We start from the raw sequence: 54,665 nt of genomic DNA, 5'->3' as shown, positions 1-54,665 counted from the left end.
GCCGCTCGAACCTGCACGGCTCCTGGTGCGACGAGCACCTGCCCCTCGTCTGGGGCGAGGGCTCCATCGGCGAGCGCAACGCGGATCGCCTGACCCGCCGCGTCAGAGAGGCCTGAGCCCATGAGCCGGACCCGAGGGAAGCGCCAGCACATCCGCTTCGGCGAACGCCGCATCATCGACCCGGATCGCGCCTGGTTCGTCGTGGCGACCTGGGACATCGCCGCCCCGACCTACGAGGCGCTGGGCGAGGCAGACCGCCATGCCGAGAAGGCGCTTCGCGAGGACGGGCTCGATGTCTGGATGCCTGTCTACGAGTCGACCATCATTCGGCGCGGCCGCAAGGTCGACTGCGTGCTTCACCTGTTCCCGGGCTACCTGTTCGTTGGGACTTCGACCGAAGCCGGAAACCCCGATTCGATTTCCGGCCAGCCCGCACCGAAGCCCGACGAGGCCGACCTGCGCCTCATGCGTCGGTGCCAGCACGTCGCCGCCATCCTCGGCATCGACGGGCCGCTGCGCATCCCGCATGGTGTCATGCAGGCCATCGCCGATGCGTTCTCGGGCAACGTCAAGTCCGAGCGGATGCAGGCGGCCTCGCTCTACCGGGTCGGGGAGACGATGCGTGTCGCCGACGGCCCCTTCGCCTCGTTCTACGCGATGGTCACAGAGCTTCTGAAGACCGGCCACATCCAGGCTGACGTCGATATCTTCGGTCGGCCAACGCCTGTGCGCTTTGAGCCGCATCAGTTGGAGCGCGCTTGATGTCAAGACTGGGACGCATTCCGTGCATCGTGCCCTATTGTAAGTGCACCGCACGAGCCGATCGGTTTCCGCCCTGCACGGAGATCATCTGTGCGAAACACTGACGCTCGGTCTCAGCTTCAACGAAGGCTCGTTACCGACAGGTCAAACGTCGTCAGAAAGTTATCTGGCGGATCCTCTTCGGCCCAGCCATACCTCCACCGGGACGGGGACAAGTATACATCACGGCTGTGCAGCAAGTCGCGGATACGTGGGATCGTTGCAAGTCCGAGGCGATTGAGATCGCTATGGGCATCACCGCTTGACTCTGCTGATCCGTTCTGAATCTATGGCACCCAGGACGACCGGATGTGTGTGCTGCGCTCCTTCGAGGGTGCGCCCTGCCGATCCTGGCGACGGGGAGAACCGATCGCCTCTTTGATCGGATTCCGTCCAGACCTGACGACCCTCAGATTTTCGAGATCGATGCGGCGGCGTGGAAGGACACGCAGCAATCGCCAGCGGGATATTCACGGGGCTAGGTAGTGCTTCCCGCAATCCTAGGTGCGCCCGAAAAGGCCTGAGCCAGTACATGCCCCTAGCCGGTATCAAGCCCGGCCCGCATCGACGATCCCCTGCGAGGCGCCATGACCTCCGACAACCCAGACCTCGCGACGTACGATCTCGTTTACAAGGCTTGGCGAGCACGTGAGGCCGATCTGCATGGCCGAGCTTGGGACCGCTACGAAGCTCAGAGCGCTCGTATCGCTGAGATCGGCGAAGAGGCGTATCTGGCGGAGGCGCGTGCGAAAGCGGGTAGCGAAGGCTTTGTTGGGATCTTTGGTCATCCGGGACATCGGGGCGTGCCAGATGATCTTGAGTACCGGCTGCGTCAGACAGCCGAATTGTTACCCTATCTGCTGAAAGAGCTTGGCGTGCAGGACCCTCGATAGGCGGGGCGCCATGCTCGCCCTCGACAGGATCGCTCCATGAAACTCGGGAAGAAGCCGGCTCGCCCCGGCGCGATCCAGCTCGCCTTCGCCAAGTACGCCAAGGCGAAGAAGCTCCCGATGCCGGCCGACCCGGACAATTTCGGGCACGAGGCTCTCGAAACCGCGCCCTGGGGCATGCTCGGCAACGCGGACTACGGCGATTGTGTCTGGGCAGGCGCGGCCCACGAGACCATGCTTGCCAACGTCATGGGCGGTCGGGTTGTCTCCTTCACCGACCAGTGCGTGCTCTCGGACTACTCCGCGGTCACGGGCTTCGATCCGTCCCGGCCCGACGCCGACCAGGGCACCGACATGCAGGTCGCGGCCTCCTACCGCCGCAAGACCGGCGTGGTCGACGCCAACGGCGTCCGCCACCAGGTCATCGCCTACCTCGCCCTCGACCCGAAGAAGCCGCAGCAGATCGTCCAGGCGCTCTACCTGTTCGGCTTCGTCGGCCTCGGCCTCCGCTTCCCCACGAGCGCCATGCGCCAGTTCGACGAGGGCAAGGCCTGGGATGTCGTCCGTGGCGCCCGCATCTATGGCGGGCACTACGTGCCCCTGATGGCCGTGCGCGAGGGCAATCCGGTCTGCGTGACCTGGGGCAAGCTTCAGGCGATGACCCCGGCCTTCCTGCGCAAGTACGCAGACGAGGCCGTGGCCTACGTCACCGCCGAGTCCCTGACGAACGGCCGCAGCCTCGAAGGCTTCGACCTCAACACCCTAGTCTCGGACCTGAAGCAGGTCACGAAGGCGGCGTGAGCGTCATGACCGCTTCCGGCGTCTGGCACAGCACCGTTTACGAGCTTCGACGGCTCATCGTCGTTCTGGCCTTGCGCGTCATCATCGCAGTGGTTCCGCGGGAAGACCGCCGGACGATCCAGGCGGTCGGCGTGATGCTCGAGGCCTTCAAGGCCGACCACCGCTCGTGATGCCCTACGACAGTGAAGACCAGCCAGATCTAGTGCTGGAGCGAGCATCGCTAAATGAAATGCGCTGTCTCGCTCGCGAACTCTCAGAGCGCGGGTTACACGACCAAGTCTATGAATTGGTGACCGAAATTTTCATGATTGCATTCGAGCGCGGCGAATACGACTGGACGAAAAGATGACCCAAGCCCTGCACACGACCTTCGACAGCCTTCTCGCCGGCCTCGACCGCTCGCGCGATGACGTGCTGGCGAAGCTCGACGCCCTCGTGTCGGCGCACGACCATCGCGGTAAGGCCGCGTTCGATGGTCGAGAGGCGGAGCTTCGCGCGTCCGTCTCCAACCTGCTCGCGAGCCTCGATCCGCTGAAGCACGTGGCCGTCGCCATCGCGGGGCTGCCGGCTGTTCCCGTTCAGACCGAGGTGCCCGTCGCTCCGAAGTCGGTGAAGGCCCGCACGGGCGAGTAGCGTGGCGAAGTCGACATACACCCAAGAGATCGCCGACACGATCTGCGAGCGCATTGCCGGGGGAGAGACCTTGCGCGGGATCTGCCGCGACGAGGGCATGCCGGACAAGGTCACAGTCTTACGCTGGCTCCGCCTGCACGAAGATTTTCGCACCCACTACACGCGCGCGCGCGAGGATCAAGCAGACAGCTGGGCGGATGAAATCGTCGAAATCGCCGACGAAAGACATCCCGAAGATGCCGCGCGCGCTCGGCTGATGATCGATGCCAGGAAATGGCTGATGGGCAAGTCGGATCCGAAAAAGTACAGCGACAAGATTGCCCATCAACATACAGGCCCCAACGGGGGGCCGATCCAGGTCGTTGACCTGAGCAAGTTGTCCGATGATCAACTCGCCGCTCTCGAACCTGTCCTCGCTGCAATTGCCGGATCCGACGGGGCTTCTGGCCCAGGTGAGGGCGGAGAGGCGGAAGAGAGCGAGTGACGCCGAGGCCCGTCGCGTCGCGCACGATGCCGAGCGAATTCGAGCCCGGTGTCAGCGCCTTTCGGGGTTTGTTCGGGAAGCGTGGCACGTCCTGGAGCCCAACGCGGTGCTCGTATGGAACTGGCATCTCGATGCCGTCTGCGAGCACCTCGAGGCCATCACCGATGGGCGCCTGAACCGCGTCCTCATCAACGTTCCGCCGGGCTCATCGAAGTCGCTGATCGTCAGCGTGTTGTGGCAGGCTTGGGAATGGGGTCCGCTCGGCCTCCACTCGCTCCGCTATCTCACGACCGCCTTCAACGACGGCCCAGTCAAGCGCGACACTCGGAAGTGCCGCGATCTCATGCTGTCGGACTGGTATCGGGCGCTTTGGCCGGAGGTCGCCTTGACCCGCGCCGGCGAAACGTCCTTTGCGAACAGTGGCACGGGCACCCGTGAGGGCGTGGCCTTCGGCTCCCTGACATCTCAGCGCGGCGATCGCCTGATCATCGACGATCCGCACTCGACGGAAACTGCGGAGAGCCCTGCCGAGCGAGCGACGACGACGCGCCGATTTCGAGAGGGCGCGACGAACCGGCTGAATGATCAGGAGCGATCCGCGATCGTCGTCGTGATGCAGCGGCTGCACGAGGAAGACGTGTCGGGCACCATCCTGAAGCTCGGGATGGAGTATGTGCATCTTTGCTTGCCGATGGAGTTCGAGGCCGAGCGACGGTGCCGGACCCGCATCGGCTTCTCGGACCCCCGCAGCCAGGACGGAGAGCTTCTGGACCCCGTGCGCTTTCCGCGCGAGACGGTCGAGAAGCTGAAACGCGACATGGGCTCCTACGCCTATGCGGGGCAGTATCAACAGCGGCCGGCTCCGAGAGAGGGCGGCCTGTTCAAGCCTCACTGGTTCAGCAAGGTTCGAGCGGCCCCGGCCGGGTGCATCTGGGTTCGCGCCTGGGACCTGGCGGCTTCCGAGCAGCGGCCCGGCACGGAGCCTGCCTACACGGCCGGCCTGAAGATGGGCCGCGCTACGGACGGAACGCTCTACATCGCGGACGTGCGCCGCGACCGGCTCTCGCCCGGCGGCGTCGAGCGCCTGATCCTCAACACAGCCCAGCAGGATGGCCGAGCCTGCCGGGTTTCGCTCCCCCAGGATCCCGGACAGGCCGGCAAGAGCCAAGCCCAGTACCTCGTGCGCCAGCTCGCCGGGTTCACGGCTCGTGCGACGCCCGAGAGTGGCGACAAGGTCACCCGGGCGGAGCCGGTATCGGCGCAGGCCGAGGCGGGCAACATCTTCCTCGTCGGCGACGGGGCTTGGCAGGACGCCTTCCTCGAAGAGGTGTCGAACTTCCCGAACGGCACGTTCAAGGATCAGGTCGACGCCATGTCACGAGCCTTCGACGAGCTGGCGAACGCGCGACGCCCTCTTGCCATCAACGACGCCGTTCTCCAGCGCGCGGCGATGGGCGGTCGGCGGCGGTGAGGCTCTTCGACTGGTTTCGCGGCGGTCGCAGGCCATCCCCTGCGGCCGAGCCCGTCGGCAAGACCGCGTCGCTGCCGGGCCTCAAGGTGCCGCTGGCCGCGGTCGCCCGCTCGCGGGTTCCCAAGGCGGCGCCGGTCAATCCATTCCTGCCGGCCAGGCATCCTGCAGGCGTCGCCCCGGCCGGCGCATCCCTGGCCATGGACGAGCAGGTCGTGGATAGCCTGGGCTGGACGAACGGAGCCTATCCCAACGGGCAGGTCGGCGAGGGCCTGTACTTCCTCGGCTACCCCTATCTCGCGGAGCTCGCCCAGCGTCCCGAGTACCGCAAGATCTCCGAGATCATCGCCACCGAGATGGTGCGGAAGTGGATTCGGGTCACGGCCTCGGGCGAGGAGGACAAGTCGGAACGCATCTCGGCGATCAACGCTGCCCTCGACCGCTTCGGCGTGCGGGATGCGTTTCGTGAGATCGCGGAACAGGACGGGTTCTTCGGGCGTGCTCACCTCTACGTCGACCTCGAAGGCGGCGATGAGCCGATCGAGGCGCAGACGTCCATCGGTGCCGGCCGCGACAGTGCGAGCGCGGCGAAGGTCGGAAAGGGCAAGCTGAAGGGCTTCAAGACCGTTGAGGCGGTCTGGTGCTACCCCTCGGGCTACAACACGACGAACCCTCTCGCGGCGGACTGGTACAAGCCCGCGCTCTGGTACGTGCAGGGAAGGCCGGTCCATGCGACCCGGCTGCTGACCTTCGTCGGTCGCGAGGTGCCGGACCTGTTGAAGCCGGCCTACTCCTTCGGCGGCCTCTCGATGTCGCAGATGGCCAAGCCCTACGTCGACAACTGGTTGCGAACCCGGGCGAGCGTCGCGGACCTGATCTCGTCCTTCTCGACCTCCGGTGTGAAGATCGACATGGCGGCGATGCTGACGGGCGGCGGTGACGATAGCGGCGACGCCTTCTTCCGTCGGATCGACCTGTTCACGAACCTCCGGGACAACCGGAACACGATGGTGCTGAACAAGGCCGTCGGCACGGAGGCGGCGGAGGAGTTCTTCAACGTCTCGACGCCGCTCGGCACGCTCGACACGCTTCAGGCTCAGACGCAGGAGCACATGGCGGCCGTCTCTGGCGTGCCGCTTATCAAGCTTCTCGGCATCTCGCCGGCCGGGCTGAACGCGTCCTCCGAGGGCGAGATCAGGACGTTCTACGACTCGATCCACTCGTTCCAGGAGCGGTTCTACGGGCCGCACCTCCGCACCGTGATCGACATCGTCCAGCTGAACGAGTTCGGCGACGTCGACCCCGACATCGGCTACGAGTTCGAGCCGCTCTGGTCGATGGACGCGAAGGAGGCCGCCGAGGTGCGCGACCTCGAGGCGCGCACGGCCCAGACCTACATCGACAGCGGCGTGCTGCTGCCGGAAGACGAGCGCAAGCGCATCGCGACGGCCAAGGACACGCCCTATCAGGGGCTCGACCTCAGCATCGATGTCGGGCCGCCGGGCCTCTCGACGGAAATGCCCGAGCCGCCGGAGCCCGGAGAGCGGCCGAGTCTCGAGGCGGCGGAGTGAACTATCACGCCCGCCTCGACGCCGCATTCGACGAGGCCAGCACGTTTACGGGCGGCGGCCGGCGCAAAGGCCCTTCCCCCCGATCGATCTTCCGGCGCGCCAAGCGCCTTGAGCAGCAGTACGCACGGCGGCTGCGGAAGATCGCCCGACACGTCGGGGACATCGTCCGCGAGTTCGACCTGACCGATGTGCTCGGTGCGTTGGGACCGATACAGACGGCGCTGCGACGCTACGCCGAGATCCTCGACCCATGGGCCCGCGCGGTCGGCGCCCGCATGGTCGCGGAGGTCGCAGCGCACGACACGACGTCCTGGCGGAAGCTCTCCGCCGAGATGGGCCGCAACCTGAGGCAGGAGATTGAGACCGCGCCGACCGGGGATGCGCTGCGCGCCTCCCTCGAGCGGCAGGTCACGCTGATCAAGTCGCTCCCCCTGGAGGCCGCCGAGCGCGTTCAACGCCTCGTGACCGAGGGCATCTCCGAGGGGCGCCGGGCGGCCGAGATCGCGACCGACATCATGGAGACCGGCAACGTCTCGCGTAGCCGGGCCATGCTGATCGCGCGCACCGAGGTCAGCCGGACGGCGACCGAACTGACCAAGGCTCGGGCCGAGCACGTCGGCTCGACGCACTTCATCTGGCGCACGGCCGGCGACACCGATGTCCGCGCCACCCACCGAAAGCTCAACGGCAAGACCTTCCGCTGGGACGATCCGCCCGAATGCGACCCCGGCCACCGGGCGCTGCCTGGCGGGATCTGGAACTGTCGGTGCTACCCCGAGGTGGTGGTGCCGGACTGAGGCGCCATGCCCGAGACGAACGCCACTGCGACCATCGCCTTCGACTACGCCTCGGCGCGGGCCTTCGATGCCGACGGGCACCTCCACGTCCGCCAGACCCGCATCTCCAAGGCGATGGTCTGCCCCTACGTGGGCCGCGAGATTCCCGACGCCGATCGCCTCGGCCTTGACGCCGACGAGATCTACTACCTGCTCCGCGATCCCGAGGAGCTTGCGAAGGCCGCCGCCAGCTTCAACGGCAAGCCCCTCCTGTTCAATCACAAGCCGGTCAGCGCCGAGGACCACGACCACGCGGGCACGGTCGGCGCGCTGTCGAACGCGACATGGAACGCCCCCTACCTCGAAGCCGACCTGTCGTGCTGGTCCGGGCCGGCCATCCGCACGATCGAGGACGGCTCCCAGAAGCAACTGTCGAGCGCCTACCGCTACCGCGCCGACATGACGCCCGGCACCTACGAGGGTGTCCGGTTCGACGGCGTGATGCGGGACATCGTGGGCAACCACGTCGCCCTCGTCCGCGAAGGCCGCGCCGGACCCGATGTCGTGGTCGGCGACTCACTGGAGAACTTCATCATGGCCAAGTCTGCCCTGACGCGGGCCGGTGCGACCACGCAGGGCGCGCTCGCCATCTACCTTCGTCCCAAGCTCGCCGAGGACGCCAAGATCGATCTCACCGGCGTCGTCGCCGGCCTCACCGCGCAGAACTTCAAGGCGCGCCAGGGCAAGCTGCTCCACGACCTCAAGAAGGTCACGACCGGCAAGCTCGCGCAGGATGCCAGCCTCGAGGATGTCGGCGAGGTGGTCGAGGCGCTGGCGGCCATCCTGCCGGAGGAGGTGCCGGAGGTCGTTGAGGAGCTGGGCGGCACCGACGAGCCCGACGAGCCCGAGGGCGCCCGTGACGCCACCGAGGAGGAGGTGATGGCCTTCCTTTCCGGCAAGCTCAGCGAGGAGGATATGGCGAAGATCAAGGCGATGCTCGCCGGTGAGACGCCGCCGCCGCCTGCGATGGATACGAGCAAGTTCGTCACCCGTCAGGCCATGGACTCCGCCATTCGTGTGGCGGCCAAGGAGGCGACCGAGGCCGCCAATCGCGCCCAGCAGCAGATCCGCGACGCCGAGCGCGCGGTCCGCCCCTACGTCGGCGATCTCGCCATGGCGCACGACAGCGCCGATGCCGTCTACCGCACCGCGCTGACGTCCCTCGGCGTCGACGTCGCGGACGTTCACCCGTCCGCCTTCCCGACCATCCTCTCGATGCAGCCGAAGGTCGGCGACGCCCCGCGTCGTCCGGCCACCCCGATCGCGCAGGATGCCAAGCAGGCCGAGGACTACGCGGCCCGCTTCCCCCACGCCAACCGGCTGAAGTGAGAGAGGGCGAGCCATGCCTTTCCAGACCCAGGTCTACACCACGCAGGCGCCCGCCGTTGCCGGCGACTTCGCCTCCGCCAATCCGCGCCACTCGGCGCTCTCCGTCCCGGGCGGCTTCGTCGCTGCGGCCGCCGGCCTCACGGTCGGTCTCTTCGCCTGGGCGGATTCGTCCACGGGCACGATCCTCGCCAACACGGGCACCGGCGCGCCGACCTGCTTCGTGCACCGCGAGCTCAACGCCGACTTCTACGTGCAGAGCGCCGAGTACGGGATGACCATTCCCGGCGGGAAGTACGTCGGCGAGATGTTCAGCGGCGGCGACTTCTTCGCCAAGAACGCCGGAGCGGGCGCCGTGACGAAGGGCATGAAGGCCTTCGCCAACAACACCAACGGCTCGGTCTCGTTCGCCGCGGCCGGCGCCACCGTCTCCGGCAGCACAGAGACCAAGTGGTACGCCCATACGGCCGGCGCCGCGGGCGAGCTCATCAAGATCTCCAACACCGTTCCGTAACCCGGGCAGCAGGAGCCTATCATGACTTTCCAGGCCGACCGCGCCCGGCTCGAGACCGAGTGGGGCATCCACATGATGGCGCAGGACTGGCTCCCCAGCCAGTTCCGCCACAACTTCGAGCTCGCGATGGATGCCCAGCCGACGCTGGTCACGGCGCCCAACGCCGGCATCCCCTCGTTCCTGACGCAGTACGTCGACCCCGAGGTCGTGCGCATCCTGCAGTCGCCGAACGAGGGCGCCAACATCCTCGGCGAGCGCAAGCAGGGCGACTGGACGACCCAGACCACGTTCTTCTCGGTGATCGAGAACACGGGCGAGGTGTCGTCCTACGGCGATTGGAACGCGAACGGCGTCTCCAACGTCAACGCCGCCTGGCCGCAGCGCCAGTCGTACCTCTTCCAGACCATCATCGAGTACGGCGACCTGCAGATCGAGCGGGCCGGCCTCGCGCGCCTCAACTGGGTCGCGGAGCTTCAGACCTCGGCGGCGTCGACGCTCGACAAGTTCCAGGACTACACCTACCACTTCGGCGTGGCGGGCCTGCAGAACTACGGCCTGCTCAACGATCCGTCGCTCTCGGCCGCGCTCACCCCGAGCACCAAGGCCGCCGGCGGCGTGAAGTGGGTCAACAACGGCGCCGTCGTCGCGACCGCGAACGAGGTCTACGCCGACTTCCAGGCGCTGTTCTCCAAGATCGTCGCGCAGACGGCCGGCCGCGTGAAGATGAGCGACCCGCTCATCCTGGCTCTCTCTCCGAGTGCGCAGATGGGCCTCACCGCCGTCAACTCGTTCGGCGTCGGCGTCGCGGACCTCATCAAGAAGAACTTCCCGAACCTCGAGGTCGAGACCTCCTACCGCTACTCCACGGTGGCGGGCGAGGTCGTGCAGCTCTGGGCGAGGTCGTTCGACGGCAAGGACGTGGGGTACTGCGCCTTCAACGAGAAGCTGCGCGACCATGGCATCGTGCGCAACCTCTCCGCCTACGCGCAGAAGAAGACGGCGGGCAGCTGGGGAGCGATCATCCGCTACCCGCTCGCCTGCGCCCAGATGGTGGGGGTCTGAGCGATGCCCGGCACCGTCACCGTCGCATGCAAGCTCCCGCACGGCCTCGTCCTGCAGGAGCAGACCATGGTGAAGCGGTCCGAGCCCGTCATGGGCGGCGGCTACCGCGAGTACGAGATCGCCGTGCGCACCGGCAGGGCGATCACCGTTGCCGGCAGCGCGCGGCCGGTGAACCCGTCCGAGGAGGTCGAGTTCGCCCCGCACGCCGGCGGCTACGGCCTGACGCCCGGCGTCGACCGCGACTTCTTTGATCGATGGCTCGCGCAGAACCGCGAGCTCGATGCGGTCAAGAAGGGCTTCATCTTCGCCGCGTCGAGCGACGACCGGGCCCGGGGCATGGCCCGTGAGGGCAAGGCAGGCCTCTGCGGGATGGAGCCGGTCAATCCGCGCGACCTTCCCACCGAGTTCCGATCCATCAAGACGGCGGAGAAGTAGCCATGGCCGAGCGCAAGATGATCAAGATCGCGAGCCGCCTGCCGATGGCCGTCTCGCTCATCGGGCCGCCGGCCGATCCGGAGCGCCCCGGCGTCGGCCCCGCGCCGGTCGCCTTCACCGTGCCGGGCGCGGGCCATCCAGGTCAGGATACCGTGGCCAGCGTCGACGCGGAAGCCTTCGCGGCCTGGAAGAAAGGCAACCCGGACCACGACTGGCTCGCCAATGGCCTCGTCCGCGAGGTCGACGACGATTACGAGCCCGGGGAGATCGAGTTCGGCCACGAGCCGGCGCTGGAGCGCCTGACGAAGGACCGCGCCAACAACAAGCTCGCGGGCGAGGGCAGCGGCGAGACCGAGGAGGCGCCGCTCAGCTCCGACGCCATGGCCGCCAACAGCGACGAGCCGAATGACGACAGCCCGCGCTCGCAGGTCGGCGACAACCCTTCCGCGCCGCGTCGCCCTGGCCGTCCCGCACGGGTCTGAGGAGTTAAGGGCCGTGGCGATCACCAGAGCGGATCTCGTCGCGGCCTTTCCGGAGTTCGGCAACGAGACGGTCTATCCGCAGACCCAGATCGACTTCTGGCTTCAGCAGGCGACGAAGCTCTACAGTGAGACGCGTCTCGGCGCGTCTTACACTCTCGCTGTCCTGCTCTTCGTCGCGCACAACATCGTCCTGTCGGCGCGCGCGGCCAATGCCGGCGTCGGCGGGGCGGCCGGGCTATCCCTGGCGCCGGTAACGTCGAAATCGGTCGGGGGCGTCTCCAAGAGCATGGACGTCTCGCTGACGGCCTATGCCGGCGCCGGGCCCTACAATGCGACGCCATACGGACAGCGCCTCTACGGCTTGCTCCGGTCCATGGCGACGGGGCCGCGCTACAGCGTCCATCCGGCGGTGCTCGCCGTGCGCTTCGGACGACGGTTCGTCTGATGCCCCTCGTCGTCAAGAAGGATCGCACCGAGGCCGTCCTGTCCGCAGTCGCCGATCTCGTGAAGACCAAGCTCCTTGTCGGCATCCCTGCAGAGACCGCCGACCGTGCGGCCGAGGCCGGCGAGCCGCAGCCACCGAACAACGCGACCATCGGATACGCGATGGAGTTCGGCCTGCCCGAGCGCAACATCCCGGCGCGGCCGCACCTTCTGCCGGGGGTGCAGGCGGTCCTGCCTCAGGCCGTTTCGCGGCTCAGGACCGCGGGCACGGCGGCGATCGACGGGGACAGCGGCGCGGTCACCAAGGCCTATCACACGGTCGGCCTCCTCGCGCAGAACGCGATCCGCGCCAAGATCACCGAAGGTCCCTTCGTACCGCTCTCGCCCCGCACCCTGGCGCGGCGCAGGGCTCGCGGCCGCAAGGGCGAGAAGCCGCTGACCGACACTGGGGCGCTGCGGGCCGCCTACACCTACGTGATCCGCGGGAAGGGGCGCTAGGATGGATCCTTTGCTCGTCGGCATACTCGGCTTTGCGGTTCTGTTTTTGGTGGCCTCCTTCTTGGCGGTGCACTGACTTGCTGCCCGGCCTCGACGTCACCGACGTCCTCGACGACCCGGACTTCCAGGACACGAGCCTGCGGGTGTTCTGTACGGCTCTGGACCCTCGTGCCGACGGGACCGTCACCGCGGTCGGCGGCTGGCAGGACTTCACCGGCGTCGTGAGCCCGGACGGTGGCCGAGACCTCGTGCAACTCGGCGAGGGCGACGCGCTCGACGGCGCGATCACGATCTACACCCGCTTTCCGCTCAGCACCGGCGGCCTCGAACGGGCCGCCGACCGCATCCAGTGGGGCAACGGCGGGCCCGGCACCTACACGGTCGTGAACGCCCAGCCCTGGCAGTTCGGGGACGGGTACGTGAAGGCGCTCTGCAAGCTCGCCGATAACAACCCCTCGGAGACCGAGCCTCCGGATGGCTACCTCGGCTAACACCTCTGCGACCGGCGGTTACCTCGCGCCCACATCGCCGGCGCCGGCCACCGACCTCGACCTCGATCAGGTGCTACAGGCTCTCGTCGTGGGCCTGACGGGCCTGCCCGGCGATTGGGTCCGGGCGCGCTGGCAGCCGAACGACGATCTCGGCGAGGAGCGGCCGCGCATCCCGTCGATCGGCACCACCTGGTGCGCCGTCGGCGTCACCGACACGATGCGGGACGATCAGCCCGCACAGATCCACCGCAGCGCCGGCGACGGCAGCACAATCCTCATCGCCCATGAGACCGTCACTGCCCTGGCGAGCTTCTACGGCCCGAAGGGCGACGGCTACGCGAGCCTGATGCGCGACGGCCTCTCCATCGCCCAGAACCGCGAGGATCTGACCCGGATGGGCATGGCCCTCTACGACGTCGATCCAGTCCGGCGCGTGCCTTCCATCATGAACACCCGCACGCGCCGCCGCGCCGATCTCATCTTCCGTCTGCGCCGTCGGGTCGAGCGCATCTACCCGATCCTGAACGTCCTCAAGGGTGTCGGCACCGTCCACGCGGACAGCGGGACGATCATCGAGACGCCGGTCGAGGCTCCGGAGACCTGAACATGGCAACTGGGCTCAACGTCTCCGACTTCGTCCGGGTCGACGTCTCCATCAATCCGACCGCCGCGCCGACCCGCAACTTCGGCGCTAGCCTCGTCGTCGGCCCCTCGAACGTCATCGACGTCGGCGAGCGCCTGCGCCCCTTCACGGGCCTCGATCAGGTCGCGCAGACCTTCGGGACGAGCGCGCCTGAGTACCAGTCCGCCAACCTCTACTTCGCGCAGGAGCCGCAGCCAGCGCTGCTCTACATCGGCCGCTGGGCTCAGACCGCGGCGCCCGGCGTCCTGCACGGCGCCTCCCTCAGCACGAGCCAACAGCTTCTCTCGAACTTCACCGGCGTCACGGCCGGGGCGCTCCGCCTCACCATCGACGGCACCCAGCGCGACATCACCGGCATCAACCTGTCGACGGCGCTCAACCTCAACGCCGTCGCCAACCTCGTGCAGACGGCCATCGCCGCCGTCGCCTCGGGCGTCACCGTGACCTGGGATGCGGTGCTCAAGCGCTTCAACGTGCAGAGCGGGATGACCGGCGCCGGCTCGTCCGTCAGCTACGCGGGCACGCCGCCGTCGGGCACGAACCTCGGGCCGATCATGCATCTGACCTCGGTCGACGCTTCGACGCCGGTCGTCGGCGTGGCGGCCGAGTCGCTCGTGTCCTGTATCGCCACCTTCGCGGACATCTCGAACGACTGGTACTCGATCCAGGTCGCCACCGGCACGCCGCCGGCCGACGCCGACGTCATCGCGGCAGCCGTCCTCGTCGAGGGCCTGAACAAGAGCCACACGTTCGGCATCACGACCACGAACGCCAACGTCCTCGACATCACGAACACGACCGAGCTCGCGAGCCAGCTGAAGGCGCTCGGCCTGTCGAAGACCTTCGTCCAGTTCTCCCGGAACTCGCCCTACGCGGCGACCTCGCTGTTCGGCCGGGCCGCGACCGTGGACTTCCAGGGGTCGAACACCACGATCACGCTTGCCTACAAGCAGGAGCCCGGCGTCGTCGCGGAAAGCCTGAGCGAGTCGCAGTTCCAGGCCCTGCTCGCCAAGAACGTCAACGTGTTCACGCAGGTCGAGAACGGCACCGCGGTGCTCTTCCCGGGCAAGATGATCAACGGCGACTATTTCGACGAGCGCCACGGCCTCGACTGGTTCCAGAACGAGCTTCAGACGGCTTGGTACAATCTGCTTTACCAGACCCCGACGAAGGTGCCGCAGACCGACGCCGGCATGGACCTGCTCAAGGCGGTCGCCAAGAAGGTCTGCGCCCGAGCCGTCGACAACGGCCTCATCGCGCCCGGTCTCTGGACCGGCCCCGGCTTCGGCTCGCTGAAGACGGGCGATACCCTCAGCGCCGGCTACTACATCTACGCGCCGCTCGTGCAGTCGCAGAGCGACGCCGACCGCGCCGCGCGCAAGTCCGTCTCCTTCCAGATCGCGCTGAAGATGGCGGGTGCGGTGCACTTCGTCGCCTCGGCCGTGCTCGCCAACCGCTGAACGGAGTAACGCGCCGTGGGCACTACCTACAGCTTTCTCGACGTCACGTGCTCGATCACGGGCCCGGGCGGAAGCCTGATCCTCTCCGAGGGCGGCGTCGCCGACGAGGGCATCACCGTCGAGATGACGGACGACAAGACCAGCATGGTCACCGGCGCCACCCGCGGCGGGATGCACTCGCTGCACGCCGCGAACGCCGGGCGTGTCGTCATCCGGCTCCTCAAGAACTCCCCACTCAACGCCGCGCTGATGGCGATGTACCGCTTCCAGTCGACGTCGAGCGCCTACACCGGCCAGAACACCATCTCGGTGTCGAATCCGGCCTGGGGCGACGAGCACTCGGCGCAGGATTGCGCCTTCGTCCGGCTCCCACCGAACACCAACGCCAAGGACGGCGGCACGATGGAGTGGGCCTTCAACGCTCTCGACATCGACAGCGTCCTCGGCGACGGCTCCCTGAACCTCTGAGGCGGCCATGGCTGAGTTCGAGGTCGATGGGCAGACCTATCGTTCGGGGCGCATGAACGCCCGCACCCAGTTCCACGTCCTGCGCCGGATGGCGCCGATCCTCGGACCGCTCCAAAGCCTCGCCGCGAATCAGGGCGGGGCTAATGCGCTGCCGGTCTTCGCCGATGCGATCGGCGGCCTTTCAGACGAGGCGACCGACTACATCCTCGACCATTGCCTTGCGGTCGTCGAGCGGAAGCAGGGTGAGGCCTGGGCCAGGATCAAGCCGCCGAATGTCGGCGCGCTGATGTTCCAGGACATCGACCTGATGGCGATGCTCCAGATTGCGGCCCACGTGCTGCGGGACAATTATAGCGAGCTTTTTCAAAGGGGCCTCGCCGGCTTGAGCGGCGGGGCCACAGCCTCGACGTAGAGCTTGCGCTGATGCCGGACGGGGACGAGTTCATCCTCGGGCCGATCCCCCTCGGCTACTACCGGTACACCGATCTTCTGGAAGGCCCGCTGTCGATCGAGCATGTCGCCGAGATCAATGACGCGATGGCCTACGAGACCGAGAACCGGCACCGCATCCATGAGGCGCTGAAGACGAAATGAGCGCCGACGTCCTCAAGGAGTTCGTGGTCTCGCTCGGCTGGAAGGTCGACGAGCAGGGTGGCCGCAAGGTCCGAGAGACGGTCGCCGGCATCACGCGCTCGGCCACCGTGCTGACCCTGGCGCTCGAGGCGGCCGCGCTCGCCGCCGCGGCTGCCGTCGCTAAGATCGCCGCGAACTTCGACACCCTCTACTTCACGAGCCAGCGCGTCGGCTCGACGGCCAGGAACATCCAGGGGCTGAGCTACGCCTTCGGACAGGTCGGCAGCTCGACGGCCAACGCACAGTCCGCGGTCGAGTCCTTCGCCCGGGCCATGCGGACGAACCCCGGCGTCGGGCAGTTCATCCGCGACTTGGGCGTGGCCACCACGCAGGGTGGCAAGGCGCGCGACAGCATCGACGTCCTGTCCGATGCGATCGACGCGATCCAGAAGAAGCACCCGTACTACGCGGGTGCGCAGATGGCCTCGCTCCTGGGCATCGACGAGGGCACCTATCAAACCCTCACCAAGTACCGCGCCGAGATCAAGCGCTACCGCGAGGAGTATGATCAGACCGCCAGGATGGTCGGTCTCGACAACGAGAAGGCGGCCGAAGCCGGGCACAGCTTCACGCGGTCCCTGACGACGCTCGGCGCCCTGATCGGCGCGGTCGGCCAGCGGATGTTGATCCAGTTCGCCCCAGCGCTGGAGCGCGTCGTTAAGGCGCTCCTGACATGGGTCGAAGAGCACCGCGAGGATATCGAGGGCTTTTTCAAGCGAGTCGGTGACGCCGTCGAGAAGTTCACGCAGAGCTTGGAGAGCGGCAACCTGACGAAGGAGCTCGGGTTCATCCGTGACCGCTTCGTCGAGATCGGCAAGGTCATTGAGAGGGTCATCTCCCTTCTCGGCAAGCTCGGCCTCTTCGACACCGCCCGTGGAGGCGACCCGATCGGACGCGTTGTGTCGTCATGGCTCGGGAAGGGCAGCGAGGTGGCTGACGGCGAGGCTCGCCTCAACAGCCATCAGGAGGCACAGAAGCCCGGCCTCTTCACGCGCGGTCTCAATTGGCTGAAGCGAAAGACGGGGATCGGGACGCCGACGGATGCCGGGGGTGGCTCGACCGCTCCCATCGGGGGTCAGACATTTCGGGAGAAGTCTCCAGGGGTCATGCAGCGCCTTATGGACGACTTTGGGCTCACGAAGGAAAAGGCCTCAATCGTACTCGGCAACCTAGGCCATGAGAGCGCAGGCTTCAGAGCTTTCGAGGAGGGCGGCGGCGGCCCGGGGCGCGGCTGGGCACAATGGACCGATCCGGGACGCAAACGCCGCTTCTTCGAGTATGCAAAGCAGCGTGGACTTGATCCACGAAGCGATGAGGCGAACTACGGCTTCCTGAAGTGGGAGCTTCAGAACACACACAAGCACGCGATTTCTAATCTCAAGAATGCAACCGGATCTGAAGATGAGATGCGTGTGTTTGAGCGCGACTTCGAAGGTGCGGGGGTTAAGGCTTATGGAAGTCGCTTCAGATATGCGCGAGAAGCACTGAAAGCTTACGAGGACGCTCAGAAATCTAAGCCGACAGGGCTTCCGCCGCTCAACTTCCCGCAGGGCGGCTTCAGTCCAGGCGGCTTCGATGTCAGCAAGGCGACCGCCGGCGCTCCACTGGGCGCTTCGACGACGAACAACAGCACGTCCAATCAGGTGACGATGCAGAACTCGATGTCGATCAAGATCGATGGCTCGGGCGACCCGGCAACCACCGGCGCCTTCGTCGAACGCGCGATGAACCGATCCAACGAGTTGAGCCTGCGGAACGCCCAGACCGCGATCCGCTAACGCCAAGCACACACCGATGCGCGCGCATTCTCCCAGCACGCGCCGTTTCGCTTTAGGCGACCAAGAGGGGTTTGAGCGTGTGTTGCTCCAATGCGTTCGTTCCAAAAACCCAGCATAGTTCCGTCGCCTTGCCTATTGACGATTGCGAAGTACGTTAAGCCTTCGCGATGCTCAGCTGTTCCTATTGTGAAACTTCCATCCTGACTGATAGAAACGTTACAGACATCATCCAAATATGTCGTACCTTCGACCCGAAGCAGGCAACGGCCTGGATTTCCTGTTGGAGCTGGCGTGGGAGGTGTTCGCACCGCAGAGGCGGGCCCTGTCCAAGTAGTGCCGCCGTTCTGCGGCCGAGATCCTGAAGGCATTTCCCGAGCTTCAGAACCGCTCTTAGGATCTGTGCGTAGTGATCGACTCCAATAACTATCGCTTTCATCTCCCGATGCTTCGGTCGCCGATAAGGACTTTGAGGTCGAAACCGCCTGATCGCCGCTTGTCGTAGAGACATCTCGAGGCTGATCTGGCAAATATGTTAACGCATACGCTGCAACTGTTAGACACAAGAAAGCAATCACAAAACTTCTTGAGAATTTAGGGAACAATATCGCAATTAATATAGCTAGCAGGGCAAAGAATATAAAAAACAGTATAATCGTTACCGGTGCTAGCGCGAGCGCGACGAGGAGCGCTTCCATAGCTCAGGGTTCCGTTGTTTGCCCACTCGGCACGATAGACGGGCTATGATTGCATCTCAAATCGATGTTCTGCAATGTGCCCGACATGCCCGAACCCCTCCCGCGCACCCCCTTGAACGAACTCGTTGCGGACCTGCGCGAGACGGCCGAGGATCTGGCCGGCGAGCTTGAGGGCATTCCAGCGCACGAGACCACCGAGGGCGAGGCTGCACAGCTTCTTGAGGAGATGGCCGACGCTCTGACCCGCATCGCGGATGGCGCGGCCGATCCGCAGCGTATCGCCGCTGAAACGCTGGCCATGCAGTCGCCGCTGAAGCCCGAGACCGGACACGACGCGATCATCCGTGGCCTGCTGAACCCCAAACGCCTGTAGCCACGCCAACCGGGAGGGCGGCGCATGTCCCTCCTCGGCGAACTGACCTACGCTCTGATCTCCTCGCCCGTCCGGTCCATCGGAACCGTGATCCCGGACGTGGTGATCGAAGAGGCGCACCGCGACGAGCTCATCATCACGCAGCACCCGGTCGAGAAGGGTGCGACGATCACGGACCACGCCTTCGCCCGGCCGGCCGAGCTCGATATGCGCTGCGGGTTCTCGGACTCATCGGCCGCCTATGCCGGGTACACGCAGGACGTCTACCAAGCCCTTCGTGCACTCCAGCAGAGCCGACGGCCGTTCACGGTCACGACCGGCAAGCGCGTCTATCGGAACATGCTGATCCGCGCGCTGGGTGTCATCACCGACGCCCGCTCCGAGAACGCCCTGATGGTCCTGTGCGGACTTCAGGAGATCAAGATCGTCTCCACCCAGACCACAAGCACCGGCAGCGACACGGCCGGTGCGGGGCAGTCGGGAGATCAGGCCTCGCCGCAGACGACCGGCGGGACCACCAACGGTGGCGACCAGCAGGGCCTGCCCATCACCGGCAGCGAGTTCGCCGGATCCTTCAACCCAGGCGGCTTCAACACCGACGGCGGCTCGCTCGGCAACGGGTCGTTCGGATCGCTCGGGACGCCCGGCATGGACGGTCTCAGCTCCGGTCCAACCGCCGAACTGGGCGAACTGCAGATCGACGGCATCGACAACGACAACCGCCCTCAAGGCGTCGAGGCGTCGCCCTACAACGTGTTCGGCTCCTGATCCGTGGCCGCCCTCGAGATCCCCCTCACGCCCCAGGCGCAGCGCTTCTCCATTACTCTGGACGGCATTGTCTACCGGATGCGAGCACTCTGGAACGATGCGGAGGAGGGCGGCTGGACGCTCGACATCGGCGACGAGGACGGAGTGCTTCTCGTCGCCGGCATCCCGCTCGTCGTCGGTGTCGATCTGCTGGCGCAGCACCGGCACCTCGGTTTCACGGGCGGCCTCTACGTCACGACCGACCGCGGGGCCGGTGAGATCCCGACCTACCCCGGCCTCGGTCAGACGGCGCACCTGTTCTACGTCACCACCGCTTGACCGTGATGAGCGAGCAGTACCTTCGCGTCTGTCGGGTCACCATTGAGGGTGGCGGCAAGGCGCTCGATGCATCGCAGATGCGCATCCGGTTCGACGTGCACCAGCGCGATTCCTCGACGCCCCATCACGTCAACATCTACATCTACAACCTGTCCAAGACGACGGCTCAGGCGATCCGGAAGGAGTACCGCAGCGTCACCCTGGAGGCGGGCTACGAAAGCGGTGCTGGGGTCATCTTCAAAGGCGAGATCGTTCAGGTGCGCATCCTGCGCGAGAACGTCACCGACACCGTGGTCCACATTCTTGCGACCAGCGCCCAGCGTGCCCGCAACTTCGCGACGGTGAACAAGTCGCTGGCCTCCGGCCACACGTACCGCGATCGCATCGTCGCCGCCGCCAAGGCGCTCGGCGAGTTCGGAGTGACGGTCGGCCACATCGACGACCTCGGCCCAAAGAAGTTTCCGCGCGGCTTCGCCTGCTTCGGGATGGCCAGGGACCTGCTTCGAGAGGTCTGCTTCGCGACCGGCTCGTCCTGGCACATCACCAACGGCCGCCTGAACGTGGTGAAGAACGACAGCGCGCTTCCCGGCAGCGTGATCGAATTGAACTCCGACACGGGCATGATCGGGCTGCCCGAGCAGACCCTCGACGGCGTCGTCGTGCGCTGCCTGCTCAACTACCGGATCCTGCCTGCCCAGAAGATTAGGATCAGCGAAGGTAGCATCCAGCAGGCGGCCTTCAGTCCGGCTTACGCCGGTGCGCTCAACAACGAACTTCTACAGAACCAACTCGGGCTCGCGGCGGACGGTATCTACAAGGCGCTGCTCGTCGAGCACAACGGCGATACCCGCGGCCCCAACTGGTACACCGAGATCGTGTGCGTCAAGGCCGACGGCGGCGCGTCGCCGAGTCTCTACGCCCGCGGCATCACCGAGGAGCAGACCTGATGGACCTGCGCACTCGCTACGACGACTTCGACGAGATGCTGGCCACGATCACGGATGCCGTGAAGGCCGGCATCTGGGTCGCCATGCCGGTGAAGGTCGCCGCCGACTCGAAGGACGGGCACACCATCAGCCTCCAACCCTCCGTGAAGGCGACGAAGCTGAAGCCGGACGGGACGCGCGAGCTCACGCAGCTTCCCGTCCTCTCGGACTGCCCGATCCACCACATGGGCGGCGGCGGCGTGACGGTCACGCATCCCCATAAGGAGGGGGACGAGGGCATCGCCCTGTTCTGCGGCCGCTCGCTCGATGCCTGGCACCAGCAGGGCGGCATCCAGAGCCAAGTCGACGCCCGCATGCACTCGCTCTCGGACGCAATCTACATCCCAGGCATCCGCTCGACGCCGCGCAAGCTCGAGAACGTGTCGACCACCTCGACGCAGATGCGCTCCGACGACGGCAAGCACATGTTCGACCTGCACCCCAAGAACGGGCCATCGATGGCGGCCGACGGGGGCAAGCACACCATCGCCGTCAACCCGCAGTCCGGCATCGCGCTGAAGACCGCCATGGCCATGTCGATCGATGCGACGAAGGGCCTGGAGGTGACGGGCAAGACGCACTTCAAGGATGCGGTCACCTCGGCCAAGAGCTTCGGCGCGCCGAGCACCTTCAGCAACGGCGGAGGCCCCTTCACCGGGATGCTCGGCGGCTTCATCGGCTTCTGGCTCGGCCTCGCGACACTGCTCGCGGTGACCGGGTCGCAGAGCCCGGCGGACGGCCTCGTTCAGGCCCGGTACGCGCTGGCGGCGTGGGGCCGCTGATGCGGGTCCGTCGCGTGGATGCGGACGGCGATATGGTGTTCGGGGGCGATCAGGCCGCCTTCCACCATGACACGCCTGACGCGGTGGCCCAGGTCGTCGAGAGCCGGCTTCAGCTCTGGCAGGGACAGTGGTTCCTGGATCTGGCCGAAGGAACGGAAGTCGAGACCCGCGTGCTCGGCAAGCGGACCGAGGCGACCCGCGATCCAGTCTACCGCTCGCGCATCCTCGGCTCGCCAGGGGTCGTCGCGATCACGGCCTACAACAGCGTGCTGAACCGCGACACGCGTGGCTTCGCCATCGCAGCCACCATCGACACCGCCTTCAGCCGCAATGCCCAGGGCCGCCCGACGACGACGGCCGCGGTCGACACCTTCGTGCAGGACGGTCGCTGACATGGGCTCGACGCCGGTCTGTCAGATCACCGCAGCGGGCATCGTGCGGCCCGACTACGCGGCCTGCCTCGGCTACTTCCAGGGGCTCTACCGCTCGATCTACGGGCAGGATGTCTATCTCGGAGCCGACTGCCAGGACGGGCAGTTCATGGCGCTTCTCGCCAACGCCCTGCATGATGCGAACGGCGAGGCCGTCGCGGTCTACAACGCGTTCTCGCCTGCCACGGCTCAGGGCGCCGGCTTGTCGTCGGTCGTGAAGATCAACGGGATCCGCAGGAAGTCGGCGACCTACTCGACCGCCGACGTGCTCATCGTCGGTCAGGTCGGTGCCGAGATCGTCTCGGGGGCGGCACGTGATCAGAGCGGAAACCTGTGGTCGCTGCCGGACAGCGTGATCATTCCGCCGGCCGGCCAGATCACCGTGACCGCAACCTGTCAGACCCTCGGCGCGGTGGCGGCTCCGAGCGGCGCCATCGACACCATCGCCACGCCGACGCTCGGCTGGCAGTCCGTCGGAAACCCCATCGCCGCGGCCGTCGGCCTGCCCATCGAGACCGATCGGCAGTTGCGCCAGCGGCAGGCGCTTTCGACGGCCCTCCCGGCGCAGACCATCCTGGAGGCCCTGGTCGGCGCATTGTTCGCCGTGACGGGCGTGACGCGGGTCAAGGCCTACGAGAACGACACGAACCTCCCGGACGGCTTCACGGGCGCGCCGGGTCACACCCTCACGGCCGTGGTCGAGGGCGGCGATGTCGCCACCATCGCCAGCGTCATCGCCGGCAAGAAGAGCCCCGGCGTCGGCACCTACGGCGATCAACTTCAGGTTCTCACCGATCGCGCCGGCATCCCGCATCCGATCCGGTTCTTCCGCCCGGCACGCCGCACCATCGCCTGGTACGTCACGCTTCGTCCGAAGGCGGGCTACACGCTCGACGTCGCCGCGGCGATCCAGCAGGCACTCGCCGCCTACACGAACGGCATCGATATCGGCGCCAATCAGCAGCTCAGCAGCGCCTATCCCGCGGCGAACCTTCTGGACGACCCGCGTGCCGCGACCTTCGAGATCGTCGGGCTCGTCGCCAAGCGGGCCGACCTCACAAGCGATGCCTATGGAGACATCGCTGCGGCGTTCAACGAGGCCCTGGTCTGTGACCCGAGCGACGTGAACATCACGACGGTCGTGTGATGGCCAAGCCCCTCACGCTCTACCTCGGTCGGATCACGCCCTGGCAGGTCGAGAACCCGCGCTACGTCGCGACGGTTTCGGGCTCCTTGGAGCCGATCGTCACGGCCGGCGCGGTCATCGCGGGCCTGCCCGCGGTCTTCGATCTCGATACGGCCATCGGCGCCCAACTCGATGTCGTGGGACTGTGGGTCGGTCGGGCGCGCACCGTCCGACTTCCGATTCCGCAGCCCTGGTTCTCGTTCGACGATGACCGCCTGGGCTTCGACAGGGGCGTCTGGAAAGGGCCTTTTTCCGGCTCGTTCGGGGTCTACTCACTCGACGACGAAACCTACCGGAGACTGCTGCGGGCCAACATCCTCGCCAAGCGGTGGGACGGCACCGTGCCGGGCGCGCAGGCCGCCTTCGACGTCTTCTTCATCGATCCGGCCACGCACGTGTTCGTGCAGGACAATGCGCAGGTTCCCTACCCGCAGATCCTGTTCGCCTTCGACGAAGAGGGAAAGGGGTTCGATCAGGCCTACTGGTTCGATCCCGCGGCGGCCAAGGCGACGACCGAGCGCGTCGACGTCTCCATGACGATCGGCGTCTCGGGCCGCATCCCAGGGCCCCTGGAGCTCGGGCTGCTGGCGCAGGATGCGATCCCGATCAAGCCGGCCGGCGTGATGACGACCTACGCCGTGACGAGCGTCGACGGTGCGGCGCTCTTCGGCTTCGACGTTCAGAACGAGTTCGTCTCCGGCTTCGACGCCGGAGCCTGGGGCGTCGAGCCCGAACGCCTCCTCGAGGCCTGACCTTTCGCGCGGGTTCGCGCCCTCCAACCCCTGAGAGCGACCATGGCTGGAACGAACGAGTTCGTGCCCTTCGGCACGGGTCCGGGCGCCAACGTGCTGACCGCAGCCGGGTGGGCAGCGCTCGGTGCGCGGTTGAGCGGTTTCGCCGGCGGGGTGGCGAGTTCCGCGCAGTGCAACACCGCGTGGCGACAGTCGACCTCGGTCGCCGCGATGGTCGCGGCGTTCATTGCGAGCCGGAACTACGATGCGCTCGACAATGGCGATCAGGCTGGGCTGCTGGCGAACTTCAACGCGGCGCTCTCCGCCAAGATCGCGGAGTCGGCTCCTCTCCCTCCCGCACTCGCCCTCTGGCACTACGGCGAAGCCCAGGGCAACGCCAGCGCCTTCACGGCCAACGTCACCCCCGACATCGCGGGCTACGTCGCGGGTTACGCCTACAGCATCAAGATGGCGGCGACGGCGGTCGGAGGAGGCACCGCCGGCAACCTCGACAATCGAGGTCTGCGCCCCGTGGTCCGCGCCGATGGCACGCCGATCCGAGCGGGCGACTGGATCGCGGGCCAGGTCGTGCTGTTCCTCGACGACGGTTCCAACCTCCAGCTCGCCGGTGTCTTGACCTCGAATCAGCCGGCGTCGAGCACGGCGAGCTTCACGATGCCCGGTGCTGGCACGTGGACCGTCCCGGCCGGCGTCACGGCCATCAAGCGCATCCGGGTCTGGGCCGCCGGCGGGGCCGGTGGCGGCGCTGCGCTCGGTGCCGGTAATGGTGGCTCCGGTGGAGGCTCCGGCGCCTATGCCGAGGCGATCAACGTGCCGTGCACGCCTGGCAGCACGGTCGCCTATACGGTCGGGGCCGCAGGCACCGGAACGTCGGGCGACGGCAACGCGGGCGGCACGTCGTCCTGGGGCGGCCTCGTCTCGGCTCCCGGCGGCCAGGGCGGCAAGTACGCCGCGAACGGCATCGCGACGCCGAGCGGCGCAGGTGGGTCGCAGGCTTCCGGCGGCAACGTCCTGAGCCGGCCCGGCAACGCGGGCGGCACGGGCTTCATTGCGGCAGGCGGGTCTGCCCTCTCCGGCGTCGGCGCCCCCGCGTTCGGGGGCTCCCAGGTCGGCCCGAACACCGGCACCAACGGATCGAACGGCGCCTATCCGGGCGGCGGCGGGGCCGGCGGCGGCGGCGGGGCGGGCAATGCCAGCAACGGCGGCCCTGGCGCCGACGGCCTCATCATCATCGAGTACTGAGGGGAAGCCGCCGATGTCTGCCATGCTGCGCATCCAGGACGGCACCGCCGTCGAGGTCGTCGAGATGCCGTCCGGTGTCGCGCCCGAGGCCCTCTACACCCCCGAGTTCCGGGCGACGCTCGTGCCGAAGGGCGGCGCCGAGGTCGGCTACGTCCTCGATGACAAGGGCAAGCTGATTCCGCCGCCGGAGCCCGAGGCCGGCCCCGCACCGGTCGTCGACGTGACCCGCGCTCAGGCCAAGATCGCACTCCACCGCGCCGGCTACCTCGATCAGGTGAAGGTGCTCGTGGAGGAGGAGGGCGGCGAGGTCGCGATCTGGTTCGCCGAGGCCAACATGTGGCAGCGCGCGAACCCGCACGTCGAGACGCTCGGCGCGGCACTCGGGCTGTCGGCGGCGCAGATCGACGACCTGTTCCGGCTGGCTGCGCAGATCCAGGCCTGAGGCCGCGCCGTGACCAACATCCTGGCGCTGCCGTGCAATGCGGAACCGGCGGACATCGTCACGTTCACGAACGCCGACTGGCGTGACACGTTCGTATTCCTCGTCGCCGGGCAGGCGGCGGGCTACCCGGCCAGCGGCAACACCGGCAACGGGACGCTCGTCGTGAGCGAGGTGGCGGCTCAGGCCGCGCTCGGCACGCACACGATCGAGATCGTCGAGACGCCAGCCGGCGCGCCGGCCCGCTACGTCGTGCGCACGCCGAACGAGGTTCCGTCGGCCATCGGGGTCACGGGGGCGACTATCGCGGCGGGCGGGCTGACGCTCTCGCTCGCGCAGGGCGCGACGGCCTTCGTCGTCGGCGACACCTTCGCCATCGCGGTCATGCCCGTCCCGCTCGATGTCACCGGCATCCGCTTCGACCTGATGCTGCGCCGGAGCGCGGCCGCCGCGACCGTTTCGCTGTTCGCATCCTCCGCACCCGGCATCGACACCATCGTCAACGGCGGCGCGACCGGTGCCGCTGCCATGGCCGTCATGAGGGACGCGATGGAAGATTTGGCTTCCGGCTCCTACGCCTACGATCTCGTGGCCAGCGCGGACGGCGCGACCTTCGTGCCGTACTTCGGCACGGTCGAGCATCGCCGGGGCATCACCACGGTGGTGACCTGAGATGGCGTTCAAGGCGAGCCTCTCGGGCGCCCCAGCCGTCTTCGTCGCCGGTCCTGCCGGACCGAGGGGACTGGTAGGGCCCAAAGGAGATCAGGGCGGCATCGGCCCGACCGGAGCGACGGGGCAGGTCGGACCGCCGGGCAACCAGGGCAGCCCTGGTCCCGCCGGTCAGACGGGACCGCAGGGCGGTCAGGGCGTTCAGGGCCCCAAGGGCGACCCCGGCGCGGGCACGACGATCAAGGGCCGCGTCGCCAACTACGGCGCGCTTCCGACGAGCGGGCAGTCCGCCGGCGATACCTACATCATGGACAATGCGGGCACCGATCCGCAGGGACAGGCCTATAGCGTCGATGACGCCTACACCTATGTCCCCGGCACGCCGCCCTGGCTCTACATCGGCCCGCTCCGCGGCCCCAAGGGTGATGCCGGTGCACAGGGCGCCCAAGGACCGCAGGGGCCGGCCGCCAACGTCTCGCAGCTCGTCAGCAAAACGGGCGACGTGATGACCGGCGGCCTGTCGGCTGGTGACCCGAGCCTGCTGGCGCCGGTCGCGTTCGCGGCAAGCACTTCAAGTCACTCGTCGGGCTCGAAGCGGTCATCCATCAACATCGGCAACTACCAGTTCGGGCAGGATCTCAATCTCGACGGGACGAGGGACTGGTACTGGTACAGCTACGAGCGCGGCAGCGCCCCGTTTCGCGGGGGCATCGACGACGTTGTCCACTTCAGCCAGCGGCCGACGTTCGCCGGGGCCGTTCCGTGGGACACCGGCAATCTCAACCCCAGCCTCTTCCCAGGTACGGACGGTCAGTTCGCGACGCGTGCAGGTATCCCGAACCGGCCGACCGCCGACGGTGGGCGAGCCGCGCTCAAGGTACGCCCGGCGGTCGGCATTTTCAGCGGGCTCGATAGCCGCCAACTGGTACAGGGCCGGGCGCGGGCTTATGCCAACGAGCTGCTCTGCGGCGCCTTCGAGGATGCGGCCTGGGGCGGCCCGAACGGCAAGATCTACGCGCCGAACGTCATCTCGGTCGACGACACGCTCGACAACGGCTCATCGACTGGCACGAGTGCCGATCCATACGGTCAGCCGGAAAACTTCGGGCACACCGTCTCGCCGCTGCTGATCCAGCATCGCTACGGCGGCGGCACGGGCGTGCGGGAGACGATCCGCACGAACACGGTCGTCACGCAGGCGTCGGCGGCATGGAACCCCGCGCGTATCGTCGTCGGGATGAGGAACACCGTCTCGGTTCACGCCGCTGACGGCGGCACCGCCTTCCCAGGAGGCAACGTCAGTCCGTTCACAGGGGGCGAGGGGACGTTCTTCGCGCAGAACCCCGAAGCCTACCTGATGGACAGCGCGACCGACGTCCTGCAGGTCGCGGTCAGCGAGGCCAACGTCGGCATCTGGGGCAACGCCTCGGCTCGCATCCTGTACGGCTACAGCGTCGTCAAGCGCTCGGACAAGATGGCCGATGTGGTCGATGCGGCCTTCATCAGCAGTTCGATCACCAACTCTTCCGGGATCGCGACACCATTCCGGGATCAGTTCCTCGTCACCAACCTGAACGGCGCCAATCCGTGTGACCCGACTGGCACCATCATGCGGACCCGCGCCTTCAACGGCGCAGCGATGTCGGTCGCGACGATCTTCGACTTCCAGAACCTCGCGTGCGGCTCAATCCTCCGAGCGCCGAACACCGACCTCTCGCCGGTCAACTGGTCGCTCTCAGCGCCAAATTTCGGCGTGGAGATCGGGTCGCAGGCGCAAAGCGGAACGCCGTACTTCGACTTCCACACCTCCGGTCAGGTCATCGACTACGACTGCCGCATCGTGGCGAGCGGGGGCAACGGGACTGTCGGCGGGGGCGCGTTGAGCCTCATCGCGAGCCTTACCCAGACGCAGCAAATCGCGCCACTGGCCGACAACACCTACGCGCTCGGCGCCCCGAGCCAGAAGTGGTCGGTCGTGTACGCCGGCACCCAGACGATCAGCACCTCCGACGCTCGGCTGAAAGACATCTCCGGCCCGCCGGACGATGCGCTTCTCGACGCCATCGAGGACGTCGAAATCGTCCTCTACCGCTACCTCGACTCGATCGCTGCGAAGGGCGAGGACGGTGCTCGCATCCACGCCGGCGTCGTCGCGCAACAACTTGGGTCGGCGATGCGGGCGCGTGGCCTCGACCCCGCCGCGTACTCGTTCTGGTGCGCCGATCCCGAGGTCGAGACGGTGGAGGAAGACCACTGGATCGAGGAGCAGGATTACGAGGAGGTCGAGGTCGCCGACCAGACGCACGTTCTCGTGGGCGACCATGCGGTGCTGCGGGAGGTATCGCGCACCGAGAGGCGGCTGAAGCGTCGCAAGGTGCCGCTCCTCGACGAGGCCGGCGCGCCTGTCCGCGATGGCGGCGCGCTCGGATTGTCCGCCGGCAGCGGCGAACCGGTCATGGTCGAGGTGCCGGTGATGGTTCGCGTGAACCGCCCCCGGCAAGTCGCGCGGCCCGTGCTCGACACGGATGGCGAGCCCGTCATCCGCCTTGGCGTCCGCTACGGCGATCTCGCCATGCTGATGCTCGCCTGCGCGCGCCGTCGAGCGTTGCGGCTCGAGCGGCGCGTCGCAGCCCTCGAAGCCGCCGCCTGAGCCCATCCGAGGACCCCATGCCCCACACCCGCCCGAACGGGCCCTCCAACCGTGGCCGGACCGCCTGACATGGCGACCCTGACCGCCGTGCTCGACACGGCCGACTGGCGCCTCGCGGTCCCGCTGGCCCCGAGCGCGACCCCGGCCGACTATTCCGGAGGGCGGCTCGTGGCGGCGGTCACGGCCGTGCAGGGCGGGGCGCCGGTAGCGACGGCGGACTCGAACGACGGCTCGCTGGTGTTCGTGCCGGCGAGCGGGTCGGCGCCGGCCTACTTCACGCTCGACCTGCCGGTTGCCGCGCGGACCTTTCGCGTGAAGGCGGTCACGGCGGTGGCCGCCGACATCCTCTGGCACCCCGATCCGAACGACCCGGCGCCGGCGGACTGGCTCGGTCGCGTCCAGTTCCGTGTGCACCCCGGTTCCGGCTCCGCGGGCATCGCCCTGCCGGCCCAGGCGCCAGTGCTCATTCCTGCTCAGCCCTACGAAGGCCGGATCGCGACCGAGCCGATGGTGGTCGGGCCTCAGGGTCCGGTCGACCGCTCCTACACGGACGAGCAGGTGGCGGACCTCATTGGCGGGGCCCCCACAGGCCGGCAGACGCTCAAGGGACTGTCCGACGCGCTCACCGGCGGCGATGCGGCTGTGGCACAGGCGGCGGCGCAGGCGGATCAGGCCGTGGCCGCCGCAGCGGCGACCGATGCCACGTCGAAGGCGAACGCGGCCAAGTCGGATGCGATATCGGCGGCTGCGACAGATGCTGCGAACAAGGCCGCTGCGGCCCGCTCGGGTGCGGTCAGCGACGTAGTGGGAGGCGCCGGCACCAGCGCGAATACCCTCGCGAAGCTGGATGCGAAGAAGCCCGATACCTCCTCTCTCGGCGACGCGGCCACGAAGAACACTGGCATGGCCGCCGGCACGCTTGCGGCGGGCGATGATAGCCGGATCGTCGGTGCGACGCCAAAGGCGCGTCTCGGCATTGGTACCGCGCCCGGCGACGGCACCGCGCAGGACACACCCCTCGGCGCCGACCTGCTCGCGTGGCAGACGGCGGGCGCGACTGTCCTCGGCAACCAGTTCCCGACCATCACGGGCAAGCCGCTGCGCCTCCCCGCAGGCAGCTACCGTCTCACGACGCCGACCACGGTCCCGACGACCGGCACCGGCATGGGCGCGCTCGGCGATGGCACCTTCACGAGTCGGCTCGACGGCGTCACCTTCATCGCGAAGGACTTCCGCACCCGCTGGTCCGGCTTCTCGCTGTTCTCCAGCACCGGCGCCGTCGTTATCGGCAGGATGGGTCTCGTCTACCAGGGAGACGGCCGGCGCTTTTCCCTCGCCGATAGCCTGCATTTCCGCGACCTCGACGTCGCCATGCAGTTCGATGGCACAGGCGCGGCCGACAACCTCGTCAACATCATCTTCGAGAAGTGCAACTACGCGATCCGGATCAACGCGACGCTAGGCATCCAGGCGACCAATATCGAGGCCTTGAGCTGCTACGAGGTCGCCTACGATTTCTACGCCCTCGGCGAGGCCAAGTTCGCCAACTTCCGCAGCATCGGCGCCAAGTGCAACCTGCGCCTGCGCGGAGACACGCGCGGCCCCTGCGTCGAGAGCTACTTCCTTCAGGGCACGCTCACCAACGCCGCCAAGCGCAGCCTGCCGATCCTCGGCGTTTCGGACGACGGCAACGGCTTCGTGAAGCTGGCGCTCGCCACCAAGATCGCCTGCACGGTCGAGAACCGCGGCTCCATCTTCCTCGGCGCGGGCACCTATATCGGCTCGCGCGCCCGCGCACGGATCAGCGTCGGTCCCGAGATCGTCGGCCAAGTCGACGCCGTCACCGTCGCCGGCAGCGTGCAGCTTCTCACGGCCTCGATCCCCTTCACGACCGATCGCGGCGCGACCGCCGTCCTGATCGCGGCGAACATCAACGCGGGCACCGGAACGCACGGCTACACCGCCAAGGCGGTCGGATCGTCCGTCTCGATCGACGCGCCCCTCGCGGATGGCGCCGCCGCCAATGGCCGGTCGATCACCACCACGACGAGCGGCGGTCTGTCCTGCCCGGCGACGAACTACATCGCTCTCGTCCACGCCTCGCCGCACGGCCTCGTCTGGAACGACGACGTCTGGCTCGACACCGGCGTCATGTACGGGACCTATTGGGGCTCGTACCCGGTCCGCTACGTCGAGAGCCCGACGGTGGTCTTGGTCGAAATGCCCTACAGCGGCGCGGCATCCGGTCAGGCGTGGGTGCTGCCGCTCCTTAACGCTGGGGCGCCCGGCGCGCAGATCGCGAACACCGCCGGCGCCTTCGACAAGGGTGTCACGATCTCGTCGGCCGACGACACCACGATCACCCTCACCACGCCCTTCGCCGGCTTCCCGACGCTGCCGGCCGGTGCCTCCGTCACGATCGCCGGCTGGGACGTGATCATCGAGGCGATGGAGACCACCTCCGCGCGCGTGAACGACCACTTCTGGCACGCCGGCAACATCAACGGCCTGCTCATCAAGAGCGGCTTCAACATCAGCTTCAACAAGACCCGCCTCAAGAACCAGATCTGGATCCTGCACCGGGCAAACCCGGATCTCCGCAGTGCCCAGGTGAACTTCGACCGAGGCAGCGCCCGCGGCCGCACCTCGGACACCTACGACGACGTGCCGATCTGCGGCTCGCCGACCGGGTGGACCGACCGCTCCGGCAACGTCGACGGCAACACGACCCGGCCGGGCACTGGCTACACCTCGGTCGCCTCGCCGGCGAAGTCGCTGCCGATGATCGGCTGGGTCGCGCAGCTCATCGAGCAGCGCATCTACGAGGACCGGATCGAGTTCCGCATCCCGACCGCGACGGGCCTCGAGGTCAACACGATCAACGGCACGGGTTCCAAGTTCGGCGGCGTTACGCTGAAGGCGCTCGGCGCCGCCGTGAACGCGATTGAGATGACGGCGGGCCTCACAGGCGTGCGGGCGCTCATCAAGCAGGTCGGTGAGACGAACACGGGCCTCCAGATCGACACGGCTGGCGGCGCGATCGACCTTCGGACCGGCGGGACGCGGCAAGCCATCGTCAACAACACGACCGGGGCCGTCGCCTTCGTCGCGATCACCGGTGCGACGGGGACTTCCGGCCCCTCGATCCAGGCGCAGAGCGGTTCACTCGCCAACGCCGGCCTGCGCCTCGGCGGCTATCAGGGCGGCCCCGTCTCGGGGCTGACCCCGTTCAAGGACTTCAATTTCACCATCGCCACGAAGCCGGCCGGGTCGCTCATCGGCCCCGGCGGCCGAGGGTGGTGCTCCGACGCGGCGCCCGCGAACAATAAGGCCGCCTACGTCGACAACTCGAATGTCTGGCGGCTCTCCGCCACCGACGCGGCAATCTAGGGACCGCCATGGCCGAGACCGTGAAGATCCACCTCTACGAAGCCCTCGTCCGCTTCGACGAGGACGGGAACGCCGCTGCCCACATCCGCCGGATCAAGCGGCAGATCGGCGAGGACGGCGTTGAGGAGTTCGCCCGCGTGCTCCCGGCCGAACCGTCCGACCTGCCGGCGGTAGCCGCCGCCATCGGCGAGGAGAACGCGCGGCTCGTCGCCGAGATCGACCGCCTGACCGCCGAGAAAGCCGCACTGGAAGGGCAGATCGGTGAGGCCCTGAAGGCGGCCGAAGCTGCCGAGACGGGCCGCCTCGCCGCCCTCGCGCTGGTCTCGGCCCTCCAGGACGAGCTTTCCCATCTCGGCGCCGTCCAGGGCGTTTAGGCCCGTTCGCCTGACCGGCTCGCTCCATGCGCACCGTCCTGACTCCGCTCACACTGCCGCCGCAGGGCCCTCCCGGCGCGCCCGGCAAGGACGCGACGGCCAGGGGGTTCGGCCAGTTGCGGATCGCCGACATGCGCGTCGACCCGGAGGATGCCTTCGCCGCCGGCGTGCGGCAGCAACTCCGCTTCGTCCCCGACCCGGCGCAGACGCAGAACTTCCTGCGGCCACCCTTCACGGCGGTCGCGTGGATCGGAAACCGCCTCGTCGCCCGCCCCGGCGGCTACGGCGACTGGCAGGACATCATCGTCAACCTGCTCGTGATCCCGGCCTACGGGGGTGGGAGCATCGTCGCCGACCTCGACGTCGGAACCGGCACCCCGGTGCAGACCGCCGACTACACGCTGCGAGGCTCGGGCGTGGCCGAGCGGGTAAGCTTCCGCATGGGCATCCAGACCCTCAACGGGTTCCTCGCGAACGGCTGCGCGATCTACCTGACCGGGACGGTGCCTTTCGTGATCCAGTCCGAGGCGGTGGTCTACCTGCCGCTCAGCATGGGGCCGGGGCCGTGACAGCGATCTGGTACAGCGACGCCGACGACCGCATCGTGATCGAGGGCGCGCTCCAGACCTACGCGCCGCGCACCCTCATGGCGGTGGTGACGGACGCCGGCATCTCGGTCCGGCTGAAGGTGCGCACGACCAACGAGTTCGGGCCCTTCGCCTTCGACGACCTGACAGACGCGGCGGGCGACCGGTTCACCAGTACGGACGCGGCGCTCGCCTACCTGAACGGCGTGTTCGCACGAAAGCCGGCCATCGGCGAGATCTTCGGAATCGCGACGGTGTGCGAGGCCGACATCCTGCGGGGACAGCCGGTGGTGGTGTCCCGCGCGACCGGCCGGCTACTCCCGGCCCGCGCCGACATCTACCCGCTCGCTCTCGTCGTGGGTCTTGCCGAAGCCGACACCGCAGAGGGCTTCACGCTGCGTCCGGCCCGTGGCGCCGTCACGCTGGACGATTGGTCCGTGGTCCTCGGCGCGCCGACGCTCGCGCCCGGCCTGCCGTACTTCCTCGGCCCTGCCGGCGGCCTTACGGCCGATCCCGACCGCACCGCCGCCGCCCTGACGTGCATCGGGCTCGCCGCTTCGCCGACCACACTCGTGGTCGATCCCACCGATCCTGTCCTGCTCTGAAGGAGACGACGATGGTCCAGCGCAAACCCCTGGTGCTCGGCGACGATGGCCTGCCCCAGCAGCTTCAATCCGGCGACGCGATCTCGGTGCCGACGAACGCACCCTCGCTGCGGCCGGCCATCAACGGCGAGAGCGTCGCGATCCCGTTCGGCACGCCCGTTTACGCCTCGACCGGCACCGGCGTGAAGCGCGGGCAGGCGAACGCCAAGGCGACCGCGAAGATCATCGGGCTCGTCTACGACGCCAACGTCGCGGCGGGCGCCACGGGCAGCGTCGCGCAGGGTGGCATCCTGACCGGGACGACGGCGCAGTGGGATACGGTGGCCGGTACGACCGGCGGCCTTGCGTTCGGGACCTACTACTTCCTCGACGCGGCCAACCCCGGCAAGCTCACGGCGACCGCACCGACCACGGCCGGGCAGGTCAACGTCTGCGTCGGCTCGGCGCTCTCGTCGACCGAACTCGAGGTCGACATCGAGCTTCCGATCCTGCTCTGACGGTGACGGGCCGTGGCCATCCGCAAGCCGCTCGTCGTCGGCTCCGACGGCCTGCCGCAGCAACTCCAGGCCGCCGACACCCTCAACATCAGCGCGCGGTTTACGGCGACCGCCACCGTCCCGGCGATCGCGCTGCTCGGAACGACGAGCATCACCTTCACCGTCGTCCCGGCCATCACGGGCGACGCGCTCGCGGTCGGTGAGCCGATCGACGTCTACGCGACGGGCGCCGATCTCCCGGCCGGCCTCGTCATCGGCCAAGCCCGCGTCGTGGCCGCCAACTCGGTGAAGCTGACCCTCTACGCCATCCTCGCGCTGAGCCTCGCACAGGCCGTCGCCTTCACCGTCGTGGCGCATCGGTAGCGCCGACCTCAGTTCCTCAGACCCAAGGTGATCCCATGGCCGCTGCCCTCGACAGGCAGGCGTTCTTCGCTGCCGTGCGCGCGAAGCCCTTCGCTGGAAGCCTCACGCAGTCCCAGGTCAATGGGATGGTGGCGCTGCTCGACACCTGTCCGGTCGATCTCGGCACGGATGCCTTCGCCTACTGCCTTGCGACGGCCTTCCACGAAACCGCCCGTACGATGCTGCCGGTCAAGGAGTACGGCGGCGCGGCCTACTACCAGCGCATGTACGACATCACCGGCGAACGGCCGGCCAAGGCGCGCGAGCTCGGCAACCTGACGCCGGGCGACGGCGTGCTGTTCTGCGGCCGAGGCTACGTCCAGCTCACGGGCCGATCGAACTACCGCCGAGCCACGGGGGAGCTTCTGAACCGGGGCTACCTCGTCCGGGGCCAGGATCTCGAGATCAATCCCGACATGGCGATGGCGCCCGACGTGGCGGCGGCCGTGATGTACCTCGGGATGCAAGAGGGCTGGTTCACCGGCAAGAAGCTCGGAGACTACTTCCGGGCCGGCCTCAGCGACCCGACCGGCGCGCGGTGGATCATCAACCGCCAGGACAAGGCCGCGGCCATCGCGAGCTACTTTCGCGACTTCCAAGGTGCGCTGAAGGCGGCGGGGCATCGGCCGGGCGGGGTCGCCGCCAGCGTGCCGACGCCGCCGGTCGAGGCGAAGCCGCTCGCGCCGCCCCCATACCGGAACCCCGGCGCCGTGGCGGCTCCGGCGTCGCCAAAGCCCGTCTCGCCACCGGCCGCCGAGCCGAGCAAGCCCGGTTTCTGGGCCTCGATGCTGGCGCGGCTTCGCGGCGCCTATCCCCCGAAGAAGGAGAACTGACCATGGCCGGTGGCATCGGCGGAGCGATCGGCTCCATCATCGGCGGCATCGTGACCGGTGGCGCGGGCCCCGCGATCGGTGCCGGCATCGGCGCGGCGATCCCGAGCGTGGCGGAGATCGCCAAGGTCATCGTCGACCGCACCATCCCGGACCCGACGCAGAAGGCCGAGGCACAGCGCGAGATCGAGCAGGCGCTGACGGCGCGGGAGACGGCGCTCACCGCCGCCGTGCAGGCCCAGAACGAGCAGCAGGCCGCCATCAACCTCGCCGAGGCCCAGGGCAACGACCGCTTCTCGTCGCGCTGGCGGCCAGCCGCGGCGTGGGTCTGCGTGGCCGGGCTCGCCTACCAGTACGTGGTCGCCCCCGTCGTCACCTGGGCCGGCGCCATCGTGGGCGTCGCGCTCGACGTGGCGTTTCCGGCGCCGCCGACGCTCGCCATGAACGACCTCTGGCCGATCCTGGCCGGTCTCCTCGGCCTTGGCTTCCAGCGCACCTACGAGCGGACCACGGGTGTACCGGGCGCGATCCCCGGGGCGCCGCAGCGCTGACTCCCCTCTCGTGAGGCCAGCCGCGCGAGGGCCCGACCATGCTCGACACCCATCAGAGAGGCGGGCCGGACGACGGACCCGAGGTGACCATGCCCGATAGTGCCGGCGATCCGACGTCCCTGGTCGCCCTTCAGATCGCGCAGGCGGTCACGAACCAAAAGGTCGAAGAGGTCGGCCGCATGGTGACGGAGCTTCGAGGCGAGCTGCGGGAGCTGAAGAGCAGCTTCGCCACCAAGGCGGAGCTGAAGGCTCTTGAGGAAGAGGTCCAGGGCCTCCGCAACTGGAACAAGTGGGTCGTGCAGATCATCGGCGGGGTCATCCTGACCGCGATCCTCGGCACGATCATCATCAAGGGCGGCATTCCGCATCCATGAGCATCCTGCATCGTCCCGAGGTGCCCGATCCCGAGATCGAAGCCAGCAGCCTGATGTTCGCCCGCGCCATCGAACTCGCGCATGGGCCGTCCCGCCGCAAGCCGATGAGCGAGCGCGTCGCCAGCGTCCTCTACTGGAGCCTGATGCTGCTCGGCTTCGCGTGGATCTTCTCCATGGCCGTCGACCGTGAGCCACCCGTCCGGCAGATCAGCCGGGAGGTCGTGAACCCGAACGGACAGGTCCGCGTCGGCGAGCGCCTGCTCGTGAAGGGCAACCGCGTCCGCACGCGCCAGTGCGAGCTGACCCGGCGCTGGTGGATCATCGACGGAGCCGGCCGCCGCCTCGACTTCGAGCCCGAGCGCTTCGACGCCTACGGCGAGGTCGGCAATGAAACCGAAATCACGGGGCCGTTCATCCCGCTCGACGCCATGCCGGGCCGCGGCCGCCTCAATGGCGTGCTGGCCTACGACTGCAACCCGCTCCAGCGGGCGCTCGGCTGGTCCATCGTCGTGATGCTGCCCCCGCTGAACTTCGAGATCGTGGCGAGGGCGCCGTGAGCTGGGACGTTGCCCTCTGCGCCGGGGTCGGGATCGGCATCCTCATCGGCTACTTCGGCGCCCGCTGGCAGGGATGGCTGGATCGGGGGCCGCCTTAGCCGTCTTCACCATCTGGTATGCCAGGCCTTGGCGATCTCCTACTTTAGTCTAAGTTCCGCGCCGAACCTTCCCAAGGGTTCTTCCTGAGTGACTCAGCCCGCCCGGTTCGCCGCGGCGGGCTTTTTGCTTTGATGCAGACCGAGGCTCGAAGCTACGGCTCTGCGGAAGCGGGCATCTGAGAAGCTTGATATGCTAAAAGGAATTCATCAGCCAGATAGCGACGCTCCAACCATTCGCTTTCCGATGTTCTGCCATCAACAGCTTGCCAGCAGAGCGAGCCTCTAAGCGAAATACCGCATGGCATAATGTGTGAACGAAGACCATCAGACTTGTCATATATGTATGTTTGGTCTGCATCCCTATCGCCGAAAGCTTTGAATGCAATAGAACCCTTAATTTTAGCATCTTTTGCTATTTCGTGCTTGCACAATGCAATTCTCAAATTCTCTATCTTTCGATAAAGTCTATCAGTGCGGACGGTATGTTCCAATATATGATTTCTTTCGTTAGTATGCATAACACGCATAACTTCATATAAGTCAGCAATCCATAAAGCCGAAAGCATAGACAATGATGATACTGAACCTGAATTACCAGAATTGATATCTTCTATAAGCTCCCTTTCCATGGCGCAAATAAGCATGTCGAATTGCGATACACGCTGAAGATTAGCTACCAGCAAGGACTTTGGAAGTAGGCCGCCCAATCGGAACGATAAAATAAGCCATTCCTTCCCTCTGTTGGAAAACTCTGCCATGGATTTGGAAATGGCCAAGTCGATTAAGTTCGTAATCTTCATTTGGCAACGCTCAGCGCTTCTCTACCGGCCCCAAAACCAACGCCGTCAGCACCATGGTCCGCTTGAAGCCGCGCGAGGCGTTAGGGTCCCTGAGCACGTCCGACGCCTGCCGGTGCGCCCGCACTGATTCCGCCGGGTTCACGGCGTAGCCCGCGCCCTCGAACACGAACAGCGTCGTCGTCGGATCGACCATGTAGGCGTCGGCCGCGGCGTGAAGCTGCTCAATGCTCAGCACCTTCGCCTTGATGAGATCGCCGAGGGTCTGGGGTGCGTCGGGCATGGTCGCAGGGTACGCGGGTTGCCCGGCCGGGCAAGTGGCGGCCGCCCCTCAGTCGACGAGCCAAGCGGCCTCCACGCCGGTCGCGCTGGCGATCTGACGGCGCTGCTCGTCGGTCAGGCTGCGGCGCCCGCGCTCGATGTCGCTCAGATGCCCCTGCGAGATGCCGAGGACGGCGCAGAGCCCGGCCTGCGTCAGGCCCTTGTGCTTGCGGGCCGCGGTCACCGGCGAGTCGTGCTCGGCGACGAGCTTCACGAACCAGTGCGGAACGGTGGCGGTCCGGCCCTCGGCCTCGTCGGCGAGATGATCCTCGGCGAGGCGCGCGGTTGCACGATCCTCGGCATCCTCGTCACCGGCGCGAGCCAGAAGAGCGTCGTACGCCCGGCGGGTGAGGACGACGAGTTCTTCGCCGCCGTCGGTCTTGATGATCTGGGGCTTCATGGTCGCCTCTCCTCAGTCGTAGATGTCACGGCGATTGCCCACCGCAAAGACCTCGATCGCGTCGGCCGTCTCAATGAACAGGGCGCGGTAGTCGCCGCTCCGCAGGCGGACGCCGGGGCGGCCGACCAGCGCCTTCGTGTTGCCGGCGCCCGTCTCAGCGTAGGCCTCGACCTTCGCCAGAATGGCGAGGCGGGCGGCCTTCGGGAGCTTGCGGAGGCTCTTCAGGGCGGCGGCGGTGAAGGCGATCTGCTTCATGGCGATAATATCGCACACGCCTGCGATATTCGCAAGCGCAAATGCGATGCAGACGCGATAAAATCGCAGCTGTTGCGCCGTCCACATCCATCCACAGGGGGCTCTGCGACCTCGGCCGTTGACCCTTGCGCAACCGATCTGTTCTACATTCGTTCTCATCCGGGAGCGAGTCGATGGATATGGTGCATACGGCCGGGAGGGCCTCGGAGATCGAGCGCACCGCCGAGGTCTACCTCGCGCGCGCCGCCGGCAATCCGTCGGCAGCGCTTCGCCTCGCCATCAGGGATGCCTTGGCGGACGCGTCGACCAGAAGCCGTCGGCTTGGCAATCCCGAGTGGCGAGCCCCCAAGGGCCGTGTCCGTCCGGCACGCTCACGCACCAGGGCCTAGCCCAGATGGGCAGGGTCGCGTCCGCCTATCGCATCATCGACCCGGCCGATTTGCCTTCCGGCCTCGTGCGGGTGCCGCTCATGGGTCAGGCGCTTTGCGCGGGCTTCCCGAGCCCGGCCGACGACTTCCTCGAAGGCGCGCTGGAGTTGCCGCGCTGGCTCGTCCCGAACCCGCCGGCCACCTTCCTCTGGCAGGTCCGGGGCGACTCGATGCGCGGCGCCGGCATCTTCGACCGCGACCTCGCCTGCGTCGACCGTAGCCTCTCGCCCGTGCACGGCAGCATCGTCGTCGCCAACGTCGACGGGCAGATGTCGATCAAGCGCTTCCGCCTCGACGGCAACCGGGCCCGGCTCGCCTTCGACAACGAGGAGATGCCGGCCTTCGCCGTCGACGATGTGACGGAGGTCGAGATCTGGGGTGTGAGCCGCTTCTCGTTCCGCTGGCATCTCCCGCGGGCGGCGGCCGTGCGATGACCCGCGCCGTCGCGCTGATCGACGGCAACAGCTTCTACTGCTCCTGCGAGCGGGTGTTCGATCCGAAGCTCGACCGCGTGCCCGTGGTGGTGCTCTCGAACAACGACGGCTGCGCGATCGCCCGGACGAGCGAGGCCAAGGCGCTCGGGATCAAGATGGGCACGCCCTACTTCCAGATCCGAGAGATGTGCCGCAGCCAGGGCGTGCGGGTGTTCTCGTCGAACTACACCCTCTACGGCGACATGAGCCGGCGGACGAACGAGGTCTATCGGGGGTTCGCGCCGCGTGTGGAGATCTACTCCATCGACGAATCGTTCCTCGACCTCTCCGACGTGCGGGAGGGCGAGCGCGTCGAGCTAGCGCGGGACCTGCGCGCCACGGTGCGGGCCTGGACCGGCATCCCGACCTGCGTCGGGATCGGCCCGACAAAGACGCTGGCGAAACTGGCCAACCACATTGCCAAGAGCGTGCCAGAGCTCGGCGGGGTCTGCGATCTCACGGACGATGCCGCCTCAGCCTACTGGCTCTGCCGGGTGCATGTCGGCGAGGTCTGGGGGATCGGCCGCGCCTCGCTCGCCAAGCTCGAGGCCATGGGCGTCGACTCGGTGGCGGATCTCCGCGACCTCGACCCGCGGCCGGTGCGCAAGGCCATGACGGTGGTCGGCGAGCGCCTGATCTACGAGTTGCGCGGGTTGCCGTGCCTGCCCTTCGAAGCGCTGCCGGCGACCCGGAAGGGCTGCGCCGTGACGCGCTCGTTCTCCTCACGCATCACCGACCGAGCGCGCCTCGAGGAGGCGGTCTCGGCCCACTGCACCCGGCTCGGCGAGAAGCTGCGGCGGGAGGGCCTCGGCACCGACCACGTCACCGTCTTCTACCACACCAGCGAGCATGACCGCGGCGAGCCGATGCGCTCGATCTCGACCACGGTGCGGCTGCCGGAGGCCTCGAACGATACCCTGACCCTGATCAAGGCGGCGCGCCACGGCGTCGCCAGGACCTGGCTCGACCAGCGCGATCCGCCCTGGCGCTACTCGAAAGCGGGCGTCATCACCGTCGACCTCGTGCCGCTCGCGATGAGCCAGCGGGCACTGATCGGGCAGCTCGATCGCGAGCGCTCAGGGCCGCTGATGGCGGCGATGGACGCCTGCAACGCGCGCTTCGGCCGCGGCGCCGTGGTGCCGGCGCGCGCCGGGCTCGTCGCCAAGCGCGACTGGTCGACAAAATTCGAGATGAGGAGCCCGCGCTACACCACGCAGGTCGGCGAGTTGCCGGTGGCGGTGGCGTAGGGGGCCTACCGCGGCCTCCGCCGCTCTTCCTCGGCGACCGCCTCGACGGCCGCGATCACGTTCTCCAGTTCCGCGATCTGGCGGATGACGCTCGCCGCCGGCAGCGCGTCGACTTCGGCGGCAGCAAGGATCAGTGTGCGCTGGTGCGCCTTGAGACGCTCAAGGAGCGCGATGAGCTTGTTAGGCATTGCGGGGCTGTAACGACCATGGCCCGTGCCGGCAACGGCGACATCACCCGCCCTGACCCCTCCCGTCGCTCCTGCCCTGAGCTAGGGGGCGGGCGGGTCTGGAAGCCACTGCCAATGGGTAGGGTGCCAGCGTCTTGCAGTCTGCTCGTTGCCGCGATCGCATTCAAAAAGCCAACGCCCTTCTCCGCGAGGGCGATGATCGCCGTTGTCCCAAAACCCCGCGGCCACGTCTGCGCCATCCGTCAAGATGATCTCGGTGCCGTCTCGCGGCGCGGTTTCAACTGGCATCCATCCGGGAGCAGGCATCGGAAAGTCGATGTCGTCGTAGCTCATCGGTCTTCTCTCCTCCCACGCCGCCATGGCGGTGTTAGATCGGGGCCACCCTAGCCTAGCTGTGCAGCCGTCGAAGCGAGCGATAGATCTCGGGCTCCGGGATCGGATCGCCGGGCTTCAGAGGCTCGCCATTGCGGTGGTAGCTCTCCGGCTCAGGTCCACAGCAGGCTGCGTGCAGCGGCCCCTCGGTCACGTCCTCGTAGTAGAGGTCGCCGTCCTTCACCGGGCATTGGCAGGCGATGCAGATCGCGAATTCGTCCTCGTCCATCCTCTCCTCCTTAGATCAGGTCCCGCTTCGTCACGTCCCCGCAGGAGGGGGCGGGAGGGGCATCCAGTGAGTGGGGTAGAACGGGCCTCCCCACACGTCGCTCGGGTCGTTCCCCAGCTCGTACCAGCCCTCGTCGGGGCAATGCCGACCGCACGTCACCCATTCATCGGCCACGGCAAGAAGGATCGCCACGCCATCCGTCGGCGCTGTCTCGATAGGGTGCCATCGCTGGACGTGACCGATGACGGTCGCCGGCAGCGGCGGGAAGGAGAAGTCGTCGGGGAGATCGCTCATGGCGTCTTCTCCTCCACGATCTCGACCGGGATGCCGGCAGCCCGAGCCTTGCGGATCATGTCAGCGGTGCCCTTGCCGCCAGGGAAGGCGATCACGAGGTCGGGCTTGCCCTCGGCGATCATGCGGGCGTTGCGGTTCGGTCCCGCCGCCTTGTCGAGGCCGCCGGCTCGGCCGTTCGGATACCAATTGGCAGGATAGGGCTCGTCGGACACGCCGTTGTGCTTGGCCCAGCGGCGCGCGAACTCGTCTGCCCCGGCGGCGGCCCCATGGATGACGACGCTTGGCCGTTCGCGTTCGGATAGCGTCCGGTTGAGGCGCGCGATCTGATCCTCGGCACGCTGGCGAGCATAATGGCCCCAGGGTGCCCGGATGAGGTCACGAGGGACGACACCGTAGTCACGCCCTCCGCAGACGAGGACCCTCACGGCTTGCCTCCCCCGCGCTCGACCGGGATGGGGGATGAAGGGGAGGCGGGGTCTGGCGTCCACTGAGTGCCAGGACCCCCCTCAATGACGCCGAAGAACCACCGCCCGAACTGGACGCCATGGATGCGACGCCAGCGAAGGTGCGTCGGCGTCTTCAGGGAAGGCAGAGAAACCGGTAGCCCTTCACCGCCGAACCGGAACCAGTAGAGGCGCGGCCAGGGGTCAGGGTTCTTCGGAACCGAATGCTCCCTCATCGTCCGTCCTCCGGCTCCGAGGGGGTGAGGTCTTCCGTGTCGGCTCGCTGAACGACCGTCAGTTTGTCCTCAGTCGCCACCACGACGAGCGTACCGCCGTTGGCGATCACGTCATCTAAGGCCGCATGAAGGATCAGGTCGCGGGCCTTGGGCAGGGGAAAGATGCCGGAGTCCTTGAGCGCGCTGAACCGCTTGCGGTCGATCTCCCATTGCATGATCGCCGTCATTTCTTGCCTCCCGTATCCGGTGTGGAGGGGGTGGGGTCGGCCTTTGCGGCGACCGCCATCCATTCGTGTATGGCCTGACATTTGGCGGGATCGACACCGGCGGCGCGGTAGGCTTCAGCGAGTTTGATTGCGAGATGCTTTCCCGCTGGAAGCATCTCGAATGCTGCTGCCATCAAGTGAGCATTGGCAACTGCCTCTGCGTTTTCAATTGCTTTGTGGCTCCGAAGGACGGCGGGACTACGTACGGCCCCCGTCCAGGCTAGAGTGATCGGGAGACCATCGTGGATCACGCCGATGTTTGCGCCATTGCCACAATTCTCGAACAGAACGGTCCATGGTCCGGAAGTGGTGCTCACTGAAGGTCTCCCTCAGTCGCCAAGAGCGGAGGCCGCCGCTGCGCCGCGTAGATGCCGGCGACATAGCCGAGCATGTAGTTCATGACCGTTTCCCGGCTTTCCGCGCCGAGGTTGAAGATCGACACGCCTTCCCGCGTGAAGCAGTTGATGACCTGCCACTCGCCATGGCAGTCGGCGTAGAGCGAGTAGATCAGGAACGAAATTGGTGGCCGCCCACGAACGGCATCGAAGAAGCCACGTGGATGTCTCTGCGTATAGGTGAGGACAATCCAGTCCTCCCCAGTCACTTGGCGAAGCTCTTGGAGAAGGTCGTCGCATTCTTTATCGCCCGGAACCGTTCGACCGCGCTCCACGCGATCCTGCGATAGGCAAACTAAGGCGGGCATCACTCATGTCCTTGAACGCTGAAGACAGTGAAGCGTACGGGGCCAGACACGGCCAAGCGCGCTGCGGCGACCTCGGCAGGATGCTCAGTGCGCCACTCCTCCCAGCTCGGCGCGCTGAGCTTATGCTCAAGCCACTCCGGCACGTCGGGCTTTTGCGGAAAGGGCTCGCGCTCGTGGTAGCAAGCCTCACAGAGCTGTGGCCTTCCGGGGTGCTCTGACCGTCGGCCACTCATGAACAGGTGCGAGCCGCAGAAATGCAGGCCGCAGCCGTGCTCACCGCCATAGGGATCACCGCCGCAGATGTGCGCTAGCCCGCGGTCGATCTCCGCGTCGCATCCGGGATGATCACACTTCGCGGGAACGCCGTAGCCGACATCGCGGCTCAGGCGGTCGTCGTATCCGACAGCCCAGCCCATCACCCACCTCCCTGAACGCTGGAGGCGGGGGAGGGGACGAGCGGGGCCGTTGGCTCTGCGAGTACGACGAAGGGTACGTTGCGCCACTCGCGCTCGCCGTGGTTTTCGCACGCCCACTCTTGCTGAAGAGCCGGGGGTATGCAGGGCGTGTTCGCTTTAGCGGCATAGCGCAGTCGGCCGGTGGGCTTCCACGCGTGCACCACGGCCTCGAAGCCTATGGGGCCAAGGTCCCCGCTCATCGGACGCCTTCCTGGAAGGGGAGGGCGGGATACAAAATGGGATACATCAGAGGGGAGGGCGCCCCCGTATATCCCTGTAATCTCAATCCGCTAGCCCTGCCCCTACCGGGCAGGCGACGGACACCCCTTCCGCCAGTTCCACAGCCGCCGCTCGCCGCCAACCATCGATAAGCCGCTGACGGCAAAGCAGAAAGCAATCCCCGCTATCCCGTAGGCGACCGCTGGCTTTCGCCCATGACCGAGCCCTACATTGTGGGTAAGGTTGGGGGACGGCACCTTCCCCATGGGCAAGCTGACCGCGCTGTCGGTCACCCGCACGAAGGCCGCCGGCATGTAAGGCGACGGTGAAGGCCTGTGGCTTGAGGTGACCGCCCGCGGCGCGAAGTCGTGGATACTCCGGTTCATGCTCCAGGGCCGTGCCCGCGAGATGGGCTTGGGGTCGGCCTCGCTGTTCACCCTGGCCGAAGCGCGCGAGCGGGCGGCAGGCTTCCGTAGGATGCTCGCGGACGGCATCGACCCAATCGAAGCACGCAAGACCGAGAAGGCGCGCAAGGACCTCGACACCGCCGGCGCCATGACCTTCGACCAGTGTGCTGCCGCCTACATCGAGGCGCACAAGGCCGGCTGGCGCAACGCCAAGCACGCGGCGCAGTGGACTGCGACCCTGGATACCTACGCCTCAACCGTCTTCGGCAAGCTGCCGGTCGCGGATGTCGATACGACCCTCGTCCTGAAGGTGCTGGAGCCGATTTGGGCGAGCGAGACTGAAACTGCGACGCGCGTGCGTGGTCGGATCGAGAGTGTGCTGGATTGGGCGCGCACCCGCGGTTACCGCGAGGGCGAGAACCCCGCCCGGTGGAAGGGCCATCTGTCCAACCTGCTCGCCAAGCGATCCAAGGTCGCGAAGGTGCAGCACCATGCGGCCCTTCCGTTCGCTGAGGTGCCGGCGTTCGCCAAAGCCCTCGCCGAACAGCCCGGCGTCGTTGCGAAGGCGCTGGCCTTCACGATCCTGACGGCAGCGCGGACGGGCGAGACCATCGGCGCGACCTGGGCCGGGATCGATCTGTCCGCGAAGGTCTGGACGATACCGGCCGAGCGTATGAAGGCCGGAGCCGAGCACCGCGTGCCGGGCCGGGCCGGGCGACTTCGCTGCGTAGTCTCCTTTTGCCACTGCGGCAGCAGCGCATCCTAAGGCTGCTGCCGCAGGCGATTGATTAGGCAGCATCGGACCAAGCTGGTATCGGAGAGCGAAGGAGGATCTCCGTGCCTACCTCAGCCGCAGCCTACACCGGTTCGTCTGATCACGATGGGAAGGAACGGCTGTCCCATGTCTTGAACGCGAGCGAGCGCCTGGTCACCGCGAGGTCGATGGACGAGGTGGTCGACGTGCTGCGCGAGACCGCGCGCGTGACCGTTGGTGCACAGGGCGTCGCCGTCATCGTCAACGACGGCGGCCGATGTGCGTATGTCGCTGAGGACGCCGTGTCACCGTTATGGCAGGGCCAGACGTTCCCTGCTGATGCCTGCATCTCGGGCTGGGCGATGCGCCACGGCAAGACGGTCTTGATCAGCGACGTCCGGCTTGATCCACGCGTTCCTCAGGAGGCCTATGCGCGAACCTTCGTGCGCAGTCTCGTCATGGTCCCTATCGGTCGGCCGACGCCGGTCGCGGCGCTCGGGGCCTATTGGGCCGATGTCGTCGAGCACGATCAGGCGACCGTCGAACGTCTGGAAAGCCTGGGTCGCTTGGCGACCATCGCCATCGAGAACGCGCGCTTGGCGCAGGCGCGCGATCGGGCGGCGGCGCTCGGTGCAGCACAGAACCGCATCCTGGAACTCGCCGTGCAGGAGGCTCCTTCCCGCCTGACGCTGGAAGCGATCGTGCGCGAGGTCGAGGGGCTGTCCGCATCGGGGCTGCTCGGGAGCATCCTCCTGCTGGACGAGGACGGCCGCCACCTGCGCCACGGTGCAGGCCCGAGCCTGCCCGACGCCTACAACGATGCGATCGACGGAATCGCGATCGGTCCGAGCGTCGGCTCATGCGGTACGGCCGCGTTCCGGAACGAGCCGGTGTTCGTCTCCGACATCGCGTCCGATCTCCTTTGGGAGGATTTCCGCGAGTTGGCGCTCGGGCACGCTCTGCGAGCCTGCTGGTCGATCCCCATCCGCTCCTCGCAGGGCGCGGTGCTCGGGACGTTCGCCCTGTACCATCGCGAACCACGCGAGCCACAGCCCGCAGACCTCGAGATCGTCGACTTTGTCGTCCGCACGGCCGGGCTGGTCGTGGAGCGGGTCGGAGCCGAGGCCAAGGTCCGTACAAGCGAGGCGCGCTATCGCCAGATCGTCGAGGGCGCCGAAGATTTCGCGATCATCACCTTCGACGGGGACGGGATCCTCACGGGCTGGAACAGCGGGGCCGAGCGCATCGTCGGACATCGTGCCGACGACGTGATCGGCACCAGGGGCGACTTCTTCTATACGGACCATGACCGGGCCGACGGCGTTTTCGACCGGGAGATCGAGCGTGCCCGCGAGCGAGGTCGGGCGGTCAATGAGCGCTGGCACGTCCGCAAGGACGGTTCCCTTTTCTGGGGCTCCGGCCTGTTGATGCCGCTCGCCATGGACCACGGCGGCTACGTGAAAATCTTTCGCGACCGCACCGCCGAACACGAAGCAGAAGCTGCTCTGCGCGAAAGCGAGGCGCGGCTGCGCTTCTTCGACGAGCTCGATGCCCGCCTGTTCGGAGCCCGACAGGCGTCGGACGCCATGCTCGCCGCGACCGAGTTGCTGGGACGGAAACTCGGAGTGTCTCGGTGCGCCTACGCTGACGTCGACACCGATAGCGATCGCTTCTGGATCCGCAGCGACTACAATGCCCCCGGCATCGCGAGCTCCACCGGCACCTACAGTCTCGACCTCTTCGGGCCACGCGCTGCCGCCGACATGCGGGCCGGGCGGACGCTGATCGTGCGTGACGTCGCTGGCGAAGTCGGCGCGGGTGAGGGCCGCGAGATGTTCCAGGCCATCGGCATCGGCGCAATCGTCTGCTGCCCGCTCGTCAAGGACGGGCGGCTGGCGGCGATGATGGCGGTCCACCAGGACCGACCTCGTAATTGGGAGCCTAGCGAGGTCACACTCATACGGGAGGTCGTCGAACGATGCTGGGCCCATGTCGAGCGGGTCGGTGCCGAAGCGCGCCTGCGCGAGAGCGAGGAAAGGCTACGTCTCGCCGTCGACAACGCCGACGTGGGATTCTGGGACGTCGACGTCGTCAACGACATCCTGATCTGGCCGCCGCGGACCAAGGCCATGTTCGGCATCTCGGCCGAGGTGCCGGTGACCATGCGGGACTTCTACGACGGCTTGCACCCGGACGACCGCGACGCGACGAGCGCCGCCTACGCGGCTGCAGCGGACCCGGAGCGGCGTGCGCTCTACGATGTCGATTACCGTACGGTCGGGAAGGAGGACGGCATCGTCCGGTGGGTGGCTGCGAAGGGACGCGGTGTGTTTGATGCCGCGGGACGCTGCCTTCGGGTGGCTGGGACCGCCGTTGAGATCACGGCCCGCAAGGCGGCCGAGGAGGCCTTGCGCGAGCTCAACGCGACGCTGGAGACACGGATCGCCAAAGCCATCGCCGATCGAGAGGAGGCTCAAGAAGCGCTGCGGCAGAGTCAGAAGATGGAAGCAATGGGACAGCTCACGGGAGGCGTCGCTCACGACTTCAACAACCTCCTCACCCCGATCGTCGGGGTGCTCGACATGCTCCAGCGAAGGAACGTCGGCGGCGAGCGGGAGCAGCGCCTCATTGCCGGCGCTGCTCAATCGGCCGAACGCGCGAAGACGCTCGTGCAACGCCTTCTTGCCTTCGCTCGCCGTCAACCTCTCCAGGCCGTGCCGGTCGACGTTGCGAAGCTCGTGACCGGCATGGGCGAGCTCGTCGCCAGCACGACGGGGCCGCAGATCAAAGTGGTGGTCAGCGCGCCCGACGATCTGCCGCCGGCGGTCGCTGACGCGAACCAGCTGGAGATGGCGCTTCTGAACCTCTCAGTGAACGCGCGCGACGCCATGCCCGAGGGCGGCACCCTGCGCATCTCCGCTAGTGCCGAGTCGATCCGTCCCGGCCACCGCTCGAATCTTCCGGCTGGTCACTACATCTGCCTGTCCGTCGCCGACACCGGCGCCGGCATGGACGCGGCGACGCTCGCCCGTGCGGTCGAGCCGTTCTTCTCGACGAAGGGCATCGGAAAGGGCACCGGCCTCGGTCTCTCCATGGTCCACGGCCTGGCGTCGCAACTGAACGGGGCGCTCACCATTCAGAGCCGCCCGAACCTGGGCACCAACGTCGAGCTTTGGTTGCCGCGCAGCATGCTCCTGCCTGTCGCGGAGACGCGCGGGGTCGAAGCGTCAGAGGGGCAGGCTGCCCAAGGCACTGTCCTACTGGTGGACGATGAGGAGTTGGTCCGCGCCAGCACGGCGGACATGCTCGCGGACCTTGGATACACCGTGGTCGAGGCCGCTTCCGGCGAGCAGGCTATGCAACTGCTGGACAGCGGGCTGAAGTTCGATGTCCTCGTCACGGACCACCTGATGCCTGGTGTCAGCGGAACGGACCTCGCTGGCATTGTCCGTACATCGCGACCCGGTACTACGATCCTGCTGGTCTCGGGCTACGCAGAGCGCGAAGGGCTCGATCCCGATCTGCCCCGCCTCACCAAGCCCTTCCGGAAAGCCGATCTCGCCGCGAGCCTCTCTCGATTCAGCAGCGAGGCTTAGAGCGCGCTGACCGAGTTCGGGATTGGACGAGCGTCGCCATCGTTCCCGTTGGACGGCGACCTATCTGCCACTGCCAGCATCCGAACCGTCGAAGTGTGTCATCGCGCAACGGCGCGATGAGCGTTGTTGGCTAGCGCCCGGCGGCAGGCATCCAGTTGCCCAAGTCTGTCGCCCCTTGTTGACCTATTGCGAGCTACAGAGATTATTAGATCCTAGCGTCATTCGGCCTTTCCAACCGAGCACTGCACGCGAGACCAGTACCTTCCCCCGTCTTAGCTACGTAGACGCTCCTGCTGTTCACGGCGAAGAGCGTGCGTGTCAGAGCGTAATCTGGCGGTGACGCATGGCGCCCATCTCCGCCCCAATCTGCTCACGGGGTGGGGGGCATCCGATCTCACCAGCGAGGGTAGATACGCAACGCGGCCTTGGACGGATGATGGACCGGGACTGTTAGCTGGGCGTGTGGATGCGGCAATGACCGCCTGTCCCGGCACGGGATACGCGGTATGAGAGGGCTGCCGCACCGCTTTCCGGGTGATGGTGATGGAGCGGGATGAATGGGCAAGCTGCTGATCTACGCGGCCTCGCTGGCAGTCGGCACAATCGCGTTGACTGGCCCGACGTTCAGCCAAGGGCTTGTTCGCGGCGCCGAAGATGGCGCGGCACGCGGCGACTCGGTCGCAGGGCCCCTCGGCGCTGTGGTGGGCGGCGCAATCGGGGCAGCGGTCGGCACTGCCAACGGCATCCTTGGCATCGACCGTCGGGATCGCTTCCGCATTTACGCTCTCGGCGAAAGGCGCCCCTCGTTCTCCTACCGAGGCCAGCTTCGGGTAGGCACGGTTCTGCCGGCCGACGGTGTCGTCTACTACGATGTTCCGCCCGAGTTCGCCTTGCCGAATTACAACTACACCGTCGTGAACGATCACCCGGTCCTGGTCGAGCCGGGCACGAGGCGGGTGGTCGAGATCATCGACTGAGACGAAAAAGCCCGCCGCGGCGAACCGGGCGGGCTGAGTAGGTCTGGAAGGGCGGAGTGCGTCGCAGGAATCGTGCCGGCCTATGGCGGCGGCCGGTCGAGCTATCCCTGCCAGCGGGCGCCTATGAAGCCGATCAGGATGCCGCTCGATCCCGCCGCAGAGACCGGCGCTCGGCCTCGGTAAGGTTGCCAACGCATCCTCGATTGCCTGAACGAGCGCGGCCCAGGCATCACCCCGCGCGGCCTGATGGTAGCGGAGTGCAATCGTCTCGGCCTCGGTGAGCCGGTAGCCCGTCGCTTCCTGCGCGCTTGCCATGTCCGACCCTCGCCCGTGAGAACAGGACGAGAACGACCGCATGGTCCGCAACCGTCAACGGAGCCGGATGGCGTGAATTTGGGCTTGTGTGGATGGGGCTGCTTTCGCTCCGCGCTGAAGCTCGCCTGGAGCGCGGCTCGCATCACCCTCGTCGCCAAGCACACTGCCGACGAGCTGCGCGGCTTCATCGCCGATCTGAAGCAGCCGTATCACGCGGTCGGCCTCTCGACCTCCTATGCCCTCAGCGGCGCGGCTCAGGGTAACATCCTCACCGCCGCAGGCCTCGTGCTGCTGCACATCTTCGCTCGGGCCTGACGCGTCATCCGGTGCAAGAACGGCATCTAACTCGTTCCGCGCTTGGGTGCCCGAAAAGCTGCGTGAGGCGGTCCCAGGGGGCCGTAGCGGGCAGAAGTGGATTGCCCTCGGGACGGCTGACAGGGCCGAAGCAGTACGCCAGCGACATTCCCTTGGCGAACAGCGACGCGGCCTCCCGCGACGCTCGCGGCCCCGCTTGCGAGGCCGGACCCGCCCCCTGCCGGCGGCTGCGCGCCAGCCCAGGGGGCTGATGTGGCGGCGCCCGTCAGAAGGCGTAGCGCACCGCGCAGTACGGGATCAGGGCCTCGCGCCAGGCGAGGAGCTGGTCGAGCCAGCGCCGCTTCCAGGCGCGCCGGTAGCGCAGGTTCTCCATCCCGCCTTGGCTGACCTTCGCCTCCTGGAGGTCCGGGCGCCACAGCCAGTCCTCGGCCTTCGGGTGCCAGGCGAGGTTGACCTCGTGGAGGCCGGCATTGTGCGTGAGCATGATGATCTCGCACTTGAGCTGGGCCTTGGCCGCCGGGGTCAGCGTGTCGTCGATCTCGCGGAACAGGGCCCGCCACTCGGGCTCCCAGCCCTCGTGCACGATCACGGGGCTGAAGTTGACGTGGACCTCGTAGCCCGCCGCCACGAAGTCGTTGATCGCCGCGATCCGCTCCGACATCGGCGAGGTCCGCACGTCGACGACCCGCGCCATCGCCTCCGGCATCAGGGAGAAGCGCACCCGGGTGCGCCCGCGGGGCTCGTAGGCGAGGAGGTCGCGGTTGACGAGCTTCGTGGCGAAGGAGCCCTTGGCGCCGGGGATGTCCCGGAAGGCGGCCACGAGGTCGCGCACGTTGTTGGAGACGGCGGCGTCGAGGGAGAGGTCGCCGTTCTCGCCGAGGTCGTAGACCCAGTCAGCGGGATCGACGGTGTTCGGCTCCGGCTTGGGCCCGAGCCGCGCGGCGTGCCGTCCGATCGCGCCCGCGATCGCCTCGACGTTCACGAACACGCTGACCGGGTTCGCGTAGCCCTTGCGGCGGGGCACGTAGCAGTAGGCGCAGGCCATCGCGCAGCCGTTCGAGGAGGAGGGCGCGATGAAGTCCGCCGAGCGGCCGTTGGGGCGCATGGCGAGCCCCTTCTTGACGCCGAGCACCAGGGTCTCGCGCTTCACGCGCAGCCAGTCGGCGGCGTCCGCGCCTTCCCGCAGCTCCGGGATGCGCCAATGGCTCTCGACCTCGATCGTCTCCGCCTGCGGGAAGCGGGCGAGCACCTCCCGGCCCCGCGCATAGTCGCGCACGGCCGGCTCGAGATAGATCCGCCTCGGGTCGATGAGCGTCCGGGGAAGCGCCATCGCGGTGATGTGGCGGGGCCGGCGGCGAAGGGAAGGCGCCGCGCGCCGATCTCCACCGCATCCCGCGGCCGGTGCCGCCCGGACGGGACCACGCAGGCCTAGACGGATCGTCCGCGCACGCGCGAATCTGCGGTGCTCGGTCGGCGCTGCGGTCCGGAGAAGGTGGCTGGCTCCCCGAGCAGGACTCGAACCTGCGACAAAGCGATTAACAGTCGCTTGCTCTACCAACTGAGCTATCGGGGATCACGGCGCGTCCTCTACACACCGGCGCCGGGCAGCGCAAGGCCGGGCCGAGGCGGGCATGACGATTTCGTCATGCCGCCGGGGATCGGCGGCGCGGCGCGCGAAAGGCCGTTGCCCCGGGCCGTCCGCCTCTGATAGAGACCCGCTCCCGGTCTCCTCCGCCAGAGGCCGGACCCGTTCGCCCACCGGGCGCGGGGAGAGGCCTCGTGGCGGAGTGGTTACGCAGAGGACTGCAAATCCTTGCACCCCGGTTCGATTCCGGGCGAGGCCTCCATCGTCTCTCGATTCTCCACCCTCAGGGCCGAGCCCGCCTCCGGTGCGCAGAGCCCGGCCGACGGTCCGGGACGCGGCGGACGTCCGTCCTCTCCGGGCGACCTGCTCCGCCCGGGCGATCGCCTTCTCGACCCACGCCTTTCCGTCCTCGCCGCCCCAGGGCAGCCGGGCGATGTATCCGGCGGAGGGCTTCTCGCCGTCCCCCCAGTTCTTTCCGCGCGTGTCGACCTCGTGGCGGGGGAAAGAGGACGCCCTCCGCCGGCAGGGATGGCGCGCCCCGGAGGTTATGGCGTCGGGCCGCGGCGTTGACGAAGCCTTAACCGGCGCGCGGGCGGCGGAGAGGGTGTTGCGGGCCGATCCTTGCCTTTTGCCGGGTGATCCACGACAAACCGGCCGCTCCACGGCCCCGCTCGCGAGGCCGGCGACAGGGCCGCGGCGCTCAAGGACGGAACGGACGGCACCATGCTCGATTACGCGCAGGCGCGACGCCTCATGGTCGATTGTCAGCTTCGGACCTTCGACGTCAACGATGTCACCGTCCTCGACGCGTTCGACGCCGTCCCCCGCGAGCGCTTCGTGCCGCAGGGGCAGGAGGATTTCGCCTATACCGACCGCAGCGTGCCCCTCGGGGGCGGCGAGGCGCGGGTGGTGCCCGCGCCGATGCTGCTCGCCCGGATGGTCCAGGCGCTCTCGGTCAGGCCGGGGACCCGTGCCCTCGATGTCGGCGCCGGCTACGGCTACGGCGCGGCCCTGCTCGCCCGGCTCGGTGCGCGGGTGACGGCGCTCGAATCGGTGCCGGCCCTGGCGGGCGCCGCGCGGGAGCGCCTCGACGGGCTCGCCGAGGTGGTCGAGGGCCCGCTCGCCGCGGGCGCTCCCTCGCAGGCGCCCTTCGACGCGATCCTCGTCGAGGGCCGGGTCGAGACGCGGCCGCAGGCGCTTCTCGACCAGCTCGCCGATGGCGGCCGGCTCGTCTGCGTCCTCGGCGCCGACCGGGCGGCCAAGGCCACCCTCTACGTGCGCGCCGGCGAGGCGGTGGGTGCCCGCCCGCTCTTCGACGCGAGCCTGCCCGCGCTTCCCGCCTTCGCGGCGGAGACCGGCTTCTCCTTCTGAGGGGAGCCCGGAGCGGGGCGGCCTTGAGGGAGTGTCGCCTTTTTGCTCCACCCGCCGGCGATTCGTCCGCCTCGGCAGGACTCCCCCGGGACGGGGGCTTAAAGCCCCGTTAAAGTTTCCGCAGGGCGGGCTTCGTCCCGGATCGCGCGCAGCGTCGCGCTCGGCCGTCCCCGAAAGGGGCGGCGTCCGGTTCGTTCGAGAAACCGCAAGGGCTGAGTGACGTGAGAGATCTTCGATCCGCGACGGCACGCAAGCGGACGGCCCATGGGCGTCTGCTCACCGGCCTCGCGCTTGCAACCGGCCTGTCGGCGGGCGCCCCGGCCTCGGCGGAGACGCTCGAGAGCGCCCTGGCGCGGGCCTATGCGGGCAACCCGCAGCTCAACGCCGGCCGGGCCGGCGTGCGCGCCTCCGACGAGAACGTCGCCGCGGCGCAGGCCGGCTACCGGCCGACCGTCAGCGTCGAGGCGGATATCGGCGTGCAGAAGTTCGAGGGCCGCATCTCGGGCGCGCAGGTCAACCAGACGACGCTGCCGGGCGGCGCCGGCATCACCGTCAACCAGACCCTGTTCAACGGCTTCCAGACCGACAACACCGTCCGCCGCTTCGAGTCGACCGTCTACAGCCAGCGCGAGGGCCTTCGTACGACCGAGATGACCGTGCTCTACAGCGCGGTCCAAGCCTACATGGCCGTGCTGTCCGACACCGCCACGCTGGAGCTGCGCCGCAACAACGTCGAGGTGCTGGA

Annotated in this window: 69 protein-coding genes and 2 tRNA genes (1 of these 71 running past the window's edge); 56 read left to right on the top strand and 15 right to left on the bottom strand. The window is 67.5% G+C overall.

Features of this window, described 5'->3' with window-relative positions; all coding sequences use genetic code 11:
* The 47 genes from MFF04_RS20160 to MFF04_RS19930 all read left to right on the top strand — a co-directional run.
* On the top strand, positions 1-116 hold the end of the coding sequence (locus MFF04_RS20160; protein ID WP_238278537.1) for a hypothetical protein. 373 nt of this gene lie to the left of the window's left edge; only the last 116 of its 489 coding nucleotides appear in the window; the start codon falls outside the window, past its left edge; its stop codon occupies positions 114-116.
* 85 nt (positions 117-201) lie between these two features.
* On the top strand, positions 202-762 hold the full coding sequence (gene nusG / locus MFF04_RS20155; protein WP_238278535.1) for a transcription termination/antitermination protein NusG: 561 nt from the start codon (positions 202-204) through the stop codon (positions 760-762).
* A gap of 626 nt (positions 763-1,388) precedes the next feature.
* Positions 1,389-1,694, top strand: a complete 306-nt coding sequence (locus tag MFF04_RS20150; protein WP_238278533.1) for a hypothetical protein — start codon at positions 1,389-1,391, stop codon at positions 1,692-1,694.
* Positions 1,695-1,730: 36 nt separating this feature from the next.
* Positions 1,731-2,492 carry a hypothetical protein gene (locus MFF04_RS20145; RefSeq protein WP_238278531.1) on the top strand — a complete coding sequence of 254 codons (762 nt, stop codon included), beginning with the start codon at positions 1,731-1,733 and terminating at the stop codon, positions 2,490-2,492.
* A complete protein-coding gene (locus MFF04_RS20140; protein WP_164144419.1) occupies positions 2,489-2,662 on the top strand; it encodes a hypothetical protein in 174 nt (57 codons plus the stop codon). Before MFF04_RS20145 ends, MFF04_RS20140 begins: the two co-directional genes overlap by 4 nt.
* Positions 2,662-2,841 carry a hypothetical protein gene (locus MFF04_RS20135; protein ID WP_238278528.1) on the top strand — a complete coding sequence of 60 codons (180 nt, stop codon included), beginning with the start codon at positions 2,662-2,664 and terminating at the stop codon, positions 2,839-2,841. The genes MFF04_RS20140 and MFF04_RS20135 overlap by 1 nt, the downstream gene beginning before the upstream one ends.
* Positions 2,838-3,125, top strand: coding sequence for a hypothetical protein (locus MFF04_RS20130; RefSeq protein ID WP_238278527.1), 288 nt, complete (start codon positions 2,838-2,840; stop codon positions 3,123-3,125). The genes MFF04_RS20135 and MFF04_RS20130 overlap by 4 nt, the downstream gene beginning before the upstream one ends.
* A gap of 1 nt (position 3,126) precedes the next feature.
* Positions 3,127-3,609, top strand: a complete 483-nt coding sequence (locus tag MFF04_RS20125; protein ID WP_238278525.1) for a terminase small subunit-like protein — start codon at positions 3,127-3,129, stop codon at positions 3,607-3,609.
* Positions 3,509-5,080, top strand: coding sequence for a phage terminase large subunit (terL, locus tag MFF04_RS20120; protein WP_238278523.1), 1,572 nt, complete (start codon positions 3,509-3,511; stop codon positions 5,078-5,080). Before MFF04_RS20125 ends, terL begins: the two co-directional genes overlap by 101 nt.
* A complete protein-coding gene (locus tag MFF04_RS20115) occupies positions 5,077-6,648 on the top strand; it encodes a DUF1073 domain-containing protein (protein ID WP_238278521.1) in 1,572 nt (523 codons plus the stop codon). Before terL ends, MFF04_RS20115 begins: the two co-directional genes overlap by 4 nt.
* Positions 6,645-7,445, top strand: a complete 801-nt coding sequence (locus MFF04_RS20110) for a phage head morphogenesis protein (RefSeq protein ID WP_238278519.1) — start codon at positions 6,645-6,647, stop codon at positions 7,443-7,445. The genes MFF04_RS20115 and MFF04_RS20110 overlap by 4 nt, the downstream gene beginning before the upstream one ends.
* A 6-nt stretch (positions 7,446-7,451) precedes the next feature.
* The gene (locus MFF04_RS20105) at positions 7,452-8,813 is read left to right on the top strand and encodes a DUF2213 domain-containing protein (RefSeq protein WP_238278517.1); all 1,362 of its coding nucleotides are present in this window, start codon (positions 7,452-7,454) and stop codon (positions 8,811-8,813) included.
* 13 nt (positions 8,814-8,826) lie between these two features.
* Positions 8,827-9,324 (top strand): structural cement protein Gp24, encoded by a 498-nt coding sequence (locus MFF04_RS20100; RefSeq protein ID WP_238278515.1) that lies wholly within the window; start codon positions 8,827-8,829, stop codon positions 9,322-9,324.
* Between the two features lie 21 nt (positions 9,325-9,345).
* The gene (locus MFF04_RS20095) at positions 9,346-10,386 is read left to right on the top strand and encodes a major capsid family protein (RefSeq protein ID WP_238278513.1); all 1,041 of its coding nucleotides are present in this window, start codon (positions 9,346-9,348) and stop codon (positions 10,384-10,386) included.
* 3 nt (positions 10,387-10,389) lie between these two features.
* On the top strand, positions 10,390-10,821 hold the full coding sequence (locus MFF04_RS20090) for a hypothetical protein (RefSeq protein WP_238278511.1): 432 nt from the start codon (positions 10,390-10,392) through the stop codon (positions 10,819-10,821).
* A 2-nt stretch (positions 10,822-10,823) separates the two neighbouring features.
* Positions 10,824-11,303, top strand: a complete 480-nt coding sequence (locus MFF04_RS20085) for a prolipoprotein diacylglyceryl transferase (protein WP_238278509.1) — start codon at positions 10,824-10,826, stop codon at positions 11,301-11,303.
* Between the two features lie 13 nt (positions 11,304-11,316).
* On the top strand, positions 11,317-11,748 hold the full coding sequence (locus tag MFF04_RS20080; protein ID WP_238278507.1) for a DUF4054 domain-containing protein: 432 nt from the start codon (positions 11,317-11,319) through the stop codon (positions 11,746-11,748).
* Positions 11,748-12,245, top strand: a complete 498-nt coding sequence (locus tag MFF04_RS20075; RefSeq protein ID WP_238278506.1) for a hypothetical protein — start codon at positions 11,748-11,750, stop codon at positions 12,243-12,245. The genes MFF04_RS20080 and MFF04_RS20075 overlap by 1 nt, the downstream gene beginning before the upstream one ends.
* 77 nt (positions 12,246-12,322) lie before the next feature.
* Positions 12,323-12,736 (top strand): hypothetical protein, encoded by a 414-nt coding sequence (locus MFF04_RS20070; protein ID WP_238278504.1) that lies wholly within the window; start codon positions 12,323-12,325, stop codon positions 12,734-12,736.
* Positions 12,720-13,340, top strand: a complete 621-nt coding sequence (locus MFF04_RS20065) for a phage neck terminator protein (RefSeq protein WP_238278502.1) — start codon at positions 12,720-12,722, stop codon at positions 13,338-13,340. Before MFF04_RS20070 ends, MFF04_RS20065 begins: the two co-directional genes overlap by 17 nt.
* 2 nt (positions 13,341-13,342) lie before the next feature.
* Positions 13,343-14,839, top strand: a complete 1,497-nt coding sequence (locus tag MFF04_RS20060; RefSeq protein ID WP_238278500.1) for a DUF3383 domain-containing protein — start codon at positions 13,343-13,345, stop codon at positions 14,837-14,839.
* A 15-nt stretch (positions 14,840-14,854) separates the two neighbouring features.
* Complete coding sequence (locus tag MFF04_RS20055; protein WP_238278498.1) at positions 14,855-15,307, top strand: tail tube family protein; 453 nt, start codon at positions 14,855-14,857, stop codon at positions 15,305-15,307.
* Between the two features lie 7 nt (positions 15,308-15,314).
* Positions 15,315-15,719: a phage tail assembly chaperone gene (locus MFF04_RS20050; RefSeq protein ID WP_238278496.1), complete on the top strand. Its 405-nt coding sequence runs from the start codon at positions 15,315-15,317 to the stop codon at positions 15,717-15,719.
* 11 nt (positions 15,720-15,730) lie between these two features.
* Entirely contained in the window at positions 15,731-15,901 is a 171-nt protein-coding gene (locus MFF04_RS20045; RefSeq protein ID WP_238278494.1) for a hypothetical protein, read from the top strand.
* Entirely contained in the window at positions 15,898-17,718 is a 1,821-nt protein-coding gene (locus MFF04_RS20040; protein ID WP_238278492.1) for a phage tail tip lysozyme, read from the top strand. Before MFF04_RS20045 ends, MFF04_RS20040 begins: the two co-directional genes overlap by 4 nt.
* Before the next feature lie 744 nt (positions 17,719-18,462).
* Positions 18,463-18,786 carry a hypothetical protein gene (locus tag MFF04_RS20035; protein ID WP_238278490.1) on the top strand — a complete coding sequence of 108 codons (324 nt, stop codon included), beginning with the start codon at positions 18,463-18,465 and terminating at the stop codon, positions 18,784-18,786.
* Between the two features lie 24 nt (positions 18,787-18,810).
* The gene (locus MFF04_RS20030) at positions 18,811-19,554 is read left to right on the top strand and encodes a phage baseplate protein (RefSeq protein ID WP_238278488.1); all 744 of its coding nucleotides are present in this window, start codon (positions 18,811-18,813) and stop codon (positions 19,552-19,554) included.
* Between the two features lie 3 nt (positions 19,555-19,557).
* Positions 19,558-19,872: a phage baseplate plug family protein gene (locus MFF04_RS20025; RefSeq protein WP_238278486.1), complete on the top strand. Its 315-nt coding sequence runs from the start codon at positions 19,558-19,560 to the stop codon at positions 19,870-19,872.
* A 5-nt stretch (positions 19,873-19,877) separates the two neighbouring features.
* Positions 19,878-20,819 carry a phage protein gene (locus MFF04_RS20020; RefSeq protein WP_238278484.1) on the top strand — a complete coding sequence of 314 codons (942 nt, stop codon included), beginning with the start codon at positions 19,878-19,880 and terminating at the stop codon, positions 20,817-20,819.
* Positions 20,819-21,640 (top strand): Gp138 family membrane-puncturing spike protein, encoded by an 822-nt coding sequence (locus MFF04_RS20015; protein WP_238278483.1) that lies wholly within the window; start codon positions 20,819-20,821, stop codon positions 21,638-21,640. The genes MFF04_RS20020 and MFF04_RS20015 overlap by 1 nt, the downstream gene beginning before the upstream one ends.
* A complete protein-coding gene (locus MFF04_RS20010) occupies positions 21,640-22,032 on the top strand; it encodes a contractile injection system sheath initiator (protein WP_238278481.1) in 393 nt (130 codons plus the stop codon). The genes MFF04_RS20015 and MFF04_RS20010 overlap by 1 nt, the downstream gene beginning before the upstream one ends.
* Before the next feature lies 1 nt (position 22,033).
* The gene (locus tag MFF04_RS20005; RefSeq protein ID WP_238278479.1) at positions 22,034-23,218 is read left to right on the top strand and encodes a baseplate J/gp47 family protein; all 1,185 of its coding nucleotides are present in this window, start codon (positions 22,034-22,036) and stop codon (positions 23,216-23,218) included.
* Positions 23,218-24,009 carry a baseplate wedge 1 family protein gene (locus tag MFF04_RS20000; protein ID WP_238278477.1) on the top strand — a complete coding sequence of 264 codons (792 nt, stop codon included), beginning with the start codon at positions 23,218-23,220 and terminating at the stop codon, positions 24,007-24,009. The genes MFF04_RS20005 and MFF04_RS20000 overlap by 1 nt, the downstream gene beginning before the upstream one ends.
* Positions 24,010-24,051: 42 nt before the next feature.
* Positions 24,052-25,251 (top strand): glycine-rich domain-containing protein, encoded by a 1,200-nt coding sequence (locus MFF04_RS19995; protein WP_238278475.1) that lies wholly within the window; start codon positions 24,052-24,054, stop codon positions 25,249-25,251.
* Positions 25,252-25,264: 13 nt separating this feature from the next.
* Positions 25,265-25,693, top strand: a complete 429-nt coding sequence (locus tag MFF04_RS19990) for a hypothetical protein (protein WP_238278473.1) — start codon at positions 25,265-25,267, stop codon at positions 25,691-25,693.
* Between the two features lie 9 nt (positions 25,694-25,702).
* A complete protein-coding gene (locus MFF04_RS19985; RefSeq protein WP_238278471.1) occupies positions 25,703-26,362 on the top strand; it encodes a hypothetical protein in 660 nt (219 codons plus the stop codon).
* A 1-nt stretch (position 26,363) separates the two neighbouring features.
* Positions 26,364-29,009 (top strand): tail fiber domain-containing protein, encoded by a 2,646-nt coding sequence (locus MFF04_RS19980; RefSeq protein ID WP_238278469.1) that lies wholly within the window; start codon positions 26,364-26,366, stop codon positions 29,007-29,009.
* A 69-nt stretch (positions 29,010-29,078) separates the two neighbouring features.
* A complete protein-coding gene (locus MFF04_RS19975) occupies positions 29,079-32,399 on the top strand; it encodes a hypothetical protein (RefSeq protein ID WP_238278467.1) in 3,321 nt (1,106 codons plus the stop codon).
* A gap of 8 nt (positions 32,400-32,407) precedes the next feature.
* Positions 32,408-32,773: a hypothetical protein gene (locus tag MFF04_RS19970; protein WP_238278465.1), complete on the top strand. Its 366-nt coding sequence runs from the start codon at positions 32,408-32,410 to the stop codon at positions 32,771-32,773.
* 26 nt (positions 32,774-32,799) lie between these two features.
* Entirely contained in the window at positions 32,800-33,342 is a 543-nt protein-coding gene (locus tag MFF04_RS19965; protein WP_238278463.1) for a hypothetical protein, read from the top strand.
* On the top strand, positions 33,339-33,965 hold the full coding sequence (locus tag MFF04_RS19960; RefSeq protein ID WP_238278461.1) for a ribosome maturation factor RimM: 627 nt from the start codon (positions 33,339-33,341) through the stop codon (positions 33,963-33,965). Before MFF04_RS19965 ends, MFF04_RS19960 begins: the two co-directional genes overlap by 4 nt.
* An 11-nt stretch (positions 33,966-33,976) precedes the next feature.
* Entirely contained in the window at positions 33,977-34,462 is a 486-nt protein-coding gene (locus MFF04_RS19955) for a hypothetical protein (RefSeq protein WP_238278459.1), read from the top strand.
* A 12-nt stretch (positions 34,463-34,474) separates the two neighbouring features.
* The gene (locus MFF04_RS19950; protein ID WP_238278457.1) at positions 34,475-34,825 is read left to right on the top strand and encodes a hypothetical protein; all 351 of its coding nucleotides are present in this window, start codon (positions 34,475-34,477) and stop codon (positions 34,823-34,825) included.
* Positions 34,826-34,860: 35 nt separating this feature from the next.
* The gene (locus MFF04_RS19945) at positions 34,861-35,697 is read left to right on the top strand and encodes a hypothetical protein (protein WP_238278456.1); all 837 of its coding nucleotides are present in this window, start codon (positions 34,861-34,863) and stop codon (positions 35,695-35,697) included.
* A 2-nt stretch (positions 35,698-35,699) separates the two neighbouring features.
* Entirely contained in the window at positions 35,700-36,245 is a 546-nt protein-coding gene (locus tag MFF04_RS19940; RefSeq protein ID WP_238278454.1) for a 3TM-type holin, read from the top strand.
* A 38-nt stretch (positions 36,246-36,283) separates the two neighbouring features.
* Positions 36,284-36,619 (top strand): hypothetical protein, encoded by a 336-nt coding sequence (locus MFF04_RS19935; protein ID WP_238278452.1) that lies wholly within the window; start codon positions 36,284-36,286, stop codon positions 36,617-36,619.
* Positions 36,616-37,176: a hypothetical protein gene (locus tag MFF04_RS19930; RefSeq protein ID WP_238278450.1), complete on the top strand. Its 561-nt coding sequence runs from the start codon at positions 36,616-36,618 to the stop codon at positions 37,174-37,176. Before MFF04_RS19935 ends, MFF04_RS19930 begins: the two co-directional genes overlap by 4 nt.
* A gap of 250 nt (positions 37,177-37,426) precedes the next feature.
* Here MFF04_RS19930 and MFF04_RS19925 read toward each other — a convergent pair whose 3' ends face one another.
* Genes MFF04_RS19925 through MFF04_RS19910 form a run of 4 tightly spaced genes read right to left on the bottom strand, consistent with a single transcriptional unit; the run spans position 37,427 to position 39,047 of the window.
* A complete protein-coding gene (locus tag MFF04_RS19925; RefSeq protein ID WP_238278448.1) occupies positions 37,427-38,074 on the bottom strand; it encodes a hypothetical protein in 648 nt (215 codons plus the stop codon).
* Between the two features lie 10 nt (positions 38,075-38,084).
* Positions 38,085-38,354, bottom strand: a complete 270-nt coding sequence (locus tag MFF04_RS19920) for a hypothetical protein (protein ID WP_238278446.1) — start codon at positions 38,352-38,354, stop codon at positions 38,085-38,087.
* Positions 38,355-38,402: 48 nt separating this feature from the next.
* On the bottom strand, positions 38,403-38,792 hold the full coding sequence (locus MFF04_RS19915) for a helix-turn-helix domain-containing protein (RefSeq protein ID WP_238278444.1): 390 nt from the start codon (positions 38,790-38,792) through the stop codon (positions 38,403-38,405).
* Positions 38,793-38,804: 12 nt separating this feature from the next.
* A complete protein-coding gene (locus MFF04_RS19910) occupies positions 38,805-39,047 on the bottom strand; it encodes a type II toxin-antitoxin system RelE family toxin (protein WP_238278442.1) in 243 nt (80 codons plus the stop codon).
* Between the two features lie 394 nt (positions 39,048-39,441).
* Between MFF04_RS19910 and MFF04_RS19905 the strand changes: the two genes are divergently transcribed.
* Complete coding sequence (locus MFF04_RS19905; RefSeq protein ID WP_238278440.1) at positions 39,442-39,909, top strand: LexA family protein; 468 nt, start codon at positions 39,442-39,444, stop codon at positions 39,907-39,909.
* On the top strand, positions 39,906-41,195 hold the full coding sequence (locus tag MFF04_RS19900) for a Y-family DNA polymerase (RefSeq protein ID WP_238278438.1): 1,290 nt from the start codon (positions 39,906-39,908) through the stop codon (positions 41,193-41,195). Before MFF04_RS19905 ends, MFF04_RS19900 begins: the two co-directional genes overlap by 4 nt.
* Positions 41,196-41,200: 5 nt before the next feature.
* Here MFF04_RS19900 and MFF04_RS19895 read toward each other — a convergent pair whose 3' ends face one another.
* The 9 genes from MFF04_RS19895 to MFF04_RS19855 form a co-directional block, all read right to left on the bottom strand.
* Entirely contained in the window at positions 41,201-41,383 is a 183-nt protein-coding gene (locus tag MFF04_RS19895; RefSeq protein WP_238278437.1) for a hypothetical protein, read from the bottom strand.
* A gap of 81 nt (positions 41,384-41,464) precedes the next feature.
* Positions 41,465-41,716 carry a hypothetical protein gene (locus tag MFF04_RS19890; RefSeq protein WP_044121111.1) on the bottom strand — a complete coding sequence of 84 codons (252 nt, stop codon included), beginning with the start codon at positions 41,714-41,716 and terminating at the stop codon, positions 41,465-41,467.
* Between the two features lie 55 nt (positions 41,717-41,771).
* Positions 41,772-41,984, bottom strand: a complete 213-nt coding sequence (locus MFF04_RS19885) for a hypothetical protein (RefSeq protein ID WP_043854812.1) — start codon at positions 41,982-41,984, stop codon at positions 41,772-41,774.
* Positions 41,985-42,014: 30 nt separating this feature from the next.
* Positions 42,015-42,278: a hypothetical protein gene (locus MFF04_RS19880; protein ID WP_238278435.1), complete on the bottom strand. Its 264-nt coding sequence runs from the start codon at positions 42,276-42,278 to the stop codon at positions 42,015-42,017.
* Positions 42,275-42,703 carry an SLOG family protein gene (locus MFF04_RS19875; protein ID WP_238278433.1) on the bottom strand — a complete coding sequence of 143 codons (429 nt, stop codon included), beginning with the start codon at positions 42,701-42,703 and terminating at the stop codon, positions 42,275-42,277. The genes MFF04_RS19880 and MFF04_RS19875 overlap by 4 nt, the downstream gene beginning before the upstream one ends.
* A 250-nt stretch (positions 42,704-42,953) precedes the next feature.
* Positions 42,954-43,184: a hypothetical protein gene (locus MFF04_RS19870; protein WP_238278431.1), complete on the bottom strand. Its 231-nt coding sequence runs from the start codon at positions 43,182-43,184 to the stop codon at positions 42,954-42,956.
* Positions 43,181-43,540, bottom strand: a complete 360-nt coding sequence (locus MFF04_RS19865; protein ID WP_238278429.1) for an XkdD/Y8K6 family phage-associated protein — start codon at positions 43,538-43,540, stop codon at positions 43,181-43,183. Before MFF04_RS19865 ends, MFF04_RS19870 begins: the two co-directional genes overlap by 4 nt.
* Positions 43,537-43,926 (bottom strand): hypothetical protein, encoded by a 390-nt coding sequence (locus tag MFF04_RS19860; RefSeq protein WP_238278427.1) that lies wholly within the window; start codon positions 43,924-43,926, stop codon positions 43,537-43,539. The genes MFF04_RS19865 and MFF04_RS19860 overlap by 4 nt, the downstream gene beginning before the upstream one ends.
* Entirely contained in the window at positions 43,926-44,342 is a 417-nt protein-coding gene (locus MFF04_RS19855; protein ID WP_238278425.1) for a hypothetical protein, read from the bottom strand. Before MFF04_RS19855 ends, MFF04_RS19860 begins: the two co-directional genes overlap by 1 nt.
* Positions 44,343-44,933: 591 nt before the next feature.
* On the opposite strand from MFF04_RS19855, the gene MFF04_RS19850 reads away from it, so the two are divergent.
* The 4 genes from MFF04_RS19850 (at position 44,934) to MFF04_RS19835 (ending at position 50,964) form a co-directional block, all read left to right on the top strand.
* Positions 44,934-45,773: a tyrosine-type recombinase/integrase gene (locus tag MFF04_RS19850; RefSeq protein ID WP_306308069.1), complete on the top strand. Its 840-nt coding sequence runs from the start codon at positions 44,934-44,936 to the stop codon at positions 45,771-45,773.
* A 71-nt stretch (positions 45,774-45,844) separates the two neighbouring features.
* Entirely contained in the window at positions 45,845-49,357 is a 3,513-nt protein-coding gene (locus MFF04_RS19845; protein WP_238278423.1) for a GAF domain-containing protein, read from the top strand.
* 557 nt (positions 49,358-49,914) lie between these two features.
* The gene (locus MFF04_RS19840; RefSeq protein WP_238278421.1) at positions 49,915-50,334 is read left to right on the top strand and encodes a DUF1236 domain-containing protein; all 420 of its coding nucleotides are present in this window, start codon (positions 49,915-49,917) and stop codon (positions 50,332-50,334) included.
* A gap of 387 nt (positions 50,335-50,721) precedes the next feature.
* Positions 50,722-50,964, top strand: coding sequence for a hypothetical protein (locus MFF04_RS19835; protein WP_238278419.1), 243 nt, complete (start codon positions 50,722-50,724; stop codon positions 50,962-50,964).
* A 265-nt stretch (positions 50,965-51,229) separates the two neighbouring features.
* On the opposite strand, the gene MFF04_RS19830 is transcribed toward MFF04_RS19835, so the two are convergent.
* Together MFF04_RS19830 and MFF04_RS19825 are read right to left on the bottom strand one after the other, a co-directional pair.
* On the bottom strand, positions 51,230-52,294 hold the full coding sequence (locus tag MFF04_RS19830; RefSeq protein WP_238278417.1) for a spore photoproduct lyase family protein: 1,065 nt from the start codon (positions 52,292-52,294) through the stop codon (positions 51,230-51,232).
* Between the two features lie 167 nt (positions 52,295-52,461).
* Positions 52,462-52,537 (bottom strand) — tRNA-Asn (locus tag MFF04_RS19825).
* A gap of 200 nt (positions 52,538-52,737) precedes the next feature.
* On the opposite strand from MFF04_RS19825, the gene MFF04_RS19820 reads away from it, so the two are divergent.
* The 3 genes from MFF04_RS19820 to MFF04_RS19810 all read left to right on the top strand — a co-directional run.
* Positions 52,738-52,811: transfer RNA gene (locus MFF04_RS19820), tRNA-Cys, on the top strand.
* A 461-nt stretch (positions 52,812-53,272) separates the two neighbouring features.
* A complete protein-coding gene (locus MFF04_RS19815; RefSeq protein WP_238278415.1) occupies positions 53,273-53,920 on the top strand; it encodes a protein-L-isoaspartate O-methyltransferase family protein in 648 nt (215 codons plus the stop codon).
* 272 nt (positions 53,921-54,192) lie between these two features.
* Positions 54,193-54,665 (top strand): TolC family protein (locus MFF04_RS19810; RefSeq protein ID WP_238278600.1); only part of this gene is annotated, 473 nt, incomplete at its 3' end.

Source organism: Methylobacterium jeotgali (assembly GCF_022179345.1).
GTDB lineage: Bacteria > Pseudomonadota > Alphaproteobacteria > Rhizobiales > Beijerinckiaceae > Methylobacterium > Methylobacterium jeotgali.
This window is presented reverse-complemented; position numbering and strand designations above follow the sequence as displayed.

Bases quoted from the DNA above. Each gene is read 5' to 3' on its own strand.
- MFF04_RS20150 (WP_238278533.1), top strand. From the start codon at position 1,389: ATGACCTCCGACAACCCAGACCTCGCGACGTACGATCTCGTTTACAAG.
- MFF04_RS20145 (WP_238278531.1), top strand. From the start codon at position 1,731: ATGAAACTCGGGAAGAAGCCGGCTCGCCCCGGCGCGATCCAGCTCGCC.
- MFF04_RS20135 (WP_238278528.1), top strand. From the start codon at position 2,662: ATGCCCTACGACAGTGAAGACCAGCCAGATCTAGTGCTGGAGCGAGCA.
- MFF04_RS20130 (WP_238278527.1), top strand. From the start codon at position 2,838: ATGACCCAAGCCCTGCACACGACCTTCGACAGCCTTCTCGCCGGCCTC.
- terL (WP_238278523.1), top strand. From the start codon at position 3,509: ATGATCAACTCGCCGCTCTCGAACCTGTCCTCGCTGCAATTGCCGGAT.
- MFF04_RS20105 (WP_238278517.1), top strand. From the start codon at position 7,452: ATGCCCGAGACGAACGCCACTGCGACCATCGCCTTCGACTACGCCTCG.
- MFF04_RS20100 (WP_238278515.1), top strand. From the start codon at position 8,827: ATGCCTTTCCAGACCCAGGTCTACACCACGCAGGCGCCCGCCGTTGCC.
- MFF04_RS20095 (WP_238278513.1), top strand. From the start codon at position 9,346: ATGACTTTCCAGGCCGACCGCGCCCGGCTCGAGACCGAGTGGGGCATC.
- MFF04_RS20090 (WP_238278511.1), top strand. From the start codon at position 10,390: ATGCCCGGCACCGTCACCGTCGCATGCAAGCTCCCGCACGGCCTCGTC.
- MFF04_RS20085 (WP_238278509.1), top strand. From the start codon at position 10,824: ATGGCCGAGCGCAAGATGATCAAGATCGCGAGCCGCCTGCCGATGGCC.
- MFF04_RS20075 (WP_238278506.1), top strand. From the start codon at position 11,748: ATGCCCCTCGTCGTCAAGAAGGATCGCACCGAGGCCGTCCTGTCCGCA.
- MFF04_RS20065 (WP_238278502.1), top strand. From the start codon at position 12,720: ATGGCTACCTCGGCTAACACCTCTGCGACCGGCGGTTACCTCGCGCCC.
- MFF04_RS20060 (WP_238278500.1), top strand. From the start codon at position 13,343: ATGGCAACTGGGCTCAACGTCTCCGACTTCGTCCGGGTCGACGTCTCC.
- MFF04_RS20050 (WP_238278496.1), top strand. From the start codon at position 15,315: ATGGCTGAGTTCGAGGTCGATGGGCAGACCTATCGTTCGGGGCGCATG.
- MFF04_RS20045 (WP_238278494.1), top strand. From the start codon at position 15,731: ATGCCGGACGGGGACGAGTTCATCCTCGGGCCGATCCCCCTCGGCTAC.
- MFF04_RS20040 (WP_238278492.1), top strand. From the start codon at position 15,898: ATGAGCGCCGACGTCCTCAAGGAGTTCGTGGTCTCGCTCGGCTGGAAG.
- MFF04_RS20030 (WP_238278488.1), top strand. From the start codon at position 18,811: ATGTCCCTCCTCGGCGAACTGACCTACGCTCTGATCTCCTCGCCCGTC.
- MFF04_RS20020 (WP_238278484.1), top strand. From the start codon at position 19,878: ATGAGCGAGCAGTACCTTCGCGTCTGTCGGGTCACCATTGAGGGTGGC.
- MFF04_RS20015 (WP_238278483.1), top strand. From the start codon at position 20,819: ATGGACCTGCGCACTCGCTACGACGACTTCGACGAGATGCTGGCCACG.
- MFF04_RS20010 (WP_238278481.1), top strand. From the start codon at position 21,640: ATGCGGGTCCGTCGCGTGGATGCGGACGGCGATATGGTGTTCGGGGGC.
- MFF04_RS20005 (WP_238278479.1), top strand. From the start codon at position 22,034: ATGGGCTCGACGCCGGTCTGTCAGATCACCGCAGCGGGCATCGTGCGG.
- MFF04_RS20000 (WP_238278477.1), top strand. From the start codon at position 23,218: ATGGCCAAGCCCCTCACGCTCTACCTCGGTCGGATCACGCCCTGGCAG.
- MFF04_RS19995 (WP_238278475.1), top strand. From the start codon at position 24,052: ATGGCTGGAACGAACGAGTTCGTGCCCTTCGGCACGGGTCCGGGCGCC.
- MFF04_RS19990 (WP_238278473.1), top strand. From the start codon at position 25,265: ATGTCTGCCATGCTGCGCATCCAGGACGGCACCGCCGTCGAGGTCGTC.
- MFF04_RS19980 (WP_238278469.1), top strand. From the start codon at position 26,364: ATGGCGTTCAAGGCGAGCCTCTCGGGCGCCCCAGCCGTCTTCGTCGCC.
- MFF04_RS19975 (WP_238278467.1), top strand. From the start codon at position 29,079: ATGGCGACCCTGACCGCCGTGCTCGACACGGCCGACTGGCGCCTCGCG.
- MFF04_RS19970 (WP_238278465.1), top strand. From the start codon at position 32,408: ATGGCCGAGACCGTGAAGATCCACCTCTACGAAGCCCTCGTCCGCTTC.
- MFF04_RS19965 (WP_238278463.1), top strand. From the start codon at position 32,800: ATGCGCACCGTCCTGACTCCGCTCACACTGCCGCCGCAGGGCCCTCCC.
- MFF04_RS19955 (WP_238278459.1), top strand. From the start codon at position 33,977: ATGGTCCAGCGCAAACCCCTGGTGCTCGGCGACGATGGCCTGCCCCAG.
- MFF04_RS19945 (WP_238278456.1), top strand. From the start codon at position 34,861: ATGGCCGCTGCCCTCGACAGGCAGGCGTTCTTCGCTGCCGTGCGCGCG.
- MFF04_RS19940 (WP_238278454.1), top strand. From the start codon at position 35,700: ATGGCCGGTGGCATCGGCGGAGCGATCGGCTCCATCATCGGCGGCATC.
- MFF04_RS19935 (WP_238278452.1), top strand. From the start codon at position 36,284: ATGCTCGACACCCATCAGAGAGGCGGGCCGGACGACGGACCCGAGGTG.
- MFF04_RS19930 (WP_238278450.1), top strand. From the start codon at position 36,616: ATGAGCATCCTGCATCGTCCCGAGGTGCCCGATCCCGAGATCGAAGCC.
- MFF04_RS19925 (WP_238278448.1), bottom strand. From the start codon at position 38,074: ATGAAGATTACGAACTTAATCGACTTGGCCATTTCCAAATCCATGGCA.
- MFF04_RS19920 (WP_238278446.1), bottom strand. From the start codon at position 38,354: ATGCCCGACGCACCCCAGACCCTCGGCGATCTCATCAAGGCGAAGGTG.
- MFF04_RS19915 (WP_238278444.1), bottom strand. From the start codon at position 38,792: ATGAAGCCCCAGATCATCAAGACCGACGGCGGCGAAGAACTCGTCGTC.
- MFF04_RS19910 (WP_238278442.1), bottom strand. From the start codon at position 39,047: ATGAAGCAGATCGCCTTCACCGCCGCCGCCCTGAAGAGCCTCCGCAAG.
- MFF04_RS19905 (WP_238278440.1), top strand. From the start codon at position 39,442: ATGGGCAGGGTCGCGTCCGCCTATCGCATCATCGACCCGGCCGATTTG.
- MFF04_RS19900 (WP_238278438.1), top strand. From the start codon at position 39,906: ATGACCCGCGCCGTCGCGCTGATCGACGGCAACAGCTTCTACTGCTCC.
- MFF04_RS19895 (WP_238278437.1), bottom strand. From the start codon at position 41,383: ATGCCTAACAAGCTCATCGCGCTCCTTGAGCGTCTCAAGGCGCACCAG.
- MFF04_RS19890 (WP_044121111.1), bottom strand. From the start codon at position 41,716: ATGAGCTACGACGACATCGACTTTCCGATGCCTGCTCCCGGATGGATG.
- MFF04_RS19885 (WP_043854812.1), bottom strand. From the start codon at position 41,984: ATGGACGAGGACGAATTCGCGATCTGCATCGCCTGCCAATGCCCGGTG.
- MFF04_RS19880 (WP_238278435.1), bottom strand. From the start codon at position 42,278: ATGAGCGATCTCCCCGACGACTTCTCCTTCCCGCCGCTGCCGGCGACC.
- MFF04_RS19870 (WP_238278431.1), bottom strand. From the start codon at position 43,184: ATGACGGCGATCATGCAATGGGAGATCGACCGCAAGCGGTTCAGCGCG.
- MFF04_RS19860 (WP_238278427.1), bottom strand. From the start codon at position 43,926: ATGCCCGCCTTAGTTTGCCTATCGCAGGATCGCGTGGAGCGCGGTCGA.
- MFF04_RS19855 (WP_238278425.1), bottom strand. From the start codon at position 44,342: ATGGGCTGGGCTGTCGGATACGACGACCGCCTGAGCCGCGATGTCGGC.
- MFF04_RS19840 (WP_238278421.1), top strand. From the start codon at position 49,915: ATGGGCAAGCTGCTGATCTACGCGGCCTCGCTGGCAGTCGGCACAATC.
- MFF04_RS19830 (WP_238278417.1), bottom strand. From the start codon at position 52,294: ATGGCGCTTCCCCGGACGCTCATCGACCCGAGGCGGATCTATCTCGAG.
- MFF04_RS19815 (WP_238278415.1), top strand. From the start codon at position 53,273: ATGCTCGATTACGCGCAGGCGCGACGCCTCATGGTCGATTGTCAGCTT.